This window comes from Mesorhizobium sp. AA22 (assembly GCF_001672375.2).
GTDB classification, from domain to species: Bacteria; Pseudomonadota; Alphaproteobacteria; order Rhizobiales; family Rhizobiaceae; genus Mesorhizobium; species Mesorhizobium wenxiniae.
The window spans coordinates 3,087,080-3,143,008 of the sequence record NZ_CP048406.1; the positions used below are offsets into that span (position 1 = coordinate 3,087,080).

The following is a 55,929-nucleotide window of genomic DNA, read 5'->3' on the forward strand; positions in this document are numbered from 1 at the left end:
CTCCTCCATGGAGCGGATCAGTTCTTTGAGGTTTTCCAACCGGCCGGGCGCTTCCGCCGAGCGGTCGTTCTTCCACATGTCGGTATAGCCGCTCTCCTCCAGGATGGTCTCGGCGAGCTCGGTGTGTGGCGTCGTCTCCAGCGCCTTCTGCCAGCGCTCGAAATTGGCAGCGACCTCGCGCAGCGCCGCGCGCGGCTTCGGCTTCAGCTCGTCGCTCTCGGCGAGTTTTTCCGCAGCCTCCAGCATCGGGATGCGAAGCGCCCTCGCGGTGTCGTGGATCTGGCGGATGGTGGCTTCGCCCAGCCCGCGCTTCGGCACGTTGACGATGCGCTCGAAGGCGAGGTCGTCTGCCCCTTGGGCGACGACGCGGAAGAAGGCCAGCGCATCGCGGATTTCGAGGCGCTCGTAGAAGCGCGGGCCGCCAATGACGCGGTAGTTGAGGCCGAGCGTGACGAAACGATCTTCGAACTCGCGCATCTGGAAGGACGCGCGGACAAGAATGGCCATGTCGTTGAGATTGTGCTTCTGCCGCTGGTAGGCCTCGATGGTTTCGCCGACGGCGCGGGCCTCTTCCTCGGAATCCCAGGCGGCATGGACATGCACCTTCTCGTCGTCCTCGGCGACTTTTTCTGTGAACAACGTCTTGCCGAAGCGGCTTTCATTGTAGGCGATGAGGTGGGAGGCGGTGCCGAGGATGTGCGCGGTGGAGCGGTAGTTGCGCTCCAGTCGGATGATGGTGGCGCCGGGGAAATCCTTGTCGAAGCGCAGGATGTTGTCGACCTCGGCACCGCGCCAGCCATAGATCGACTGGTCGTCGTCGCCGACGCAGCAAATATTCACGCTCACGGGCTGTTCTGCGCCTGCCGGCGCGGGCCCTCCGCGCGGGCCTCGCAACGGCTCGGATGCCCGGTCAGGCTTGCGGCCTTCGGCCGATCGCAGATCTGTCGACGTTGAAGCACGTCCGGCATCCGGCCGCTGCGCCAGCAGGCGCAGCCACATGTATTGGGCGGTGTTGGTGTCCTGGTATTCGTCAACGAGGATGTAGCGGAAGCGCTTATGGTATTCCTTCAGCACGTCCGGATTGGCGCGGAAGATGCGGATCGGGTGGCAGAGAAGATCGCCGAAGTCGCAGGCGTTCAGCGTCTTCAGCCGCTCCTGGTAGGCCTTGTAGAGCTCGCGGCCCTTGCCGTTGGCGAAGGCGCGGGCGTCGCCCTCGGGAATGTCGGCGGGACCAAGCCCCTTATTCTTCCAGCCGTCGATCATCTGGGCGAACTGCTTGGCCGGCCAGCGTTTGTCGTCCAGCCCTTCGGCCTGGATCAGCTGCTTGATCAGGCGCACGACATCGTCGGTGTCGAGAATGGTGAAGTCGGATTTGAGCCCGGCAAGCTCGGCGTGCCTGCGCAGCAGCTTCACACCAATCGAATGAAAGGTGCCGAGCCACGGCATGCCCTCGACATTGCCTTCGCCGATCAGCATGCCGATGCGCTGCTTCATCTCCCGCGCCGCCTTGTTGGTGAAGGTGACGGCGAGGATCTGCGAGGGGAAAGCCTTGCCGGTGGCGAGGATGTGAGCGATGCGGGTGGTCAAGACGCGCGTCTTGCCAGTGCCGGCGCCGGCCAGCACAAGAACCGGGCCTTCGGTGGTTTCCACCGCCAGCCGCTGCTCGGGGTTGAGCCCGTTCAGATAATCGGGTGCTTTGTTGTGGCCGCTGCGCGCAGCCATGGCACGCGCAGCAATGCCCGACGGGGCCACGGGCCGCGCGTTCGGTTCGTCAAAAAAAGGCATATCTTCCGAAAAGCCGGACATTGTCCCCGAATGTAGTGATTCGGCAGCGAAAGGCCAGAAGTGTCTCCGTTTTGTTCTCGATCGAGGCCGGAACTTACAAATCCGGTAGAACACATCTTCAAGCTGGCCCCGCACGCGGACGTGCCGCCGCCGGGCGATACAAAGGGCGCGACCAGGGCCTAAACCGCAATGACGGTGCGCCTTACGCAGTGATATTGAAGCCGTTTCTGTCGCCGCTCGGTATTCCCTGTCAGTCGCCGCCCCGGGGCTTTGTCGCGGGCGTCGATCTCAGGACCGGCAAGATCGTCCACAAGCATCGCAACGGCACCGTCGACGACAGCCTCACTCATCCGTGACTGGACCATGAGGGCTTCCATCCTATGTTGCGCGGCGGGGGTGTTCCCGAAGCCGAGGAGAGCGCCATGACAAAACCGAGCCCTGCCAGCCCAGCCGTCACGAGACCCGCCATTACCCAGGCGATGATAGACGCCTATGACGAATACACGCATCTGACGCTCGACCGGCGGCGCTTCATGGAACAGTTGACCAGGCTTGCCGGATCAGGTGCGGCGGCGGCCGCAATTGCGCCCCTGCTGGCGGCGAATTCGGCCCGGGCAGCGATCGTTGCCGAGGACGATTCACGCGTGACGGGCGAGGACATCAGCTATCCCGGCAGCGGCGGCGAGATGAAGGGCTATCTGGTCAAGCCGGCCGGCCAGTCCGGCAAGCTCGGCACCGTCATGGTCGTGCATGAGAACAGGGGGCTCAACCCGCATATACGCGATGTGGCGCGGCGCGTGGCGCTGGAAGGCTTCGTGGCACTTGCGCCGGACTTCATGACGCCGCTCGGCGGCACGCCGGCCGATGAAAACAGGACGCGTGACCTGTTTTCCAAGCTCGATCCGGCACAGGTCGGCGCCAATGCGGTCGCAACAGTCGCTTTCCTCAAAGAACACGCGGATGGCAACGGCAAGGTCGGCGCGGTCGGCTTCTGCTGGGGCGGCGGCACGGTGAACACGCTGGCTGCCAACACGCCGGATCTGGCTGCCGCTGTCGCCTATTACGGCATGCAGCCGAAGGCCGAGGATGTGCCGAAGATCAAGGCGGCGCTGCTGCTGCATTATGCCGGGCTCGACACCCGCATCAATGCCGGTATCGACGCCTTCAAGAAGGAACTCGATGCCGCCAAGGTCGAGTACACGGTCTATGTCTATGAAGGCGCCAATCATGCCTTCAACAATGATACGTCCGCGGCCCGCTACGACAAGAACGCGGCGGACCTCGCCTGGGGCCGGACGATCGCCTTTCTCAAGGAGAAGCTTGCCTGATCAGGCATTTGCCGGTTTGTGAAAAGCGACTCCGGCCATGACCAGCGCAATGCCGATGCAATCGATAGGGCCGGGTATCTGGCGGAGCACAATGACGCCGATCAGGGTGGCGGTGACCGGCAGCAACGAGAGCATCAGCGCGAAGCTCGAGCGCGGCAGCCGCGACATGGCAAGCTGGTCGCAGATGTAGGGGATGACCGACGAGCAGATGCCGACGCCGATGGCGGCGATGAGCAGTGGCGGCGCCGAGAAAGCCGGCAGCGCATCGGTGAAGCCGACCGGCAGCACGATGAGGAAGGCGACCGCCATGGCGGCACCCAGGCCGGCGATGCCGTCGCCAGCGCCGGCGCGGGCGACGCGATGGCCAAGCACGATGTAGCCAACGAACAGCGCGCCGTTAAGGAAGGCCCAGAGCAGGCCGATCGGGTCGCTTGACCATTTGACGTCGATCAGCAGCAAGGTGCCGATGACGGCGATGACAAGAGCTGCGAGGTTGCGCGGGCTTCTGACGCCGACCAGCGCGACGCCGATGGTGCCGACGAATTCGATCGCCGCGACCAACGAGATCGGCAATCGGTTGAGTGCCAGGTAGAAGGAGCAATTCATCACGCCGAGACAGGCGCCAAAGGCGAGAAGCAGCAGTCGTGTGGGCCGGTCGGCGCCGGCGAAGACCGTCCAGGGCCGGGTCAGTGGCGCGAAGACGAGGGCGGCCGTGACGATGCGCAGCCAGGCCATGCCGAGCACGCCGACATGCGGGAAAAGCAGCACGGCGAAAGCCGGCCCGAGATAGTGGAACACGGCACTGACGCCGAACCAGACATGCGGCGGCAGGGAGGTCGCCAGCTTGCCAAAGACAGGCCCGGCGAGGGCAGGGATTGCAGCCGGAGCTTGCGCTGGATCATCCATGAGATCATTATCGCAGGCAGTTTTTTGGATTTATATGGCTGATAGTCGCCCAAAGAGATAAGCTCTTTTCCAAAACCAAGGAGTTTTGTCTGAAACGCCTTCGAAACGAAAATACCGACCTGGATGCGGCTGACCTGAAGATCCTGCGCCTGCTGGAAAAGGATGCGCGCACCAGCACCGCCGAACTGGCGCGTTCCGTCGGCCTGTCGGCGCCGAGCGTAGCCGAACGCATCAAGCGGCTGCAGGAGAGCGGCGTGATCGAGGCCTATACGGTGCGGATCAACCCGGCCGCGCTCGGCATGAAACTGTCGGCATGGCTGCGGATCAGGCCGGTGCCCGGGCAACTGGCTGTGGTGGCCGAGATCATCCGCGACTTGCCGGAAATCGCGCAATGCGACCGGGTGACCGGCGAGGACTGTTTCGTCGCGCTGGCGCATGTCGGCTCCGTGGCCGAGCTCGAACGGGTGATCGACCGCATCATTCCGTTTGCGATGACCAACACCGCGATCATCCAGTCGTCACCGGTGGTGGCGCGCTCGCCGCTGGGGGCAGTGAAGCGGCAGCCCTGACGGTTAAGGAATTAAGCGCTGCCGTCAGGCATGCCCGCGCTTCATCCGCGCTTGCTTCAGTATGGCGCGCCAGCGGACCATGGCGAATGGGATCGGCTCGTTGTTGTTGGCGATGTGAAAGATCTCATTGTTGAGGTTCTTCAGCGAGCGCCAGAAATCATAGTCGCTGATGCGTGGATCGGCTGCCAGCCTGTCCGCCTCGACCTTGATGTCGGTTTTCATGCACGTTTCCCGAACCGCTTCAGCTCCGCCCCCTTATCAACCCGATGCGGATGGGTTTTCCAACGCCGCGCTGAGTCGTTCAACGCCTCAATTCGACTTGTTCACGTTAAAACCTTGGTAAGGTTAACGGCGGTCGGACTGCGGTTCAAGCATCTTGCGACGAATACCGATCGAACGGCCGGCGCGCTCAGGCATCGGCAGCGCCGCATGGGCGGCGCGCATGGTTTCCACCTTGGCCAGAACATCGGCCGGGAAGGGCGCCACCTTCGGACCGGACATGTCGACATGCAGCGACAGTGATTCGGAAGTGGCAGCGAGCCAACCGTCGACATGACGAATTTCCTGGTAGGCTCTGAGCCGCTTGTCGTCATGGTCGAGCAGTTGGAAGGAGACATTGACCTTGTGGTCGAGATGCAGCTCCCTGATATAGCAGACATGGACTTCCGCCGTGTAGATGGTCAGCCGCCGCTGCTTCACATAATCCAGCCCCATCCCCATCATCTCGAACGCTTCGTCGGAACAGCGGTCGAACAGCACGTTGTAATAGGCCATGTTGAGATGGCCGTTGTAGTCGATCCAGTCCTTCTCGATGGCCATGGGAGGAGAGACGAAGGGGGCGGGGGTGGACATCGAAAACTTCCTTCTGGCTGGACAGAGCGTGGTCGGTGAGACTACCCATCCATAAGTCCATAACAAGGGTGGACACTGGTCCATTCGCGGAGGAATAGATGGCTCTGAGCGACCTCAGTCCGGTCGAGCGCAACGAAGAAGGGATCGCCGCTGTGCTCGGCATCCTCAAGCAGCGGCTCGGCGAGCGATTCCAGACCGGCGAGGCGATCCGCGCCCAGCACGCGCATACCACCACTTACATTCCGACCCAGGCGCCGGATGGCGTGGCGTTTCCGGAGACGACGGCGGAGGTGCAGGAGATCGTGTCGGCCTGCGCCGCGCACCGCGTGCCGGTGATCGCTTTCGGCGTCGGCTCATCGCTGGAAGGCCATACCAACGCGCCGGGCGGCGGCATCTCTGTCGATATGTCGCGGATGAATCGCATCCTCGCGGTTAACCCGCAGGATCTCGACTGCACGGTCGAGCCCGGCGTGACGCGCGAGGATCTCAACCGGCACTTGCGCGACACCGGCCTGTTCTTTCCGATCGATCCGGGCGCCAATGCATCGCTCGGCGGCATGGCGGCGACGCGGGCGTCGGGCACCAATGCCGTGCGCTACGGCACGATGCGCGAGAATGTGTTGTCGCTGACGGCGGTGATGGCCGACGGCGAGACGGTGACGACCGGCAAGCGTGCAAAAAAGAGCTCGGCTGGCTATGATCTGACGCGGCTCCTGATCGGCTCCGAAGGCACGCTCGGCATCATCACCCAGCTGACCCTGAAGCTGCAGGGCATTCCGCAGGCGATTTCCGGCGGCGTCTGCCCGTTTCCCAGCGTCGAGGCGGCCTGCAATGCGGTGATTGCAACAATTCAGATGGGCATTCCGGTGGCGCGCATCGAACTGGTCAATGCGCTGCAGATGCGGGCGATGAAGAACTATTCGAAACTCGACTACCCGGAAAGCCCATGCCTGTTCGTCGAATTCCACGGCAGTGATGCCGGCGTTGCCGAGCAGGCCGAGACTTTCGGCATGATCGCCGAAGAATATGGCGGCGGACCATTCCTGTGGACCAGCGTCGCCGAGGAACGGACGAAGCTGTGGAAGGCCAGGCACGACGCCTATTGGTCGTCGCTGGCGCTGCGGCCCGGCGCCAAGGGGCTGTCGACCGACGTCTGCGTGCCGATCTCGCGATTTGCCGAATGCGTCACGCAAACCGAGGCCGATATCGCCGAGATGGGGTTGATCGCGCCGATCGTCGGCCATGCCGGCGACGGAAATTTCCATGTGCTGGTGCTGATGGACGTGGACGATCCGAAGGAAATCGCCGCAACGGAAGAGTTCGTCGCGCGGCTGAATATGCGGGCGATCGGCATGGACGGAACCTGCACCGGCGAGCACGGCATCGGACAAGGCAAGGTCGGCTTCCTGCGCCATGAACTCGGCCACAGCGTCGACATCATGCGCACGATCAAGCAGGCGCTCGATCCGCTTAATATTATGAACCCTGGGAAGATACTGCCCGCCGACTAGAGCTTTTTGCTCTTGGGGCGATCGATTTGCCTCTTTATCGACACGCGGATGCGGATAGAGTGCGGCTGATTTTTCAATCAACTGCTCGGAGCTCATGCTCGCACGCCTGTTCGTGATCTTCGGTGGCTTTTTCGTGCTGGTGCTGTGTGCGGCGCTGGTGGTGCCGTATTTTATCGACTGGACGGGCTACCGTGCCGATTTCGAGCGCGAGGCAAGCGCCATTCTGGGCCGCAAGGTAACCGTTCAGGGCGATGCGACGGCGAAATTGCTGCCGTTTCCGTCGGTGACCTTCTCGAACGTCACTGTTGCCGGCGGCCCCGGCGGCCAGCCGGCAATGACCGTCGAGACCTTTTCGATGGATGCGGAACTGGCGCCCTTCCTGAGCGGGGAAGTGCTGATCTTCGACATGCGGCTGGTGCGGCCGAAGGCGACGATCGACATTGCCGCCGACGGCACGGTCGACTGGGCGATACGCCCGTCGTCGCCCTTCGATCCCAGCCAGATCTCGATCGAGAAGCTGACGGTGACGGACGGAGAGATCGCACTGCGCCATGCCGCCGGCGGGCGCAGCCATCTCCTTTCCGAGATCAATTCGACGATCTCTGCCAAATCGCTGGCCGGATCTTGGCGGATGGATGGTTCGCTGCGGCTCGACGGTCTGCGCAGCATGGTCGTCGCCTCCACCAGCAAGGCCGGTAGCGACGGGCAGATGCGGCTCAGGCTCAAGGCCGATCCGGACGCCTATCCGCTGGTCATCGAAGCCGACGGCAATGCCGGCATCGTCAACGGCGCGGCCATCTATTCGGGCCAGTTCAAGGTCGCAAGGTCCGACAAGAATGGTGCCGACAAGAGTTCGGCGCAGCTTCAAGGCACCGACGGTGAGATGATGAAGGCCAGCGCAGGCAAGCCGGAGCCGGGGTTCAGGCTGAACGGCAAGTTTTCGCTCGACCACCAGAAACTTGGGGTCGACGAATTCCGCTTCGAGACCGGGCCGCTCGACAACCCATACACCGCCGACGGCAAGGCTGCCGTCGAGCTTGGGCCGAACCCAAGCTTTTCGATCGAGGCCGATGGCGCTCAGGTACAGTTCGATGAAGCCGTCGGCGCCGCGGCCGGCGCCGGGCTGACGCTGTCGGCGCGTGTCGCGGCGCTGGAGCAGGCTCTGCTCGAGCTGCCCAAGCCGACCATACCGGGCACCGTCGAGGTGAAGCTGCCGGCGGTGGTGGCCGGCGACACGACGGTTCGCGACGTACGCCTTTCCGCTGAGCCGGCCGATGCTGGCTGGTCAGTGAAGTCGCTGGCCGCGACACTGCCCGGCCGTGCCAGGCTGGAAGCAAATGGCATGCTCAGCGTCGAGGATCACTTCGGCTTCACCGGTTCGCTGCTTCTGGCGGTGGCGCAGCCTTCCGGCTTTGCCGCCTGGCTGTCGAGGGATGTCGACGAAGCGATCCGCCGACTGCCGGCCGCCGGCTTCAAGGCCAAGGTCGACCTGACCGGAAAGCGCCAGGCCTTCACCGACCTCGAACTCGTTCTCGGCAAGGCGAAATTTTCCGGTCGCATCGATTCCAGCCAGCCCGACGAGGCCAGGCCGTCCGTGCTGATGCGGCTCGAAGGTGGCGAACTCGATGTCGACGGCCTCGCCGCCTTCGCCTCGATCTTCATCAGCGACAAGGGGGCCAACCGTTTTTCCGACCGCGACCTCGATTTCCAGATCAAGGCCGGACCGGTCAGTGCCGGCGGGCTGACCGCCGATACGGTCGATACGGCGCTTAGGCTGCGCGAGGGTCTGCTCGAAATCGACCGGCTCTCGGTTGGCGGGCTCGCCGGCGCCTCGATCAGCGCCACCGGCCGGATCAAGGATTTCCCGGTGAGCCCGACCGGCAAGCTCGATGCCTCCTTAGTCGCCGTCGACCTCAAGCCGTTGGTCGATGTCGCGGCGCAGCACTATCCTGATAATGCCGTGCTGAAGGGGTTGGCGGGGCGTGCGGCGGCCTATCCCGAGCTGTTCCAGGATGCGCGCGTCGATCTGGTGACGAGTGCCGCCGCCAACGGCGATGGCACGACAGGCCTGGCAGTCAGCGCGCAAGGCAAGGCTGGCGGTTCGGCGTTTTCGGCGTCGCTGTCCGGCAAAGGGGTGGCCGACCGGCTTCTCGAGGCGCCGGTGTCGCTAACCTTCAACGCCAGGAATACCGACGCCACCGCACTTCTGGCGCTTTACGGCCTGCCGGCGTTGCCACTCGGCATGCTTGGCGAGGCGACCACCGATGTCTCGGCAAAAGGCACGCTTGGCGGCGGCATGGCGACGAGCTTCAACCTCATCGGCAACGACTTCAAGGCCGGTTTCGACGGGACGATCGCGGGCACGCCACAAGGTCCCACCGCCAAAGGCAAGGTCAGTCTGGAAGCCGCCGACATCGAGCCGTGGCTGATGACGACAGGCGTTGGCTTGCCGGGGATGGGGACAGGCATGTCGACGTGGCTTGCGGCCGACGCCGATTTCGGCAACGGCCTTCTGGTGCTGTCCATGCTCAGCGGCGCTATCAACGAGGCGGCGGTTTCCGGCGATGTCAATGTCGACGTCAAGGACGGGCTGCCGCATCTTGCCGGCGCGCTGGCACTCGATGAACTGGATCTCGATCCGATGGCGGTGGCACTGTTTGGCGATCAGGCCTTCCTGGGCGCCGGCGGGGCTTGGCCGACCGCCCCGTTCAGCCAGAAGTCCAGCCTGCCGTTCACCGCCGAGCTCGACCTGACCACGGCATCGCTGGCCGCCGGCCCGCTGGCCACGGCCTATGACGCAGCGCTTTCGCTGAAGCTCGATCAGGAAGGCATCCGCGTGTCGGACCTCAAGGCAAAGTTCGCCGGCGGTGCGCTTTCCGGGCTGTTCGAGCTGAAGAACAATGACGGCACCGGGCTTTTCTCCGGCCAGATGAAACTTGCCGGCGCCGATCTGGCCACCGTGCTGCCACAGGCCGGCATCAGCGGAAGCGGCGATTTCTCGGCGGCGCTCTCGACCAGCGGCAAATCGGTCGATGCGATGGTTGCGGCGCTGTCCGGTTCCGGCACGGCGGCGCTGAAGGGCTTGACCATTGCCGGTGTCAATCCCGACGCCTTTGGCGCCTTCATCGCCAAGGCCGACGCGATCGGGCGCGATATCGATGCGGCAAAGACTGCCCGCTTCGCGCCGCAGATCGCCGCGGACGGCAGTTTTCCGGCCGGGGATATCGACGTCGCCTTCACAATCGCCGGTGGCACGCTGAGGGCACCGCCGGTCAATCTTGAAAATCCGGCGGCGAAGCTGTCCGCCGACATCACGGCGGACCTGAACGCCAGCACGGTCGCCGCCAGCGGTTCGATCACTTATCGGCCCGGCGACGAGGCGCTGGTCGGCTCCGATCCGACTGTGAATTTCAGCGTCGACGGGCCGTTCGGCGCCGCGAAGCGGCAATTCGACAGTGAGCCGCTGGCGCAGTTCCTGACCCAGCGCGCGCTGGAAAAGGAACAGCAGCGGGTCGAGGCCATGCAGGCGGCACTGCTTGAAAAACAGCGGCTGCGGCGCGAGGTGCGTTACTACGCGGCCCTGCAAGCCGAGCGTGAGAGGGCAGCCGAAGAATTGCGCAAACAGCAGGAGGCGGCGCGGCTGCAAGCCGAGGCAGATGCCAGGGCAAAGGCTGAAGCCGCGGCAAAGGCTCAAGCCGAAGCGGAGGCGAAGGCCAAAGCGGATGCGCAGGCGCGGGCTGAAGCCGAGGCTAAAGCCCAGGCCGAGGCGCAGGCCAGGGCTGAAGCGGAGGCCAGAGCCAAAGCGGATGCGCAGGCGCGGGCTGAAGCCGAGGCTAAAGCCAAGGCCGAGGCGCAGGCCAGGGCTGAAGCGGAGGCCAGAGCCAAGGCGGATGCACAGGCGAAGGCTGAAGCGGAGGTCAAAGCCAAGGCGGATGCTGAGGCCAAGGCTAAGGCGGATGCCGAAACGAGAGCCAGGGCGGCGCAAAAAGCGGCGGACGAGGCGGCGGGGGCCGAAGAACAGCAACGCGGGAAGATGGAAGAGGCGATGCGGATCGCTGCGGAAGAAAAGGCAAAGCTCGACGCAGAGCGCAGGGCCGCCGCTGAGCAGGCGCAGAAAATCGAGCGCGTGCCTCAGCCACCGGCCAATGACAACCCGCCGCCAGCAGAATCCGCGCCAAAACCCACGCTTGAACCTTCGTCGATCGATAATCTGCTGAAGTCGCTGGGCGGCGGATAGCTCGACCTAGACTGGTTTCATCTTTCGCTTCGCCCAATCCAAGACGTAGAGCCTGAGCGCCGAGGACAGGTTGGCATCGCGCGGCCGGGCCTCGTCGATTTCGGCGACGAGGGCGGCGAGCGTCAGTTTGCGCGCGACCGCGATGGCGACGAGGTCGTCGAAAAACGGCTTTTCGAGCGAATAGCTGGTGCGATGGCCGCGAATGGTCACCGAGCGTTTCTCGACCGGGCTCACCGGACGTGACTCATTTCACTTCAAGCATCGGATTTATCCGAAAACCGCGGCGCACTTTTCGGTCCGATACCCGGGGAATCCGGATCGCCCGAGGCTTCGCGGCGATGGCCGGCGACAAACTTTTCTGCCTTGTCGGCGATCAGACGGTCACGCTCCCGGTCGGCCTTGGAACGGCCGTGCAGCGTCCGGTTCTGTTCGGCCAGGCGCCCCTTCTCGGCTCGTGCCTTCTGCTTGCGGGCCTGGCGGAGATTGACGATGTCGGCCATGTCGCGCGGCCCGTCGGATCACTTCTTGCGGAAGGCGTCGAGCGACACCACTTCGGCGCCTTTTGCGGCATCGGCCGCGGCAGGCTTCTTTTCAGCCTCTGCGGTCTTCTTCTTCTCAGGCTTTTTCTCGGCGACGACGGCCAGCGGTTCGGAAGCGGGCTGGCCGCCCAATTCCTCTTCTGCCGAGGTCTCCGTCCTCACGTCGAACTCGAGCTCGAAATTGACGGACGGGTCGTAAAAGCCGCGCACGGCCGAGAACGGGATTTCCAGCTTTTCCGGCACGTCGGAGAAAGACAGCCCGACTTCGAAGCCGGTGTCGGTCACTTTCAGGTCCCAATACTGGAACTGGATGACGATGGTCATCTGTTCGGGATAGCGCTCGCGCAAGCGGGAAGATACGCGCACGCCCGGGGCGCCGGTCAGGAAAGTGATGAAGAAATGATGGTTGCCGGGAAGGCCGGTACGCGCGACCTCGGCCAGGACCTTGCGCATGACGCCGCGCAATGCCTCCTGGGCCAGAATGTCGTAGCGGATGTGGTCGTCGGCCATGTGGCTGTCGGGTTCCGTTGAATCGTCCGCATAGCTGTAATCAAGCTTGAGCGCGGCGTAAACCGGATATAGACGCCGGCAGCGCAGATGCGAGAGGGCATGCCTCAGATTTGATCGCTCAGGCGCCAGCGAGCGCGCTGTGCTTTTGCGCGTCGGCCGCCGGCTGCCGCTTGCCAAAGGCGCGCAGGAAGGTGCGCACGCCATGTGTCGCCGATTGCAGCACCTCGTCATCGGTCGGCGTGCCGCCGAGCATGAAGGTGGTCTGCAATTCGGCATTGGCAAGGGCGAGAAACTGGCGCGCCGCGACATCGGGGTCCTCGATGTCGAGGAAACCGGCATGGGCGAGGCGGGCGAAACGGGCGGCGATCGCCGGCCATGTCCTGCCCGGCCCCTGTTCGCGCCATTCGGCAAAGAGCTCGGGATAGCGCTCGCCCTCGGTCTGGATCAGCTTGCGCAGGAATTTTCCGTCGCGGTTGCAGATACAGTTGCGGTTCATGCGCACAGCAAAAGCGATCAGATCGGCCTCGAGATCCTTCGGCTGGTCCGGAAAGGTGGAAATGGTGGCGAAGATGCCGGCATTGCAGCGCTCGGTGAGGTCGCGGACGATGGCGACGAAGAGTTTCTCCTTGTCGCCGTGGTGGTTGTAGATCGTCTGGCGCGAAACGCCGGCCTCGGCGGCAATCATGTCGATATTGGCGCCGGCGAAGCTTTCGCGGCAGAACACCTCGCCGGCAGCGTCCATGATGGAGGCGCGCTTGGCCTCATGACCGCGTGGCGGGATGCTGTCAGGAGAAACGTCGTGCTTCATGAAAAACTATATAGAGGTGATTGACGGATTAGACAAGAGTGTCTAAATTTATGGACTTAGCTAAAAGGAATATCCCTCCGCAGGAATTCGGAATTTCACGGCATGGAACGTCCTAGGATTATGGGCCGGTCGGCGGCCAATCAGATTTGAAAGAAGCCTGCTATCATGAGTCCCCGATTCCTCCGCATCGCGATCGTGCTCGGCCTGTTGACCGCCATCGGTCCGTTTGCCATCGACATGTATCTTCCGGCGCTGCCTTCGATCGGCGCGGATCTGCAGGCCAGCACTGCTGCCGTGCAGATGAGTTTGCTGATATTCTTCCTGTCCATGGGGTTTGGCCAGATCGTGGTCGGACCGATCTCCGACATGGTCGGGCGCAAGCTGCCGCTCTATGGCGGCCTCGCACTTTTCATGGTCGGCGGCATCGGCTCGGCGCTCGCTCCCTCGATCGAATGGCTGATCGCCTTCCGTTTCCTGCAAGGGCTCGGCGCCAGCGCAGGCATGGCGGTGCCGCGCGCCATCGTGCGTGACCTGCACACCGGCACCGACGCTGCCAAGCTGATGTCGCTCTTGATGCTGGTGTTTTCGGTGTCGCCGATCTTGGCGCCGCTGACCGGTAGCGTGATCATCGAGAATTTCGGCTGGCGTGCCGTGTTCTGGACGGTAACGGGTGGGGCGGTGCTCGCCACCGTCCTGCTGGCGACCTCGCTCAAGGAGACGCGGCCGGTCGACGCGCGTGCAGGCAGTTCGTTCGGCACCGCGCTCTCGGCCTATCGCTTCCTGATGGGCGACCGCAACTTCCTTGGCCTGGCGTCTATCGGCGGCTTCGGGATCGCGAGCTTCTTCGTCTATCTATCGAGCTCCTCCTTCATCCTGATCGACCATTACGGGCTGTCGCCGACGGTCTACAGCGTGTTCTTCTCGATCAACGCGGTCGCCTTCATCGGCATGTCGCAGTTAACGGGGGTGCTGTCCGAACGGTTCGGGCTAAGGCCCGTGGTGCGGGTCGCGGTGGTCGGCTATGCGACGACGATGGTGGTGCTGTTCGCGGTGATGGCGTCCGGCGTCGACCGGCTCGACGTGATGGCGGTGCTGCTGTTCGTCGGCTACGGGTTCCTCGGCCTGGTGATCCCGACGACTTCGGTGCTGGCCATGGAGGAGCATGGCGCGATCGCCGGCACGGCCTCGGCGCTGATGGGCACGCTACACTTCGCGATCGGTGCGGTCGCCATGGGCATCGCCGGCGTGTTCTTCGACGGCACGCCGCTGCCGATGGTGGCCGGCATCACGCTTTGCGCGGTGATCTCGTTCGTGCTGGCCAAGGTCACGCTTGGCCGTGGGCGGGAGGTTGTCGAAGCGCCGGCAGAGTAGAGGCTTTCCGGCGAGAGCATGAAAAGGCCGGGTCATTCCCGGCCTTTTTCACGTCTGGGCTCAAGCTGCAAGCCCGCCTCGACCAAGATAATCGCAGTCGCGCCTCGACCGGCACCAAGGGCAACGGGACCAGGTCATAGCCCAATTCGGTGTAGATGCTGGCCAGCGCGTGATAGGTGCGTTCGGCTTCGTCGCTCGCAATCCTGCCAAAGAATCTCGCGCCATGGCGGGGCGATGAAGACATGACTGACGTAGCGGAAGTGTTGGGCGGCATTCCTGATGTGGTCGGGCACCGGCAGGCCAGTGAGGTGCAGATAACCAAGAGTGTCCGGCGCAGCTCCCAGGCAGCAAGACAGCGTCGCGAAGGGGCATAGCGCAAGAAGCGCGGCCAGCAAGCCTGCTGCCGTTATCGTATCGAAGAGGTGGAATCGAAGGGGAGAAGTGGAGGTTTCTGTTGCCAGGTACCTCCGAACCCCGCCTAGAAGTGCGAACCACTAGGGCTTGAATTGAAGCTATCGCACCGCTTACGCGGCGAGACGTGCTTCCGCATAGTTGTCGTTGGCAACTATAAGTTTAGCCCGATAACGGTGGTACAATGCCGGGCAAAAGTACGATCTTTACACCTTCGTCGATCCTATTTCGCCCCCAGCAAAAGCCGCTCCTCGATAACAGCGGTTTTTGGTGGAGGCGCCGGGTACCGCCCCCGGGTCCGAACGGCTTATTTCATCGCCTGTTTATCGCCATAGTCGGTCGAGCCGACCAAACAGATATAGGGACCGATCGTGGAAAATGAAAGGCCTCAATTGAGGCTTTGTCGCTGTGTCAAACAGCCCTCGCGAAGGCTTGACTTGTCAACCGTCTCAACCCAAGATTGCGGCGGTGAGGAGTTACCGACTTAGCGCACATTTTGCGGCAGCGCGCCACCACCCTCATCGACCGGATCCCGTGGCGCTGACGAGGGGAATTTTGATGGCCGATTATCTTGCAGACGTGAAGAAGTACGACGCCGCGGCAGAGGCCGACGCGGTCGCCAAGATCGTGAAGCATTTGGGCATTGCGCTCAGGAATCGGGATTCCTCGCTGGTGTCCTGCACGGATCCCAAGGAATTCGATCGCGTCAAGGCCAACTGGGTTGCCAAAAAGCTCGGCATAGCCGACGGCAGCAAGGCGGACGCGGCCATCGAAAAGACTTGCAAGGCGATGGAGGCCGACAACACCAAGAGCCGCGTGACCTTCTATTACCTGGTCGCCAAGGATCTGGGTAAGCTCGCCAGCCTCTGAACAATCATTCTGCATCGGCGGATGCTGGTGCGATTCCCGCGCCAGCCCAAAGCATGGCCGCGAGCGTCTTGTCTGAAGATTCTGCGCTTTGATATGTTCGGCCAGCAGCCAGTCGGTTATGATGGCCGGTAACCCGAATCGAGTCCCCGAATCGAGCCGAAGCCGATGCGCCAGTACCTCGACCTCTTGAAGCACGTGCTGGAAAACGGCGCCGATCGCGGCGACCGCACCGGCACCGGAACGCGCTCGGTGTTCGGCTACCAGATGCGCTTCGATCTTGCGCGCGGCTTTCCGGTCACCACCACCAAGAAGCTTCACCTGAAGTCGATCGTGCATGAACTTCTGTGGTTTCTGGCCGGCGACACCAACATCAAATACCTCAACGACCACGGCGTCTCGATCTGGGACGAATGGGCCGATGAGAATGGCAACCTCGGCCCGGTCTATGGCAAGCAATGGCGCTCCTGGCCGGACGGCCATGGTGGCGCCCTCGACCAGATTGCGAATCTCTTGAAGGAGATACGCAAGAATCCAAATTCCCGAAGGCTGATCGTTTCGGCGTGGAACCCGGCCGAAGTGGAAGCCATGGCGCTGCCACCCTGTCATTGCCTGTTCCAGTTCTATGTCTCGGAAGGCAGGCTTTCCTGCCAGCTCTATCAGCGTTCCGCCGATATCTTTCTCGGCGTGCCGTTCAACATCGCTTCCTATGCGCTGCTCACCTTGATGGTGGCGCAGGTGACGGGGCTGAAGCCCGGCGATTTCGTCCACACGCTGGGCGACGCGCATCTTTACGCGAACCATTTCGAGCAAGCGCGCGAACAGTTGCGGCGCACGCCCAAGGCGCTGCCGACGCTGTGGATCAATCCGGAGGTGAAGGACCTCTTTGCCTTCCGCTTCGAGGATTTCCGGCTGGAAAACTACCTCGCCGATGCGGTGATCAAGGCGCCCATCGCGGTGTGAGCCGCAAACATCGGGCTTTTACCTACGTTGTTTCGAAATTGTTCGGCTGTAGCGCTGTGCCGTCCGCCCGCGATGCCGACCACGACATCAGATGCTTTGACCTGCCTCGTCGGCCCTGCGATGTCGCGCTGTATCCACCGCTATTTATCGCGGCGGTGGCAGCACCATGCAAGGCCATTGGCTGGGCCATTGTTCGGGCTAAGTCTGGCAAAAGCCCTTTCCTTGTTATATTCACATGGATATATCGATTGGCAGGCTCGCGACGATCGGATTTTTCAAGCCCCAGGAGAGTTCATGCTGGTGCGCAACGGTTTCGGATTGAAGGCGGCTGCCATTGGCGGCCTGACAGCGATGTTGATCGCCGCCATGCCGGTTGCCCATGCGGATGACAGACTGATCGTCTTCGCCGCGGCAAGCATGAAGAACGCCCTGGACGCCGTGAACACCGCCTGCGAGGCCGATGTCGGCGAGGTGGCAACCATTTCATATGCGGCAAGCTCCGCCTTGGCCAAGCAGATCGAGGGCGGCGCGCCAGCCGATGTCTTCATCTCAGCCGACCTCGACTGGATGAAATATCTGTCCGACAAAAAGCTGACCAAGCCGGATACCGAAGTGAAGTTGCTCGGCAACCAGATCGTGCTGGTGGCGCCGAAGGATTCGTCGGTCGAAACCAGGATCGAAAAGGGTTTTGATCTTGCCGGGCTGATCGGTGACGGCAGGCTTGCCATGGGCGATTTCAAAGCGGTGCCGGCCGGCAAATATGGCAAGGCCGCACTTGAATCGCTCGGCGTCTGGTCCTCGATCGAAGGCAAGGTGGCACAGGCCGAGAATGTGCGCGCAGCGCTCAAGCTGGTCTCGACCGGCGAAGCAGCACTCGGCATCGTCTACGCCACCGACGCGCACGCCGAGCCCGGCGTCAAGGTGATCGGCACCCTCCCGGAGGATTCGCACCCGCCGATCGTCTACCCGGTTGCCCAGATGGCGGATTCGACGGACAAGGATGCGCCGGCGTTTTTGGAATGCCTGCAATCCGCCAAGACAGGCGAGATCTTCAAGGCGCAAGGTTTTACGGTCCTTACGCCGAGCAACTGAGGCACGCCAAAAAGATGAACTGGCTGCTGGATCTCACTCCCGACGAATGGAATGCGGTCCGGCTGTCGATCAAGGTGGCGACAGTGGCGATGATCGCCAGCCTGCCGCCCGGCATATTGATCGCGCTTGTGCTCGCCCGTGGACAATTCTGGGGCAAGACGCTGCTCAACGGGCTGGTGCATCTGCCGTTGATCCTGCCGCCGGTGGTTGTCGGCTATCTGCTGCTGCTCTCCTTCGGCAGGCGCGGCCCGGCCGGGGCGTTTCTGGCCGAGCATTTCGGCATCGTTTTTTCCTTTCGCTGGACAGGTGCCGCACTGGCCTGCGCCGTCATGGGCTTTCCCTTGATGGTGCGGGCGATCCGGCTGTCGATCGAGGCGGTCGACCGCAGAATCGAGGCGGCGGCCGGAACGCTTGGCGCCAATCCGCTGTGGGTGTTCGGGACGATCACGCTGCCGCTGATCCTGCCCGGCCTGATCACCGGCGCGATCCTGTCTTTCGCCAAGGCGATGGGCGAATTCGGCGCAACGATCACCTTCGTTTCCAATATCCCAAACGAGACGCAGACACTGCCGTCGGCGATCTACACGTTCACGCAGGTGCCGGGCGGCGATGCCGGCGCGCTCAGGCTGACGCTGATCTCGATCGTCATTTCGATGGCAGCACTTGTCGCGTCGGAGGTTCTGGCGCGGCGCGTCGGCAAGCGGATGGATATCGAATGACGGTCGCGCTCGATATCACCCATCGGCTTGGCGATTTGGGGCTCGACGTCCGCTTCGGAAGCGCCGGGCGGCTGACCGCGCTGTTCGGGCCCTCGGGCTCCGGTAAGACGACGCTGATCAACATGATTGCCGGATTAATCCGGCCCGAGAAGGGGCGGATCGAGGCCGACGGCCGCGTGCTGGTCGAAACGGAAGCGGGCCTGTTCGTGCCGAAGCACAAGCGCCGCATCGGCATGGTGTTCCAGGATGCGCGGCTGTTTCCGCATATGAGCGTGGCCAGCAATCTGCGTTACGGCCGCTGGTTCACGCCGGCGGCGGAACGCTATGCGGACATGAATGCCGTTGTCGACCTGCTCGGCATCGGTCCTTTGCTCGACCGGCGGCCGGCGAAGCTTTCCGGCGGCGAGAAACAGCGCGTGGCAATCGGCCGGGCGCTGCTCGCTAGTCCAAGGCTGTTGCTGATGGACGAGCCGCTGGCTTCGCTCGACGACGCCCGGAAGGCAGAAATCCTGCCTTACATCGAGCGGCTGCGCGACGAGACGAAAATCCCGATCGTCTATGTCAGCCATTCGATCTCGGAAGTGGCGCGGCTGGCAAGCGACGTCGTTGTGCTGGCGCAAGGCAAAGTCGCCGCTTGCGGCCCGACCGGTGCGATCATGCAGCGGCTCGACCTGTTGCCGGCAGAAGAGCGCGGCGAGGGCGGCGCGATGCTGGATACTGCGGTGCTGCGCCACGACGAAGTCTTTGGCATGACGGTGCTTGGCTCGGCGGCGGGCGACATCCGCGTGCCGCTTCTGGCAGTGCCGGTCGGTGCGCCGGTGCGCATCCGCATCCGTGCCCGCGATGTGATGATCGCCATCGAACAGCCGACGGGTCTCAGCGCGCTCAACATTCTGCCGGGCACGATCGTTGCGATAGAGCCGGGCGAGGGGCCCACGGTCGAGATCGGCATAGACTGCAATGGCGCAACCGTGCTTGCCCGGATCACCGAGCAATCGCGACAGACGCTGAAACTTCGGCTCGGTCGAAAAGCATACGCGGTGGTCAAGACGGTAAGCTTCGACCAGGCGAATACGAGCGCCGGCCTGCCTGTCGAGGCGGATGGATGACAGACGGATGATTGTCGCTATATCATTTTGAAATAGCGGTATCGCGGGAGAGCTGTTTAGGATGGATGTGGCGCGACTGCGGAGGAGCAAATGCCGTCGCTGAGCTTGCGGATAAACCTTGATCCAGAAGGGCGCATCGGGCCGGGCAAGATCGAGCTTCTCGAGCAGATCGCCGCCTTCGGATCGATCTCGGCGGCGGCGCGCGGCATGGAAATGTCCTACAAACACGCTTGGGATCTCGTCGAGGACATGAACAGGGTGTTCGGTAAGCCGTTGGTCGCGGCGCAGACCGGAGGGAAAAAGGGCGGCGGCGCCCAGTTGACGCCGGTGGGGCTTGCGGTTGTCAGCCGCTTTCGCGCCATCGAACGGGCTGCGGCTTCCGCGGCGGCGGCGCATATGGAGGCACTACAGGCGGAGATCGATGCCGGGTGAGGTCGATGATGGATTCTGTACCGGCCGAGCCTATTCCTCCGGCTCGCCGGGCTTGCGCAGCAGATAAGTGTCCATGATCCAGCCTTTTTTCCGGCGGGCCTCGTCGCGGGTCTTCACGATCTCGGCGCCGACGTCTCCAAGGCGGCCGGAAATGAGGATCTCGTCGGGCGTGCCGAGATAGGCGCCCCAGTGGATGAGGAGATCCTTGTCATCCAGCGAGTCGAAGGCGCATTTGCCGTCCAGCATGACGACGGTGCTGCCGGCATTGTCGGGCAAACCTTCTTCGGTAAGCCGGCGCCCGGTGGTGATCTGAACCGCGTCGCCGATGCGGTTCAGCGCCATCTTGTGGCTGGCGGCGAGCGCCTGGACGGCAGTGATGCCGGGGATCACCTCGAGCTCGAACCCGACATTGCCTCTCATGCGCACACGCTCCAGTATGCGCAGCGCACTGTCGTAGAGCGAGGGATCGCCCCAGATCAGGAAGGCGCCGCAGCCATCTTGCGAAAGCTCGTCGCGGATCAGGCTTTCATAGATCGCGGCGATCGCCTCGTGCCAGTCGTCGACGGTCGAGCGATAGGAGGGTGCTGGCTCGGCCCGCACCGGCACGTCGAATTCGACGCGACGTGAGTTTGGATTGGTGACGAATCGGTCGCAGATCTGGCGGCGCAGTTCTGCGAGGTCTTTCTTCTTCTCGCCCTTGTCGGGAATGAACAGTACGTCGGCGCGGTTCAAGCCGCCGATGGCCTGCACGGTCATGTGATCGGGATTGCCGGCGCCGATGCCGATGACGAGAAGCTTGCGCATGGACGAACTCCTGCCCGATCGGAACGTCGGTGTCCAGAGAGCCATGGCATGTGCGCAAGCGCGGAAGGGCTTTGAAACTCCACATTGAAACGGCTAGAGTCACCCCGGCATCTCGCCAAGGGAGCTTCCATGTTCCGTTATGTTCTGACCGCAGCGATGGCGCTCTCGGCCACGCCCGTATTCGCCAATGATTCGATTGCCGAATTGGGAACGGGCGGCCTGATCCTGTCGCGCAGCGACGCGGTGGCTATGGAGAGTGAGGATCTCTACATCTCCCCGGAAAAGGTGACGGTCGATTATGTCTTCCGAAACAACACCGATAAGGATGTCGACGCGATCGTTGCTTTTCCGATGCCTGACATCGAAGGCGATCCGAACGAGATGCCGGCGATCCCCGACGGGCAGAGCGACAATTTCCTCGGCTTCGAGGTGACGATCGACGGCGTGGCTGCAAAGCCGCAGCTCGAGCAGAAGGCATTTGCGCTCGGCATCGACATCAGCGCCGATTTGAAGGCGCAAAACGTGCCGCTCTACCCGTTCGGCGATGCGGCCAGGGCGGCTTTGGCAAAGCTGCCGCAGGCGGTTGCCGACGACTGGGTCGATCGCGGCATCATCATCGAGGACACCGCCGACGACGGTTCGGGCATGAAGACCGACTATGTGCCGTTCTGGCAATTGCGCTCGACCTACTGGTGGCGCTCGACCTTTCCAGCCAATAAGGCAGTCCACGTCGCCCACCGCTACAAACCGAGCGTCGGCGGCACGTCCTCGGTCAGCTTCTTCTACGATGGCCAGTTCCAAGGCCAATACGCCGCCTACAAGACCCGATACTGCATGGACGGCACGTTCGAGAACGCGATCCGCAAGGCAGCGAAGAACAATCCCGACGGCACTCCGAAATATTTCGAGAACCGTATCGCCTATATCCTGACCACGGGCGGTAACTGGGCGACGGGCGCCATCGGCAAGTTCAAGCTGACCGTCGACAAGGGCGATCCAAAGAACCTGGTCTCGTTCTGTGGCGAAAACGTCAGGAAAGTCGGGCCGACGCGTTTCGAGATGACGGCAGAAAATTTCTACCCTGAGCACGATATCGACATATTGCTGCTGGTGCCTTCGGACGATGGCGGGAGCGGCGGCTGATGGACGTCGCGATCTATGTCGCCATCGCCGAAAACGGCGTGATCGGGCGCGATGGTGGTTTGCCGTGGCGGCTTTCCAGCGATCTCAAGCGGTTCAAGGCCGACACGATGGGCAAACCTATCATCATGGGTCGCAAGACCTATGAAGGCATCGGCCGGCCTCTGCCGGGCAGGCTAAGTATCGTGGTGACCCGCGCCAAGGCCTGGCGCGCCGAGGGCGTCGAAATCGTGCATTCGCTCGACGAGGCGCTCAGCCTGGCGAAGGTGCGCGGGCGCTGCATGGCCGGCGCCGACGAAATCTGCATCATCGGCGGCGGCGAGATCTATACCCAGGCGCTGCCGCTGGCCGACCGCTTGCATGTCACCCATGTCCTTGCCGCGGTCGACGGCGACGTGCATTTCCCGCCGATCGACCCGGATTTGTGGCGCATTGTTCGATCGGAGAACGTTCCGGCCGGTGAAAAGGATAGTCATGCGACACGCTATTCGGTTTACGAGCGACGCCGCGACGTGCATTGAGAGACATTAAAGGGTCGCGACGGTCCAAAACGGACGGTGACGACCACCGATCGCGTTGAAAGCATGCCCTGGCATCCCTATAGAAGAACAACATTGGATTTGCGTCGTCAGGCCGGCGCGTGAGGGAGCGAAAGGACATTCATGCCCTGGAATGACAAAAGCGGCGGAGGCGGCGGCCCATGGGGCGGCGGCAACAATCCAGGACCCTGGGGGCAGGGACCAAAGGGGCCTAGCGGTCCGCAGGGCTCGCCTCCCGATCTCGAAGATATCATCCGGCGCGGCCAGGATAGGTTGCGGCGTGCTTTGCCGGGTGGCGGCGGCGCCAGCCCAGCCGTATTCGGGCTGATCGCGGCAGCGCTTGTGGTGCTGTGGGCATTCAAGGCGGTCTATACCGTGCAGCCCGACGAGGTTGCGGTCGAACTCAGATTCGGCGTGCCAAAGGCGGAGTTCTCGCAGCCAGGCCTGCATTTCCATTGGTGGCCCATCGAGACGGTCGAGACGGCCAACATCGCCGAACAACTCGTCAACATCGGCGGCGGCACGGCCACCGGCAACGGTTCAGGCCTGATGCTTTCTGGCGATCAGAACATCGTCAACGTCCAGTTCTCTGTGGCCTATCAGGTCTCCGATCCGAGGGCCTATCTGTTCGACGTATCCGATCCCGACGGCATGCTGCGGCAGGTCGCCGAAAGCGCCATGCGCGAAGCGGTCGGCCGGCGGCCGGCGCAGGACATCTTCCGCGACGATCGCGAGGGCATTGCGGCGTCCGTGCGCGAAATCATCCAGACGACGCTTGACGGCTATAGGGCCGGCCTGAACGTCAACGCGATCTCGATCGAGGATGCTGCGCCGCCGCGCGAAGTGGCCGACGCCTTCGACGAGGTGCAGCGCGCCGAACAGGACGAGGACAAGTTCGTCGAACAGGCCAACCAGTATTCCAACCAGAAGCTCGGCCAGGCACGCGGCGAGGCCGCACAGATCCGCGAGGAGGCGGCCGGCTACAAGAACCGGGTCGTGCAGGAGGCCGAAGGCGAGGCGCAGCGCTTCATCTCGGTCTATGACGAATACGCCAAGGCGCCGGATGTGACGCGCCAGCGGCTTTATCTGGAAACGATGGAGAGGGTTCTGAAGGATTCCAGCAAGGTCATTATCGAGCAAGGCAGCGGACCAGGGGTCGTTCCCTATCTGCCGCTGCCGGCATTGCAGCAGAAGGCGCCGGCGCCGGTCCTTGGAGGAACCCAGTGATGGCCAACCGTCTTCCCATCATCGCCGTCATCGCCGCGGTTATCCTGTTCCTGCTCTATTCGTCGGTCTTCGTTGTCAATGCGCGACAGCAGGCGCTGGTGCTCAGGTTCGGCGAAATCGTAGACGTCAAGAGCCAGCCGGGAATCTATTTCAAGGCGCCGTTCGCCTTCTTCGATGCCGACAGCGTGCAGTTGATCGAAAACAGGGTGCTGCGCTTCGACCTCGACAACATCCGCGTTCAGGTTTCAGGCGGCAAGTTCTATGAGGTCGACGCCTTCATCGCCTATCGGATCTCGGATCCGCGCGTGTTCCGCTCCGCGGTGTCCGGCCAGATCGAACTGGCCGAGGCACGGTTGAGAACGCGTCTCGACGCCGCCTTGCGTCGGGTTTACGGTTTGCGCGACTTCGAGGCGGCGCTCTCGGAAGAGCGAGCCGTGATGATGCGTGAAGTGCGCGACCAGCTGAGGCCCGACGCCACGTCGCTCGGCCTGCAAATCGAGGATGTCCGTATTCGCCGAACCGATTTGACGGCGGAAGTCTCGCAACAGACATATGACCGTATGAAGGCTGAGCGTCTGGCCGAAGCCGAGCGGCTGAGGGCGCGCGGCAACGAGGCGGCGCAGCGCATCAGGGCGCGCGCCGACCGCGAAGTGGTGGAGATCGTCGCCGAGGCACGGAGAGAGTCTGAAATCCTGCGCGGTGAAGGCGAAGCTCAACGCAGCGCCACCTTCGCGAATGCCTACCAGCGCGATCCGGCCTTCTTCGACTTTTACCGGTCGATGAATGCCTACGGCACGGCGCTGGACAATACCGGGACGACGATGGTGCTGTCGCCGAATTCGGAATTCTTCCGTTTCTTCCGCAACCCCGCCGGCGCGGCTGCGCCGGCAGCGTCGCCCGCAGCACCTGCTGCACCGGCAGCGCAGCCAGGCATCGGCCAGTAACGGCCGGTGCAGGATTTTCTGGCGGCAATAGGCTTGGTTCTCGTGGTAGAGGGCTTGGTCTATGGCGGCTTTCCCGGCCTCGCCAAGAAACTTGCCGGCGAAGTTCTGTCGATGCCGGAGAATGCGCTGCGGGTCGCCGGGCTGATTGCCATCGCCGTTGGCGTCGGCATCGTCTGGCTGGTGCGAGGTGGATGACGGTCTATGATTTCGGGATAACGGAGGTTTTATCCTCCGCCGATAGCCATAGCCGCAAACGTGCCGTATTTCTTGCCAACATGGTTCTACGCAGCGTTTTCGGCGAGCGCTTTTCTTCTCAGAGACACCGGGAGATTTCTCGATGACATCCAACAGGTTTTTGCGCGCGGCGAGGCGGACGTTCACCGCGGGTGCTGCAGCACTTCTTATCGGCGCCGCTACCGTCCCGTCGCTGGTGACGCCTGCGGCCGCCGCCGACGGCCCGGCTTCGGTCGCCGATCTCGCGCAGGGCCTGCTCGGCGCCGTGGTCAACATATCGACCTCGCAGAGGGTGAAGGGCACGGAGGGCCCGGGCGCGGTGCCGATGCCGCAGCTTCCGGAGGGCTCGCCCTTCCAGGATTTCTTCGACGATTTCTTCAAGAACCGTCCCGGCGAACAGGGCAACCCCTCGCAAAAGGTGCAGTCGCTGGGCTCCGGCTTCGTGGTCGACGCCGAGCAGGGTATCGTGGTGACGAATAATCACGTGATCGCCGATGCCGACGACATCGAGGTGAATTTCTCCGACGGCGTGACGCTGAAGGCGACGCTGGTCGGCACCGACACCAAGACCGACGTGGCGGTGCTGAAGGTCGATCCGAAAGGGCACAAACTGACGGCGGTGAAATTCGGCGATTCCAGCAAGATGCGTGTCGGGGACTGGGTGATGGCGATCGGCAATCCGTTCGGCCTCGGCGGCACCGTGACGGTTGGTATCGTCTCGGCCCGCAACCGCGACATCAATTCCGGTCCCTATGACGACTTCATCCAGACCGATGCCGCGATCAACCGAGGCAACTCCGGCGGACCGCTGTTCAACAGCGACGGCGAGGTGATCGGCATCAACACGGCGATCATCTCGCCGTCCGGCGGCTCGATCGGCATCGGCTTTTCCATTCCCTCGCAGCTTGCGTTGGGCGTCGTCGACCAACTCCGCCAGTTCGGCGAGACGCGGCGCGGCTGGCTCGGCGTGCGCATCCAGCCGGTGACGGACGACATTGCCGAAAGCCTCGGCATGGCCACCGCTAAGGGCGCCCTGGTCGCCGGCGTCATCAAGGGCGGGCCTGTCGACAACGGCACCATTCTGGCGGGCGACGTCATCATCAAGTTCGACGGCAGGGACGTCAATGAAATGCGCGACCTGCCGCGCGTCGTCGCGGAAAGCACGGTCGGCAAGGCTGTCGACGTGGTCATCGTGCGCAAGGGTGTCGAGCAGACCGTGAAGGTGACGCTCGGCCGGCTCGAAGATGGCGAAAAGCTTGCCAGCGGCGAGAATGGCACCGCCGGCAAGGATAATGGCGACGAGGCGCCCGCCGTTTCGACGGCTTCCGTGCTCGGCATGACCGTTGGCGAGCTCAACGACGAGACGCGGACGAAATTCGGCATCGCCGCCGAAGTCTCCGGCGTCGTCATCACCGAAGTCACCAAGGACTCGGCCGCTGCCGAACGTGGCATCCAGGCCGGCGAGGTGATCACCGAGATCGCTCAGGAATCGGTCGCCACGCCCAAGGATGTCATGGACCGGATTGCTGCGTTGAAGGAGCAGGGACGCAAGAACGCGCTGCTGATGCTGGCGTCGAAGACCGGCGAATTGCGGTTTGTGACGATCCGGATGGACTGAGTCCGGCCGGCTTTGCTGTCTTGGCAGAACCGGTAGAGCTGCACTTTCTCTGGCGCCCGCAGTTGAGTGATCCGAAGGATGAGATGGTGCTTGCGGCAGCGATCAATCGTCGGGCAGACGCATTGGTCACTCACAATCGCCGCGATTTTGTGACTGCGGCAGGCCCTTTTTTGAAGTTCCAGTCATCAGGCCCGCCGAATTGTTGGAAGCATTTCGAACATGAGCAAGGCGACCGATCCGTTGAAACTTCCCTTGTCGATCAAGGAGGCGGCTGCACGTCTGGCAAAGGCTGATGGGGTGTCGCTGAACCAGTGGATCGCTTCGGCCGTGGCGCAAAACGTTGGAGCCATGGAGACAGCGGCCGATTTCCTGCGTCGACGGGCTGGTGATGCATCAGGCGATGATTTCGCTAAAGTGCTCGATCGCGTCGGCATCAAACCGCCGCAACCCGGCGGCGAGCTTCCGTTTGACAAGCACTGATCAAGGCCGGTTTTTTTGCCAATCCTTGGCTGTCAGCCTGTAGAACACATGCCGCTTGAGCATGGCATGGCTGTCCGGAATGCCGGAGTGGTCGAAATCGCTGGCCGGGTCGGCGATCATGCCCAGGCGCTTCATGACGGCTGTGGAACGGCTGTTATCCCTAACGGCGAAGGACACGATTTCGTCGAGGCCAAGCGTTTCGAAGCCATAGGCGAGCCACGCTTCGGCTGCCTCGGTGACATAGCCATGGCCCCAGAATTCGGGCGCCAGCCGCCAGCCGATCTCGACTGTGCCGGCAGGCAGGAAGGGCAAATGATCGGTGTCGAGGAGGCCGACGAAGCCGATGCATTGGCGCGTTTCAATTATCTCGGCGGCAGCGAAACCGTAGCCATCCTCGGCGATCCAGGCGCGGAACTCGTCCATTTTGGCGTCCGCGGCAGCGCGGTCGCGGCGAAATGGAAAGAATTCCATGACGCGTTCGTCGGAATTGATGCGGTAGAAGAGCTCACGGTCGCGATCCTCCCAGTTGCGCAGGATCAGGCGCTCGGTGCGGATCGGCGTCACTCCACAAATTCCTCCCGCTGGTAGCCCTGCAGATAGAGCAGCGCGGTCAGGTCGCCGTGGTCAATGCGGAATTTTGCCTCCGCCGCCACGACCTGCTTGGCGTGAAGTGCCACACCGGTGCCGGCTAGGCGGATCATGTCGAGGTCGTTGGCGCCATCGCCGACAGCAATGGCGTCGGCGGTCGTCAGCCCGAGTCGCGCCGAAATCTCGAGCAGCGCATCGGCCTTGGCGGCACGCCCCAGGATCGGCTCGGCCACCAGCCCGGTGAAGTGGCCGTCCTGCTCGATCAGGCGGTTGGCGCGGTTCTCCTGAAAGCCGAGCATGGCGGCGATGCGTGAGGTGAAGACGTTGAAGCCACCCGACACGAGTGCAGTCCATGCGCCATTGGCCCGCATGGTCTGGACAAGTGCGCGGCCGCCGGGGGCCAGCGTCAAGCGGTTGGCGATGACGCGGTCGACCACGGCAGCGTTGAGGCCTTTCAGCAGCGCCACCCGCTCGCGCAAGGCCGGCTCGAATGCGATCTCGCCATTCATCGATCGCGCCGTGATGGCAGCGACGTAATCCTTGACGCCGATCTCGTCGGCAAGCTCGTCGATGCACTCCTGGTCGATAACAGTCGAATCCATATCGGCGATGAGAATTTTCTTCCGCCTTCCCTCGGCCAGCTGGACGATCACGTCGACCGGTTCGGGTGCGAGCACGGCGCGCAGGCCGGCGGTCGTTTCAACGGCTTCGGCCGCCTCGGGCAAAGCGAATTCGCAGGCGATGCCTTCGGCCAGCCAGCGAACAGTGCTTGCGCCAACCGACCGTGACACCATATTCGCAAGCGCCGGCGACAATGCGCGGCCGGCGGGATGGGACACAAGCGTGGCGACCAAGGGCGTGGCAAGCGGGGGCATCGAAAATTCCGGCAGGCAGGCGGGCGAGGGCCGCGTTAAGAACGCGATCCTGATAGCCGGGCCGACCGCCAGCGGCAAGTCCGCCCTTGCGGTCGACCTCGCCGAGCGCAATGGCGGCGTCATCGTCAACACCGATTCCATGCAAGGCTATTCGGTGCTCGACGTGCTGACGGCGCGGCCGACTGCTGCCGAACTGGCTCGCGTCCCGCATTTCCTCTACGGACATGTCCATCCCTCCACCGCATATTCCACCGGCGCCTGGCTGCGCGATGTGATGAAGCTCATCGACAACGGTGCGTTCTTGGAACGGCGGGTCGGCACGTTCTTCGAACGGCCGGTGATTTTCGTCGGTGGGACGGGGCTTTATTTTCGGGCGCTTGCGGAAGGCATTTCGGAAATGCCCGACATTCCGCAGTCGATCCGTGATCGCTGGCGCTACGAACTCCAGGAGCAGGGCGCAGCCGAGCTGCACCGCATCCTGCTGCGCGAGGATTCCGCAACCGGCATGATGCTGAAGCCGACCGACGGCCAGCGCATCGTGCGGGCGCTGGAGGTGCTCGACGCATCGGGCCGTTCCATCCTGGAATGGCAGGCGGCGCGCGGCCGTCCACTGATCGACAGGGCCAGCACGCGTTTCTTTGTGATCGAACCGGACCGAGCGGAGCTGGTGGAGCGGATCGAGGCGCGGTTCGACCGCATGCTGGAGAAGGGCGCTCTCGACGAGGTCAGGCGGCTGACCGACCTTGGCCTCGATCCCGACTTGCCGGCGATGAAAGCGATCGGCGTTCGCGAACTCCAGGCCGCAATGGCCGGCGAGTTGAGTTTCCCCGAAGCGATCGAGCGCGCGAAGATCGCGACGCGGCAATATGCCAAGCGCCAGGCGACCTGGTTCAGGCATCAGTTGGGTCCGGAATGGATGAGATTGCGCCCTGGTGATCGTGTGGAATCCACGATCTCGGATCCCCTTTCCAGTGCAACCTGAAAAGTTGATTTTGAGGGGAGACTTCCCGTCGAAGTTGTCCTAATTAACCCTCCGTAAGCCCGTCCATGCCATAACGCCTTTGGGAATTTTCCAACGGGGAGCAGATGCGTTTTCACAAGGCGGAATCAGCCTTTTTTGTGTTTATATTCGTGATCCTGGCCGCCGGCCTAGTGACGCTTCACGCCTATGGGCTTCTGCAGGCCTTCGCCGAAGACGTTCATACACCCGCAAGGGTCGACAAGATCATCTATCTCAACAAGCTGCTGTTTGGGACCGGCGTTCTTTTGGCGACTGCCCTGTTCTTCGGCATTTTCTTCATCTATCCGCTGATCCGCAAGCAGGCGACAGAAGAAGGCAAGCTGCGCGCCATGACGGTTTCGCTCAGCGCTCGTTCGGAAACGCTGGAACATGCGGCGCTGACCGACAGCCTGACCGGTATGCAGAACCGGCGCTATTTCGATGACGCACTGAAGGAATATCTCGAGGAATTCCGCCGCATCGAGAAGCCGGTCGGGCTGATGATCCTTGATCTCGATCATTTCAAGCAGGTCAACGACACCCACGGCCATGATGTTGGTGACGAGGTGTTGCGGGCGGTCGCCAACTGTCTCAAGGACATGACACGCTATCACGATGTGGTGGCGCGTCTGGGTGGCGAGGAGTTCGCAGTGGTCACGCCCAACATGGACGCCGAGCTTCTGTCCAAATTCGCCGAGCGCATCCGCAAGGCGATTGCCAACATGTCGATACTGTCAGGAAATGTCCGCCTAAAGATCACCACGAGCGTCGGCCTTGCCGTCTGGGACCGTAAGGAAACCGCCGAAGAGTTCTATCGCCGCGCCGACCGCCAGCTGTATGAGGCCAAGAGGCAAGGCCGAAACCGCGTCTGCGCCTAAAATCCCGTCACTAAATTCGTGATGCTGGCCGCCTGATGCCGTTTTCTGCGCTACTACAGCGCCGCGCGTCGTTGGACTCGCAAAGGACGCTGTAGCATCTTCATTTTGCGCATGATCCTTTCCGAAAATCGATCACGATTTTGGGGTCATGCGCGTGCTCGTGGACTGAATGTCCACTCCGCTCCGGTTCTCGAAAACGACACCATCCGGCTCAGCCTGACGAATTCCTGACGGGATTTACCCAAGAAGGGAAAGCTTGCCCGGTATCTCAAGCGCGCAGGGCGCTGGATCCATGGAGACTTTCACCGTCGCCGGCTCAATCGTTCTGCGGGCGCAGGCCGAAGGTTGCGGGTTTCAAGCCATAACGCATGTCGAAATCGTCGTCGGGTTGGACGCGCGGGACGAGTGGCTTTCGGTAGTTGGGGTCACCGGCCTGTCGGGCGGAATCCACGACTTCGGCGAAGGCCATCGCCTGCTGCGATTTCGGTACGTTGCGCAGCCTTTCGACGATCGCCACCAGGTCGACATCATTGCCGGTTTCGGACGGCAAGGCTTCCTCGCGCTTGGCCGTGCCTGGAATCAGGTCATCGGACATTTTCTCGAACTTCAGCCGCATGGTCGTTGCCACGCCCTCACCGAAGGCGATGGCTTCGCGCTGGCCCATCGAAGACAGGAATGCCAGCGTCGAGGCCGAGGAATCGGCGATCGCCGAGCGGATGATCGCCTGGTCCTGCTCATTGGCAAGCCGCATAGCGAAAAAGGTCGAGCACTGCGACAGGATGGTGGGATCGAGCTCGCCCGGGCGCTGGGTGACGATGCCGAGATAACAGCCATATTTGCGGCCTTCCTTGGCGATGCGCGACAGCGCGTGTCGGGTCGGCGCAAAACCAAGGCGCGGATCGGCCGGCATATAGCGGTGTGCTTCCTCGCACAGCAAAAGCAGCCGCAGCCGGCCTTCGCTCCACAGTGCAAGGTCGAAGGCCAGGCGCGCCAGCACCGAACAGACGGAATTGACCACTTCCGACGGCATGCCGGCCATCTCGAAGCAGGTCACCGGGCGCCCGTGATGCGGCACGCGGAAAATATTGCCGATCGTCTCGTGGATGGTATCTTCGATCAGCCGCGAATTGAACATGAAGCGGTAGCGCGGATCCGAGGCTGCCGATTCGATGCGCGTCTTCAGCGATTTGAGGGTGGGGCGGTCGTTCTTGCTTTCCAGCAGTCCCATTCGCTCGTCGATCTGCTTGATAAGATCGACAACGCGATAGGGCACCGGGGTGTCCGCGGTCAGTGTATCAGTGCCACGCCTGAGATAGGTGCCGGAATTCGGGTTGCGATACAGGTTCTTGGCTGCGGGAATGAGATCGCGCAAAGCATCGACCTCTTCCGGCACGGTCTCGCGCCCGCGAAACAGCACTTCGGCAAATTCCTCGAGCTTGAATATCCAGAAGGGCAGGTCCAGCGTCGTCGAGCCGACCCTGACGCAGTGCTCGGGCAAGGACGCGGCGAACTCGTTGTGCGGATCGAGGATGAGAACGCGCAGGTCGGGTCGAGCGGCGATCGATTTGCGCAAAAGCAGCGAGACGGCGGTGGATTTGCCGACGCCGGTGGTGCCCACAATGGCGAAATGGCGCGCCAGCGTGTCGTCAATGGCGATGTTGGCGTCGATCGCCTCATCCTGTGACAGCGTTCCGATGGTAATCGAATGACGTCCGGCGAGATCATAGACCGCCTGCAAGTCGCGGCTGCGGATGCGGTGGGCGATGGCGCCGATATGCGGATAGGTGGTGATACCGCGGTCGAAAATCGGTTTGGTGCCGGGCTCGGCGCCGTCGCGCACCTCGCCGATGAGCTCGATTTTGACCTCGATTGGGTTCTGGCCCGCATTGCTCCAGGCGCGATCCGACTTGCCGATCTCGTAGACCAGGCCGACGGTTCGCGTGGCGCCAAGGTTGATGGAGATCATCTTGCCGACGCTCCAATGGCCGGTGACCGTGCCTTCGACATCGGCGGCATAGGCGCTGATGGTGGCGCGCGCGCCGTCGCACTGGACGACATTGCCCAGAATGCGCTTGTCGTTCTGCTCCGCCTTGCGGCGCTCCTGCAATGTCGGCTCTCCGACGGAGGCTTCGCGGTCGACGAACATGGACAGGCTGTTTCCCATTTCCCCAGGCGATCGACCTTACATCGACGGGGTTAAGGTGGGGTGAGGTCGGATGGTGTAAGAGCAATTAAGCCATTCGTGAAAATTGAATTTGATCGGCGCCTTGCTCTAAGTCAAAATTTCGTTATACCGGATGAATGACTGATATAGCGAACGATATATCCTCGACCATCGGCAGGCGAATACGCTCCGAAAGAGCCTTGAGGGACTGGTCGCTGGCGGAGCTCGCAGACCGATCCGACGTGTCGAAAGCTATGCTCAGCACGATAGAGCGCGGCAAGACGAGCCCGACCGCAGCACTTCTCGTGCGGGTCGCCGCGGCCTTCGGCATGACGCTTTCCACTCTCATCGCGCGGGCCGAGCTGCAAGGCGGTGGGCTGCTTCGCGAAAGCGATCAACCGCTTTGGCGTGATCCCGCAACCGGCTATGTCAGGCGGCATCTTTCGCCGGTCTCGGATATGCCGCTCGAGCTGATCCGGATTCAATTGCCGGCGGGAGCCAAGGTGAGCTTTCCGGCAGCGTCCTATGCCTTCATCAGACAACAGATATGGCTGATCTCCGGACGGCTGGAATTCACCGAGGGCGAGGTCGTCCACAGTCTCGAACCGGGTGACTGCCTGGCACTTGGCGCGCCGTCGGATTGCAGCTTCCACGCTCCGGGACCGGACGCCGCCGAGTATCTGGTCGCGCTGGCCAGAGGCTGATGACAGGGCCGCATCTTATGGCCCGACCGAAGCTCACGCATTCACAGCGAGTTTCATCTCGCTCCAGGGATCTTGCACGCATGAGTTCCATCGAAATCAAGGCGCTGACACAAACTGCGCAAACGCATGCAATGCTGGTCGATATGCTGATCGAGACGGTAGCGGCCGGTGGATCGGTCAGTTTCATGCATCCGCTGACGCCGGACGCCGCGGGCGCCTTCTGGAGGAAGTCGCTTATCGCGGCTGCAAGAGGCGAAAGAGCTGTGCTCGGTGCCTGGGACGGCGAGGCTCTGGTCGGCACGGTTACCTTGCTGCTCGACTGTCCCCCCAACCAGCCGCACCGGGCCGAGATCGCCAAGCTGATGACCCGCGTCGACCATCGCGGCAAAGGGGTGGCTACTCGCCTGATGTCGGCGGCCGAAAGCCTCGCAGTCGAAAAAGGCCGCACGCTGCTGGTCCTGGATACGGCGACAGAGGAGGGCGCTTCCGGTCTCTATGAGAGGTTGGGCTTCACGCTTGCCGGTGAGATACCGGACTTTGCATTGAAGCCGCATGGCGGACTGACCGGTACGCTTATCTACTGGAAGCGCATCGGCCAGTCCGGGTAACAGCCCCGAATTTCTATCCCGTGTGGTGGACCTCCTGCAGCCCGTAGACAGGCGTTGCGATGCCCTCGAGCCGTGCTTTCAACTGCAGCGACAGGAACTGCGAATAGTGGCGTGACTGGTGCAGATTGCCGCCGTGGAACCAGAGCGCTTCCTGTTGTGTCGGCTTCCACATGTTGCGCTGTTCGCCCTCCCAGGGGCCGGGGTCCTTGGTGGTGTTCGAGCCGAAACCCCAGCACTTCCCGACTTTGTCGGCGACTTCTTTCGAGATCAGCTCCGCCGCCCAGCCGTTCATCGAACCGTAGCCGGTGGCGTAGACGACGACATCGGCCGACAGCTCGGTGCCGTCGCTGAGCAGGACCGAATGTTCCTTGATCTCGGTCACGTCGACGCCGCTTTTTAGCTTGACGGCGCCGTCGATGATCAGCTGGGAGGCGCCGATGTCGATGTAGTAGCCGGAACCGCGCCTGAGATATTTCATGAATAGGCCCGAACCGTCGTCGCCCCAGTCGAGCATGAAACCGGCCCTTTCCAGGCCCTCATAGAAGGCGGCATCGCGCTTCTTCATCTTTTCGTAGAGCGGGATCTGGAACTCGTGCAGGATCTTGTAGGGCAGGGAGGCGAAGATGAGATCGGCCTTGGCCGTGGTCATGCCGTTTTGCACGGCCTGCTCCGAATAGAGCGCGCCGAGCCCGACATCCATCAACGTGTCGGATTTGACGATATGCGTGGTCGAGCGCTGCACCATGGTGACGTCGACGCCGGCTTCCCAGAGTGCGGCGCAGATATCGTGCGCGGAATTGTTCGAACCGATGACGACGACCTTCTTGCCAACGTAGCTGTCCGGACCGGGATGTTTCGCAGAATGGTGCTGATCACCCTTGAAATTCTCCATGCCCTTGAACTTCGGGATGTTGGGCCGGCCCGACATGCCGGTGGCCAGCACCAGCTGCTTCGGCTTCAGCGTTATGTCCTTGCCACCGCGATGGACGACGACCGTCCATTCCTTTTTCTCGTCAAGATAGGCGGCGCTCTTGGCCTCCGTGGAGGACCAGTAGTTCAGCTCCATGACCTTGGTGTACATTTCCAGCCAGTCGCCGATCTTGTCCTTGGGCGAGAAGACCGGCCAGTTCCTGGGGAAGTCGATATAGGGCAGATGATCGTACCAGACCGGGTCGTGCAGGCAGAGCGACTTGTAGCGCCTGCGCCATGAATCGCCGGCACGCTCGTTCTTCTCGACGATGATGGTCGGCACGCCGAGCTGCCTCAGCCGGGCACCGAGCGCGATGCCGCCCTGGCCGCCGCCGATGATCAGCGTGTAGGGCTGACTGACAAAGCCAAGTTCGGCGGCTTCTTTCTCACGCTCCTCTTTCCAGGTCGGCCGGTTTTTTCCGTGACCATGCTTGGCGCCCAACGGCCGGGCGAAGCCGGCGGGTTCCTCATGACCCATCAGCTCGACCATGGTGGTGAGGAGCGTCCAGATCTTGCCGTTCTTCAACCTGATATGGCCGAAGCCGCGCGCAACCTCCGTTTCGAAGCTGATCCAACCTTCGAGCAGCCCGTCGCTCTCTGTAGCCTCTTCGCCTTTCGCAAGCGCCCAGTTCGAAGGTTTCGTCTTCGCCAACTGGCTCGTCAGCATATCGTGCACCTGGTCGCGACCTTCCATGGTCTTGATGTTCCAGGTGAAGGTCACCAGGTCGCGCCAGTAGCAGTCTTCCTGAAAGCACCCGACCGCCTTGTCGATGTCGCCGGCGGCAAGCGCTGCGCCGAATTGGTCGAGCAGGTCGGACAGTTTTTTGGCTAGGGCCTTGTCGAGCATCAAATTTCCTCCCGTGAAGTCCTGGTCGTCACCGTGGCTTTGCCGGACCCTCCCAGCCCGGTTGACCGGAGTATCGCGGCAAACTGTGCGCCGCGTCACGTCGTCAAATAGTTTGGCGCGGTTTCAATGGCTTACCGCAAAAATTCTGGTCCGCGCGGCGGCGAACAATTTGCCCCACATTTTCGCGCGCACCAGCGCGTCGAGAGTTCCCCGCCGACAATCGTTGCTGGCTGAAACCAAAGTTGCACCTTTGCAACACACCATCAGACCATTGTAAACGTTGAAAGAATGGCTCTTGCGTCAAGTTTGCTGCGGGCTTAGAGAACCGCCCATCCTAACCCGTCCTCCTGAAAGGAGACCCTGTCAATGATCCGGCAACCCAGATCGACACGTTCCGTGCCGACGCTGGAATTGCGTGCGGCTGACAGGGTACCAATCAGGAAGAACGGCCATGGCGAAGTCCATGATCCAGCGCAGGCAGGAAGCCGAGCGCGAACGCATTGAAGCATATGCCGTAACGCTGCGGCGTGTCTCTCCCGTCGCGCGTCCCGCTCCGGATTTCGAGCGGGCGCTTGACGACGCACGCCGAGGCTTTGCCGGTATGGCGATCCGCGACGGTGCGCTGTGGCGTCCAAAGCTGAAGACGCGCGACCGTGCGCGCTTGCGGCTGGCTGCCGCGCGCCATCTTTATGCGCGTTACCCGGTTTCGGCTGCGCTCGAGGGCATCTGGCTGGACGCTTCAGGGCTGGATGCCAGCGAGGTTGCGCTCCGCAAGGCCTGGTATATCGCGGTTGCGCGTGGCGACTCGCTCTACAAGGCGGGCGCCAATGCGTGGCTGTCCCGCAAGGAGGTGCATTGTTTCCTAAACTTATCCGGCGATTTCACGTTCGACGAGGCGTTTCAGGTGGCGATCGCCCGGTCCTATACGGATGATCCGGGGTTAGCGGCCCGACTTGCGCGGACGAAAGTTGCGCGCTCACCACGCGGGGAGTTGGTCTTCTGGCGCGAGGTGACGCGGTTCTTCTGCGGGCATCCCGCGTCGAAGGAGGAGATCGATGATCTGTGCGACTATATTGGCGCGATGCACCAGCGCGACGCAGCATACACCCTGAAGGGTCGTACGCTCGCCTCGCTGCGTCGGCAAATGTTGGAGTGGCATCGCGACATTGCCGCGATCGAACGCATCGAGGCAATGCGCCGCCGCGCTACCGGGCGGGCTCCGCGTACTGCCGGAATGCAGTCGCAGGGCCGCGCCTGGGACGGCTCGCGCCTCGAGGACTGGGAATGGCAGCCATCCTCCAAGGAGGCGAAGGCGCATGGCGAGCGTTTCTTCGTTCGCCAACTCAAGACGGCCGAGGATCTGGTTGCCGAGAGCCGAGCGATGCATCACTGCGTCTCGATGTACGCGGCCAAATGCATTGCCGGCAACGCCTCGATCTGGGTGCTGCGGCGCACAGCGCTCGGCAAAGTCGAGCGGTTGCTGACGATCGAGCTCGACCCGCAAAACCGTGCAGTGCAGGTGCGCGGTTTCGGCAATCGTCTCGCCTCGCCGGAGGAGCGCAAGATCGTCGAGCGCTGGGCCAAGGCGAGGGGCGTGGTGCTGAATGCCTGAAAACGGAAGACCCGCGCGGCGCAAATGCCGCGCGGATTGCACAAGGGGCGAATGTGCCGCCGCCTGGCATCGTGTCACATTCACCGTTGACAGCGGCGCAAAACCAATTCTATTGTCCGCCACCATGAAAACGGCACTCATTCTCGTAGTAGGAAAGCGCGTGGGCAAGGCGGTGTAACCGCCGGGCGAAAACCTCCCATGCGCAGACACAGGCTCCCTCGGGGGCCTTTTTTATTGCCCGAAACACGACTAAACGACCAGCAATCGCCGATGGCGGACAGTACGGGACCAGACCGATGAGCAGTGGAAAGAATGAGCGGCGCGAAATGACGGGCGCCGAAATGGTGGTGCAGGCGCTGAAGGACAATGGCGTCAAGCATGTTTTCGGCTATCCGGGCGGCGCGGTTCTCCCGATCTATGATGAAATCTTCCAACAGGACGAGGTCGAGCACATCCTCGTCCGTCACGAGCAGGGCGCGGGCCACGCGGCGGAGGGCTATGCGCGCTCGACCGGCAAGGCCGGCGTCATGCTGGTGACATCGGGGCCGGGCGCCACCAACGCGGTGACGCCCTTGCAGGATGCGCTGATGGATTCGATCCCGCTAGTCTGCCTGACCGGTCAGGTGCCGACCTCGCTGATCGGCTCGGACGCGTTCCAGGAGTGCGACACGATCGGCATCACGCGCCCCTGCACCAAACACAATTGGCTGGTGAAGGACGTCAACGAGCTCGCGGCAATCATCCACGAGGCCTTCCACGTCGCAACGACAGGACGTCCCGGTCCGGTCGTCGTCGATATTCCGAAGGACGTGCAGTTCGCCAAGGGCATCTACGTGCCGCCACAGACGGCGCCGCGCACTAGCTATCAGCCTAAGGTCCAGGGCGACCTGGAAAAGATCAAGGCGGCGGTCGAACTGATGGCCAACGCGAAAAGGCCAATCCTTTATACGGGCGGCGGTGTCACCAATTCCGGCCCGGAAGCCAGCCATTTGCTGCGCGAACTGGTCGATCTGACCGGCTTCCCGATCACCTCGACGCTGATGGGCCTTGGCGCCTATCCGGCGTCGGGCAAGAACTGGGTGGGCATGCTCGGCATGCACGGCACCTATGAAGCCAATATGGCGATGCATGATTGCGACGTCATGGTCTGCATCGGCGCGCGCTTCGACGACCGTATCACCGGTCGGCTCACCGCGTTCTCGCCGAACTCGAAGAAGATCCATATCGACATCGATCCATCGTCGATCAACAAGAACGTCCACACCGATGTGCCCATCATCGGCGATGTCGGCCGGGTGCTGGAGGATCTGGTGCGGCTGTGGCGGGCGACCGCCAAAGCCGACAAGAAGGCGCTCCACCCGTGGTGGGAGCAGATCGCGAAATGGCGGGCGCGGGATTCGCTTGCCTACAAGATGAACCACGACGTGATCATGCCGCAGTATGCCGTCCAGCGGCTCTACGCGCTGACCAAGGACATGGACACCTACATCACCACCGAGGTCGGCCAGCACCAGATGTGGGCGGCGCAGCACTACCATTTCGAGAAGCCGAACCGCTGGATGACCTCCGGTGGGCTCGGCACGATGGGCTACGGCCTGCCGGCGGCGCTCGGCGTCCAGATCGCGCACCCGGATGCGCTGGTCATCGACATTGCCGGCGACGCCTCGGTGCAGATGACGATGCAGGAGATGAGTGCCGCGGTGCAGCACGAAGCGCCCATCAAGATCTTCATCCTCAACAACCAGTATATGGGCATGGTGCGGCAGTGGCAGCAGCTTCTGCACGGCAACCGGCTGTCGCATTCCTACACCGAAGCGATGCCGGATTTCGTCAAGCTTGCCGAAGCCTATGGCGGCCACGGCATCCGCTGCGAGAAGCCGGACGAGCTGGACGACGCCATCAAGGAGATGATTTCGGTGAAGAAGCCGGTGATCTTCGACTGCCGGGTGGCGACACTTGCCAACTGCTTCCCGATGATCCCGTCGGGCAAGGCGCACAACGAGATGCTTCTGCCTGATGAGGCGACCGACGAGGCGGTGGCCAACGCCATCGACGCCAAGGGCAGGGAACTGGTGTAACACTCAGCCGGGGCAGGGCTGTCGGAAGAAGCCGTACGTAAACAGAGAATTGGCTCAAAAGTTTGAAATCGAGATTCATGTCATGAACGCACAGCTTCAACCGACCGGCTCCGCCTACTTCATCGCCAAGGAAACGGAAAAGCCGGAGACTCACACGCTTTCCGTGCTGGTCGACAACGAGCCGGGCGTGCTGGCCCGGGTCATCGGCCTGTTTTCCGGACGCGGCTACAACATCGAGAGCCTGACGGTCTCCGAAACCGAACATGAAAAGCATCTGTCGCGCATCACCATCGTAACGCGGGGTACGCCGCATGTGCTGGAGCAGATCAAGCATCAGCTCGAGCGCATCGTGCCGGTGCACCGTGTCGTCGATCTCACCGTGCGCTCGCATGAACTCGGCCAGGACCGGCCGCTGGAGCGGGAGCTCGCGCTGGTGAAAGTGGCCGGCACCGGCGAAGGTCGCGTCGAGGCGCTGAGGCTGGCCGATGCCTTCCGCGCTAGCGTCATCGACGCCAATACCGAGCATTTCATCTTCGAGATCACCGGCAAGGGCTCCAAGATCGACCAGTTCATCGCCATCATGAAACCGCTGGGCCTGGTCGAGATCTGCCGGACCGGCGTGGCGGCGATGAATCGCGGCCCGCAAGGGATGTAAACCGTCCGGCGCTATGGCTCCAACGCGCTGGCGCCGCCTACACCTGTCTGTTGCTTTTGGTGCTGATCCTCTGGGCCGGCTGCCGGCGCGGGGTGGCCTTTGTGCGCCTGAACCAAAAAGACAATATTGCTGACCTGCTTGGGAAGAAAGCCATGACCCTCGATGCATTTCTTGCCCTGCTGGTCTATGCCTTCGTGACTTCGATCACGCCGGGCCCGAACAACTTCATGCTTTTGGCTTCCGGCGTGAATTTCGGTTTTGCCAAAACCATTCCGCACATGCTGGGCATCAGCATCGGCTTTCTCGTGCTGCTGCTGGCCGTCGGCTTCGGTCTCGGCGCCGTGCTGACTGCGTTTCCGGCGCTGCACACCGGGTTGAAGCTCGCGGGCGGCGTCTACCTGCTCTATCTCGCCTGGAAGATCGCCATGTCGCGTTCGCTCAGCGGCAAGGGCGAGGCCAATGCGCGACCGATGCGTTTCATCGATGCGGCGGCGTTCCAGTGGGTCAATCCCAAGGCTTGGGTGATGGCTATCACTGCCATGGCCGTCTATGCCATTCCGGAGCATCCGTTTCTGTCGGTGGCGTTGATCTCGATAGCCTTCACCGTCGTCAACCTGCCGAGTGTTTCGGTGTGGGCAGGTTTCGGCATGGCGCTGCGCGGTTTTCTGTCGGATCCGGTACGGCTGAAATGGTTCAACATCGCCATGGGCGTTCTGCTGGCGGCGACGCTGTGGCCGATGCTTCGGTAGCTGCCTTTTATTGTGCACTGCACATTAAATCTTCGTAATGCCGGGTTTTGGCACTTTTTCGCCTTCGGCGCCTGCTATCTACTTGGTGAAAACCGCGGCACTAGGCTGCGAGTTACGTCAAGATATGACCACCGAACCACAGCGTGTCGGATAGAGGGCTTTTGACAATGCGTGGGAAGATCGTGCTTGCGGTGCTTGCGGCCGCCTGCCTTGTCGCAGCCGGGCTCTACCTTTCGCCCGCGGCAACGGACAAAGGTCCGGCAGATGCTGTCAGCGGGGCAGGCGACTCCTGACAAACCGGCGGCCGCCGCAAATGCCGCACGTTCGACGTCGGTGGTTGCCGCCACCGCTTCGACGGCCGACTTCCCGATCCGGCGCTACGCCATCGGCTTCGTATCCTCCCCTGCCGTGGTCAGCGTGAACGCACGGATCTCGAGCCAGATCACATCGATCGCCGTCAAGGACGGGCAGATGGTGAGGGCTGGCGACCTTCTGTTCTCGCTGGACGACCGCTCACTGAAGGCGCAACAGGCCCGTGACCAGGCGACGCTCGCCAAGGACGAGGCGCTGCTTGCCAGTGCCACGGCCGATCTTGAGCGCGCCAAGAACCTTGTCGCAAGGCAGGCTGGCACGCAGCAAACCTATGATCAGGCAATCGCCGCGCAGAAGTCCGCTGCGGCCACAGTCGATGCCGACAAGGCGTCGCTCGATGCCGACGCTGTCCAACTCGGCTTTGCCACGATCACGGCGCCGATTTCCGGCAGGCTGGGCGCGGTCAACGTCGCGATCGGCGATCTCGTCAGCACCAGCAACGGCAACAGCACGTCGACCCCGCTGGTGACCATCACCCAGGTGGACCCGTTGCAGGTGAACTTCAATCTTCCGGAAAGCGATCTTGCCTTGCTGCACAAGGCGCTGGCGGAGCCAAGGGAAGGCGCAGTCACGCTGACCAGGGACGGCGATCCGACGCCGATCGGCAAGGGGACCCTCGATTTCGTCGATTCCAGCGTCGACACAGCCTCCGGCACGATCGCAACGCGTGCCCGCGTGCCCAATGCCGATCTTTCGCTGTGGCCGGGCCAATATGTGAATGTCGTTCTGGATGCCGGCATCATGCCGCAAATGACCTCCGTTCCCACGGTTGCGGTCCAGCCCAGCCAGAAGGGACCGTTCGTCTATGTGATCAGGCCTGACGAGACGGTGGAGATGCGGCCCGTGCAGGTCGCGCTGACCGAAGGCGACAGCAGCGCTATCGGCGAGGGGCTGAAAAGCGGCGAACGTGTCGTCGTCGAGGGCCAGGCAAAGCTGAAGAACGGTTCGCCGATCCGCGAAGCCAAGGTCGGGACCGGCGATCAGGCGTCTCCAAGGGTTGCGGAGGCTGGCAAGGCGGCCGGGACGCGCCCATGATCTCCGAATTCTGCATCCGCAGGCCCGTCGCCACCCTGCTCATGTCCTTTGCCCTCGTGCTGGGCGGGCTGTTCGCTTACAAGTTCCTGCCAGTGGCCGCTCTGCCGAGCGCCGAGTTTCCGGTGGTCAACGTCTCGGCCTCGCTGCCCGGCGCCTCGCCCGAAACCATGGCGACCTCGGTGGCAACGCCGCTGATCAAGCAGTTCGCCACCATCGCCGGCATCGATTCGATCTCGACCACGAATTCGCTTGGCTCCACCTCGATCGCCATCCAGTTCGTGCTCAATCGCGACATCGACGCCGCGGCGGCCGACGTGCAGGCGGCGATCGCGCGAACGCAGCGGCAATTGCCGCCCGAGATGACCAGCCCGCCGAGCTACCGCAAGGTCAATCCGGCCGATGCGCCGATCCTCCTGATGTCGCTGGTCAGCGACACGGTTCCGCTGACCGATCTCGATGCCTTTGCCGAGAATGTGATCTCGCCGTCGCTGTCGACGATCGAAGGCGTGGCGCAGGTCTCGATCTTCGGGCAGCAGAAATACGCCGTGCGCGTCCAGATCGATCCGACGGCGCTGGCCGCACGCGGCATCTCGATCGACCAGCTGCAGACGGCGATCGCCTCGGCCAACAGCAACACGCCGCTCGGCGTGCTGCAGAACGACAAGCAGCAGCTGACGATCACCGCCAATACGCAGCTGAACAACGCGGCGGGGTTTTCCAACATCATTATAGCCACCAGGAACGGCCGTCCGGTGCGGCTCGGCGAGGTGACCCGCGTCATCGATTCGGTCGAGACCACGACGACGGCAAGCTGGTACGACGGCACCCGCGCGATCATCATGGCGGTGCAGCGCCAGCCCGATGCCAACACTGTCGACGTCGTTGACCGCGTCAAGGCGATGCTGCCGTCCTTCCAGGATCAAATGCCGGCGGCGGCCAGTATCCAGTTGCTCAACGACCGCTCGACTTCGATCCGCGAGGCGGTCGACGACGTGCAGTTCACGCTGCTGCTCACCATCGCACTGGTGGTGATGGTGATTTTCCTGTTCCTGCGCCGGGTAACGGCGACAATCATCCCGGCGGTGGCGGTGCCGATCTCGCTGATCGCCACGCTCGGCGCCATGTTCCTGTTCGGCTTTTCCATCGACAACATAACGCTGATGGGGCTGACGCTGGCGGTCGGCCTTGTGGTCGACGATGCGATCGTCATGCTGGAGAACATCTTCCGCCACATGGAGGAGGATGGGCTCTCGGCCCTCGACGCGGCGCTCAAAGGTGCGCGGGAAATCGGCTTCACCATCATTTCGATCTCGATCTCGCTGGTGGCGGTGCTCATCCCCGTGCTTTTGATGGGCGGAGTGATCGGCCGCATTTTCAACGAGTTCGCGGTGGTGGTGACAGTCGCCATCCTGGCGTCGATGTTCGTGTCGCTGACACTGACGCCGATGCTGTGCTCGCGGCTTTTATCGGTGCCGAAGGCCGAGCGCGAAGCAGCGCAGGGCGGAGATCACAGGCACAATTTCTTCATGCGAGGCTATGACTGGCTGCTGACCTTCTGCCTGCGGCACAGTTTCCTGGTTTTTCTCGTCTTTATCGGAACGGCCGCACTGACGGTCTGGCTGATCCAGACCTCGCCGAAGGGCTTCTTCCCGCAGGAGGATATCGGCCAGATTTCGGTGACGACCACCGCGCGCCAGGACATTTCGTTCGACGCCATGGTGAAGCTGCAGGGGCAAGTGGCTGGATGTCTTCACCCATTCACCCTATGTCTCGCATGTAGGGTGGTCGGTAGGCGGCGGAGACAACGCGCTCAACCAGGGCCGGCTCTATGTGCAATTGAAGGACAAGGACCAGCGCCCCGATATCGACAAGGTGCTCTCGGATCTGCGGCGGCAGCTGGCCAATGTTCCCGGCATCGAAACTTTCATGCAGCCGGTGCAGAATCTGCGGCTCGGCGCGCGCGCTTAGGCCAGCGCCTATCAGCTCGTCGTGCAGGGCCTCGACATCGGCGCGGCTGACAGCTGGGCGCAGAAGCTCACCGACGCGATGGCCGCTGACCATAGCGCCTTCACCGACGTCACCAATGATTTGCAGAACAACGCCTTGCAGGCGTCGCTGGTAGTCGACCGCGACAAGGCGGCGACGCTCGGCATCGACACCGATACGCTGCGCTCCAGCCTCTATGGCGGTTTCGGCACCGAGCAAGTGTCGACCATCTTCGGTTCGGCCGACAGCTATGAGGTGATCATGGAGCTCGACCCGAGGATCGAGTGGTCGCCAGAAAGGATGCTGGCGATCAAGGTGAGGACGGCCAGCGGCAGCCTGGTGCCCCTCGGCGCTTTCGCCAGTGTCGATCGGACCGCCGGCGCCTTGACCGTCAATCAGGTCGGCCAGCTTCCGGCGGTGACCATCTCCTACAATCTGCCGCAGGGCGTCGCGCTCGGTGACAGCGTGACCCACATCAATGCGCTGAAGGAAAAGATCGGAATGCCGGCGACGATCTCGACCACTTTTTCGGGCACGGCGAAAACGTTCCAGGATTCGCTTGCCAACCAGGGCCTGCTGATCGGCGGCGCGATCCTGACCATCTACATCGTCCTCGGCATCCTCTACGAGAGCTTCATCCATCCCCTCACCATCCTGACCGGACTGCCGTCGGCCGTGCTCGGCGCACTGGTGGCGTTGCGGCTTGCGGGCATGGACCTGTCGGTGATCGCGGTCATCGGCATCCTGATGCTGATCCGCATCGTCAAGAAGAACGGCATCATGATGATCGACGTTGCGCTCGAACTCAGGCGCGAGGGGATGTCGCCGCTCGATTCCATCCACAAGGCCTGCCTGATGCGCTTTCGTCCGATCATGATGACGACGCTGGCGGCCCTGATGGGCACGATCCCGATCGCGTTCGGGACCGGCGCCAGCGCGGAACTGCGCCAGCCGCTCGGCGTTGCGGTGGTCGGCGGCCTGGTCGCTTCGCAAGCGCTGACGCTGTTCGTCACGCCGGTCATCTATGTCTACATGGAGCATTTTTCCGGCTGGCTTCTCGGGCTGTGGCCGCAGCGTCGGGACGAGCAGCTACCGGTCGAAACCGTCGACCAGCCGTCGCTGTTCGAGGGCGGAGAAGAGTTGCAGGGCGAGCCGCAAAAGGCGGCTGCAGAGTAAAGCCGATGGATTTCACTGGCCCAAGCCGTGGCGCTTGCCGCCGGCGGCTCGCGATCGTAATTTGACGCCCATGTCCCATGATCACGACCACGACAACGAGCTTGATCCTTTTGCCGCCCGGGTGCGCGCTCTGGAGACGATCCTTACCCAGAAAGGGCTGATCGATCCGGCCGCCATCGACGTGATCGTCGACACCTACGAGACAAAAATCGGCCCGCGCAACGGCGCCAAGGTGGTGGCGAAGGCCTGGGTCGATCCTGACTTTGCTGCCTTGCTGAAACGCGACGCGACGGTGGCGATTGGCTCGCTCGGCTACACCGGACGGCAAGGTGAGCATATGCAGGCCGTCTTCAACACGGTTGACACGCACAACCTCGTCGTCTGCACGCTGTGCTCGTGCTACCCGTGGTCGGTGCTCGGCCTGCCGCCGGTCTGGTATAAGGCGCCGCCCTATCGTTCGCGTGCAGTGATCGATCCGCGCGGCGTGCTCGAAGAATTCGGGCTGACCTTGCCGGCAACGACCAAAATCCGGGTGTGGGACTCTACTGCCGAGCTCCGCTATCTGGTCGTGCCGACGCGGCCGAAGGGCACCGAGGACTGGAGCGAGGAGCGGCTGGCGGATCTGGTGACGCGCGACGCGATGATCGGCACCGGACTGGCCGGGGCGCCGAAATGAACGGGCCGCAGGATCTCGGCGGACAGATGGGGTTCGGGCCGGTCGCGCCTGAGAAGGACGAGCCCTATTTCCACGCCGCCTGGGAAAGGCGTGCACTGGGCGTGACGCTGTGCGCCGGCGCGATGGGGGCGTGGAATATCGACGAGAGCCGGCATGCGCGGGAGTCGCTGCATCCAGCCGACTACTATGCCTCCAGCTACTACGAGATCTGGATCAAGGCGCTGGAAACCTTGCTCAAGCGGCATGGCTTCGTCAGCGATCGCGATTTGGTCGCGGGCAAGGCGGTCGATCAAGCGGCGGCGCCCAAAAGGGTGCTGAAGGCGGAAAACGTGCTGGCGGTGCTGGCCAAGGGCGGCCCATGCGACCGGCCGATCGCCACCCCGGCTCGGTTCAAGGCGGGCGACCTCGTGCGGACGAAGAATTTTCATCCGACCGGCCATACGCGGCTGCCGCGCTACGCACGCGGCAAGCAAGGCGCCGTCGAGGCGGTGCGCGATGGTTTTGTCTTTCCCGACACCAACGCGCATGGGCAAGGCGAAAACCCGCAATGGGTCTATACGGTGGTTTTTGAGGGCGCGGAAATCTGGGGCGAGGGCGCCGACCCGACGCTGACCGTGTCGATCGACGCCTGGGAGAGCTATCTTGAACCGGCGTGAGGCGAAGTCAGTCACCGCGCTGCCGGCTGGCGTCGATGCGCCGATTTTCGCCGAGCCATGGCAAGCGGAAGCCTTCGCCATGACGGTCGCGCTGCACGACAAGGGCCTGTTCTCTTGGAGCGAATGGGCGGACGCCTTGTCCGCCGAGGTCAAGAAGCCGGGTGCCGCGAGCGATGGCCATGATTATTACGAGCACTGGCTGGCAGCACTGGAAAAGTTGCTGTCGGCCAAAGGCGTCGCCGGCAAGAGCGATGTCGATACGCTTGCCGCTGCCTGGGAACGCGCCGCGCACGCAACGCCCCATGGCAAGCCGATCCTGCTGGAGAACGATCCCAGCCGGACCGAAGGTCGTGGCGGCCCGACCAGTTAGGTCGTGGCGGCTCGACTTTGTTCCCTTTACGTTCCGACCTCTGCCTGATAACTTGCGTTATTGTCGGCGGTAGACCCCGCCACTGATGATCTTAGTGCCGGTAGTCGTCGGCCTTGTCTTTCCCTCGCGAATCCGGTCTCTCGCGCTGATGGAATTCTCTCCTCAACAGGACGATGCGCTGAAAGCGGTCGCCACCTGGCTCAAGACCGGAAAGCCGCAGCTCTTCCGGCTGTTCGGCTTTGCCGGTACCGGCAAGACGACGCTGGCGCGCTATTTTGCCGAGCATGTCGACGGCCAGGTGCAGTTCGCCGCCTTCACCGGTAAGGCGGCGCAGGTGCTGCGTTCCAAGGGCGCGGTCAATGCCCGCACCATCCATTCGCTGATCTACCGGCCGAAGGGCGAGGAGACGGTAGCGGACGAGGTGACCGGCAAGACTTCGATGTCGCCGACCTTCTCGCTCAACCGGCAGAGCCCGATCTCGCGGGCGAAGCTCGTGGTCATAGACGAATGTTCGATGGTCGACGAACAGCTCGGCCGCGACCTGATGAGTTTCGGCACGCCGATCCTCGTTCTCGGCGATCCCGGGCAGTTGCCCCCGATCTCGGGCGGCGGCTTCTTCACCGCCCATGAGCCGGATATTCTGCTCACCGACATCCACCGGCAGGCGCACGACAACCCGATCATCCGGCTGGCGCTCGACGTGCGCGAGGGACGCGAATTCATGCGCGGCGACTATGGCACGGCGCAGGTGATCGGCAAGGAAGATGTCACCCAGGAACTGGTGCTGAAGGCGGACCAGGTGCTGGTCGGCACCAACAGGACGCGGCGTCGGTATAATCAGCGGCTGCGCGAACTGAAGGGGTTCAATGCCGACTACCCGCAGGCCGGCGACAAGCTCGTCTGCCTGCGCAACGACCCGGCCAAGGGATTGCTCAACGGCTCGCTGTGGAAGGTGATGACCTCGTCGCGCGAGACGGTGAAACCCGGCATCAATTTGCTGGTCTCACCGGAGGAGGACGATCCGGACCGCGGCGTTGCCAAGATCAAGCTGCTCAAAGCGGCGTTCGAGGACCCGGACGCCGATATTCCCTGGCAGCAGAAAAAGCGCTTCGACGATTTCGACTATGGCTACGCGCTGACCGTGCATAAGGCGCAGGGCTCGCAGTGGAACGATATCGTGCTTTTCGACGAAAGCTGGGCGTTCAAAGAAACCCGCCAGCGCTGGCTCTACACCGCGATCACGCGCGCGGCCGAACGGCTGACGATCGTCAGATAGGATCGATCCCGGGTCACCATCATGACCCTGCTGGCATCACCGGCGCACTAAGCGGCTTGGCGCCCAGCCATTCCCAGGCGGCCGCTTCGTCCTCGGCCTCGAAATGCCGGAATTCGATTGGCACGGAGGCGGGCAAGATGCCTTGTGCGCCCGGTATCCAGTTTGGCTCGCCGATTGCCGCACAGCGGCCGATATGCGCCACGGCATCGGCGGTGCCCTGTTCGATAGTACTGTCCGACACATCGGCCCAGTCGACGCCGTCATGATCGACCAGACGCACCAGCACGTCGACTCTCGGGTGCAGCGCGTAAGCCGCCTCCAGCAAACCGAACAGATTCTCCGCGTCGGCGGCCGTGATATGGCCGACGACGTCGATGGCGAACAGGTCGTCGCGGTCGGTGTCGATGCGGCGAACCGCCGGCACGGCTTCAAGATAATTCACGGGCCTTCCTCTTGCTGGATATTATTCGTTCCTCTGGAACACCGGAAACCCCCTGTCTGTTCCCGCCAAAGGCGTTATAGGTGGCCGCAAATACGTCCGGACCCGAGAAGCCATGCCTGCAAAACTCTCCGTCAATCTCAATGCCATCGCCATGCTACGCAACCGGCGCGATCTGCCGTGGCCAAGCGTCACCGGGCTCGGACGCATCGCACTTGCCGCGGGCGCGCATGGGCTGACAGTGCATCCGCGGCCCGACGAGCGGCACACCAGGCATTCCGACCTGCCGCAGATCAGGGCGCTGATCGACGACGAATTCCCTCAGGCGGAGTTCAACATCGAGGGCTATCCGAGCGAGGATTTCCTGGCGCTTGTGGAAAAGCACCAGCCGGAGCAAGTGACGCTGGTGCCCGACGACCCTGCCCAGGCCACCTCCGACCATGGCTGGAACTTTGCCGCCGAGGCGGCGTTCCTGACGCTGGTCGTCAAACGCCTGAAAAAGGGGGGCTTTCGCGTGTCGTTGTTTTCCGACTCGGATCCGGCAGGCATGAAGGCCGCGCGCGACACCGGCGCCGACCGGATCGAGCTCTACACGGGTCCATATGGCAGCTATCATTCCGATTCGGCAGAAGCGGCGAAGGAGCTGGAAAGATTAGGGAAAACCGCGGATGCCGCGCTTGCCGCCGGACTTCAGGTCAATGCCGGGCACGATCTGGTGGTGAACAACCTGCCGGCATTGGCAAAGCGCATCCCGGCACTGGCCGAAGTGTCGATCGGACATGGGTTGACAGCCGATGCGTTGGAGTATGGCATGGCCGGTACGGTCAAAAGATTTCTGAAGGCCTGTGGGTGGTAGCGATGGAAGCCTCGCTTTGCGGACATGGCAGCCATCACGTTGGGGCACTTGATATTGCATCGCAGCAAGCGTAGAGCACCGCGCGCTTATCGGAGTGTCGTCCATGGCCCTTACCAACAGTGGTAGTGAGGCAGAACCAGTCGAACAATCAAGCCATCCTGAGGTCGAAAAGCACAGCACCAAGGTTTTGATGCTGGGCGCTCTCGGCGTGGTCTACGGCGATATCGGCACCAGCCCGATCTATGCGCTTCGCGAAGCACTGCATGCTTCGTCCGGCACCGATCCGCGCAGTGCCGTTCTGGGCATTCTGTCGCTGATCGTCTGGGCACTGACGATTATCGTGACAATCAAATACGTCGCCTTCGTGCTTCGGGCGGATAACAAGGGTGAAGGCGGTACCCTGTCGCTTATGGCGCTGGCCCGGAAAGCTTATCCGGCTGGTTCCGGCATCATTCTTGCCATTGGTCTCTGCGGAGCCGCACTGTTTTTCGGCGACGCGATCATAACGCCGGCCATCTCGGTGCTTTCAGCGGTGGAAGGCCTGAGCGTCGTGACCCCGGCGTTCGACCCGTACGTGGTTCCCATTACATTGGTGATTCTTGCCGTCTTGTTTGCCGTGCAGCGCTTCGGGACCGGTAGAGTGGCCTCCGTTTTCGGGCCGGTGACGGCGCTCTGGTTCCTGGCGATCGGCATTGCCGGATTGGTGCATATTCTTGACGATGTGTCGGTGCTTTTGGCAATCAACCCCTACTATGCGGTCGCCTACCTTGCCGAAGCCAAAACGGGTGCATTTCTCACAGTCGGTGCGGTTTTTCTGGCGGTTACCGGTGCTGAAGCGCTTTACGTCGATCTCGGGCACTTCGGTCGCCGTCCAATCGTGCTAGCCTGGTTCTGGATCGTCTTCCCCTGCCTGCTACTCAGCTATTTTGGGCAAGGCGCGTTCGTTCTTGCTCACGGGGGGCTGCCCGACAATCCGTTTTTCCAGATGCTGCCAGATTGGGCACTGATACCGATGGTCGGGCTCGCCACAGCAGCGACTGTCATCGCCAGTCAAGCCGTTATCTCCGGGGCGTTTTCGCTGACCAGGCAGGCGGTGCAGCTCAATCTTCTGCCCAGAATCGAAGTTCAGCATACTTCCGAGATGCAACTCGGCCAAATTTACATGCCACGCGTGAATCTCATTCTCGCGCTCGGCGTAATGCTGCTGGTCGTCGGCTTTGGCAGTTCGAGTTCCCTGGCTTCCGCCTATGGAATTTCGGTGACAGGCGAAATGCTGATGACGACTATTTTGCTATTCGTGGTGATGCGGTGGCAATGGAAATGGCAGACCGCACTCGCTGCGGCGCTTGCGCTGCTCTTTGGCACGATAGACACCGGCTTCTTCCTGGCAAATATCGTGAAATTCGTGGAAGGCGGATGGGTTTCGATCGCCGTTGCCTGCATCATGGGGCTGATCATGGGGACCTGGATACGCGGGAGTCGCTATCTATTCGACAAGACGCGCCGGAACGAAATTCCGCTCGATTTCCTTGCCGGCAATTTGTTGAAGAAAAAGCCGCAGCTGGTGTCCGGTACGGCCGTGTTCCTGACCAGCGATCCCGTCAGCGCGCCGACGGCGCTGATGCACAGCCTGAAGCATTACAAGGTGTTGCACGAACAGAATGTCATCCTCTCGGTGGTGACGGCGCAGCAGCCCGTGGTGCCCGACAGCGAGCGGGTTAAGATGGAAACGATCAACGAGCTGTTCATGCGGGTGACGCTGACCTTCGGCTACATGGAACAGCCCAACATCCCGCGTGCGCTGGCGATCTGCCGCAAGCAGGGCTGGAAGTTCGACATCATGACGACCTCCTTCTTCCTGTCGCGGCGCTCGCTCAAGGCGTCACCCAATTCCGGCATGCCGGTGTGGCAGGACAAGTTGTTCATCGGGCTGGCGCGCACGGCAGCGGATGCGACGGAGTATTTTCAGATCCCGACCGGACGTGTGGTTGAGATCGGAACGCAGGTGGCTATCTAGGACATGCCGATATTCAGGTGAGGCCGGCCTGCGAACGGCGGGTTCCTGCGCTTCCGGTACTCACGGACCAAATGTCCGCTCCGTTCCGGTTCTCGGAACCCACCATTCTCGACTCGGCCTGACCTGAATCTCGACATGCCCCTGACCACGGCGGACTTCAGCCGGCTAGCACTGCCTTGTTCGCTTCAAGAAATTGCTTCAGCGATTGCGGCTTTTTGCCTGAAAGTGTCTCGATCGCGTCGGTAACCATGCCGATGCGGCCGGAGCGCGTGTTGGTGTCGAAGGAAACGACAACGGGAGCAAAATCCGAGGGAACGCCGGCGGCCTTCAGACCGTCGGTCAAGGCTTCATCCGAAAGCTGAACGACCTCGATGGGCCTGCCGGTGACGTCGGTGACCAGGGCCGCGATCTCGGCGACCGTGTAGGCCTGCGGACCCGTCAGCGTGTATGTGGTGCTTTCGGTATCGCCCGAGGCAAGACCGGCGGCGATCGCCACGGCCATGTCGTCGCGAGCGCCATGGGCGATGCGGCCGTCGGCCGCCGATGTGTACCACTGCCCCGAAGCAATGGCATGCGGCAGCGACATGAAGAGGTTCTCCTGATACCAGCCGTTGCGGAAAATCGTGTAGGGGATGCCGCTCGCCTTGATCGCCTGCTCGGTCCCGTAGTGATCGCCCGCAAACAGCACCGGCGAGACCGGCTCAGGATTGGGCATCGAGGTGTAGAGCAGATGCGAAACGCCGGCCTCCCTGGCGGCTGCGACTGCATTTTCGTGCTGCTTGAGGCGCTTGCCCCCAAGGTCGATCTCGCCGGTCGAGATGATCAGGACCCTGCCGGCGCCCTTGAATGCCTCGACGAGCGACGCCGTGTCATCGAAATCGGCTTGCCTGATGGCAACGCCGCGCGTCGCGAGGTCGGCGAGGTTTTCCGGATTACGGGTGGCGGCGATGATCCGTGCGGGCGGAACCTTGAGCGTGTCCAGCAGATGATGGATGACGCCGCGGCCGAGCTGGCCGGAGGCGCCGGTGACGAGAAGGGTTTCGGTCATGGGAAGTCCTGTCGTTGCGCCGGAGCGGCGGGTGCTTATATAAGTCTCAAAAAGAGACCAGCACTAAAATAAGAATTGACGGACCCTCGTAAAGAAGGCAGTTTTGCGGGAGGTAGGCAGGCGCAGGGAACCAGCGATGGACAGCAAAATCGTCGGTCTGAGATCGAAGCTCGAGATTTACAAAGCGGGCAGCGGCGGGGGGAACATTGCGGACTGTCCGGTTCGCGATGTGATCCAAGGCATCAGCAACAAATGGAGTTCGCTGCTGATGATGGCGCTGGCAGAAAAGCCGTACCGGTTCGGCGAATTGCGGCGGCTGGTACCCGACATTTCACAGCGCATGCTCACCCAGACGCTGCACGATTTGCAGCGCGACGGTTACGTCCATCGCGAGGTGTTCCCGACCAAGCCGCCGAGCGTCGAATACAGTCTGACCGATCTCGGACGCTCGATGTTCGGACCCCTGCACCAGCTGCTCCAGTGGGCCGAGCTCAATCATGGCGCTGTGCGCGACGCGCGGAACGCATTCGACGCTACCGAGAATTAACCATCAATGCCGGAGTGGCAATGCCAAGTGCGACGGCTTGATTGGCGATACCGCTGAAGGATTGTCCGGCTTGGGCGAGAAGATTCGGCGGGCAATGGGCATTTCTTTGGACATCGCGATTGCCGGCGCCGGCCCGGCCGGACTGGCCGCGGCACTCTATCTGAAGCGTGCCGGGCACCAGGTCACCATCTTCGAGCGCTTCGGCGCGCCAAAGCCAGTCGGGTCCGGATTGATCCTGCAGCCGACCGGGCTGACGGTGCTTGCCGATCTCGGCCTGCTCGACGACATCCTAGTGCTGGGCAGCCGCATCGACCGCCTGCATGGCGCCGATGCGAAAATCGCCGCAGCGTGCTCGACGTCCGCTATGATGCGCAGCGCGGCGGCCGTTTCGGGCTGGCGGTGCACCGGGCGGCCTTGTTCGGCGTGCTTTTCCGCGCCGTCCGGCGCGAGGCGATCGCCATCGAAACCGGCGTCGAACTCGAGACGCTGGAAACCGGCGAGCGGACAACGCTGATCTGCGGCAACGGGCGACGGATAAGGCCGCGGGTGTTTCAGGCGCTGTCGCTGATGCTGACGCCGTTCTACCAGTCGGATTCGACCGTGATGCCGTTTGTCCGCGTCAGGCTGGTGGCGTCAGTGGCGAAAATCCCGCCAGTGCCAAACATCCTTGCCTCGATGGTGGCTGGAACCGTGGTCGATCCGTTTAGGCGGATCGGTATCAAGGAAGCGCGGTGGCCGCCTCGTTGCGGCGGATAAGTTTCGAAAGATGCGAACCCTTCGCTTGCAGGAATGCATGAAGGCGCTGTGGATAATCCGGGGCGACAGCGTTCTTCACCGACTTGCGTTCGCGCAATTCCTTCCGCCAGGCCTCGACTAGCGACTTTCCGTTCAGGAGGCGGAAATCGTCGATCCGATCGAACGCGTCGAGATAGCGGAAGATTGGTCCATAGACAGCATCGACCAGTGAAAAGCGCTGGCCGGCAAACCATGGCCCAGCTCGGCCAGCCGCCAGTTCTATTTCGAGACGATCGAACATTGCCGACAGACCTTGGCATTCGGCAAGGAAGGCAGCCTCGGTCGGTGCGGAATAGAGTCGACCGATTGCGTTGAGGATGGCAGAGCCGAACTCGATCCAGGCGCGATGCCGGGCGCGGGCCAGCGGGTCGGCAGGGTGGAGTGGGTTGGCCAGCGTTTCCTCAAGAAATTCGAGGATGACCGCCGATTCGAAGATCGCGGTTTCCTCGCCATTCTGCTGCACGCGCAGCAGCGGTACCTTGCCGAGCGGCGATATCGCCTTGAACCAGGCCGGCTTGTTGGCGAGATCGATGGTGAGGCGTTCGAACGGCACGTCCTTTTCGGCGAGCGAGATGGCCGCGCGCTGCACATAGGGACAAAGGTGATAGCTGACGAGAACGAGCTTGTCGGTCACCAGTCTGCCCGTCTCCGGGATGCCGGCGATCTTGCAGATTTCATGTTTCATGGCGGTGCCTTCCGATTATCGATGCAACTGCATCTATATAGATGCATCCGCATTAACCGTCAAGCTTGATGCAATTGCATCTATCGCCTATGCTGCAATCATGACGGAGAAAACCAGTCCTTCGCCCGCTGCCATCAAAGCCTGGGCGCGCCTGATGCGCGTTTCGCGCCAGCTGATGGAAAGATCTGAAGACGCGCTGAAGGACAGCAGCTTACCGCCGCTTGCCTGGTACGATGTGCTGCATGAGCTTGCCGAAGCGGGCGAGGGCGGCTTGCGGCCATTCCAGCTGATCGAGCGCACATTGTTTGCGCAATACAACATCTCCCGGCTGTTGGCGCGGCTCGAAGCGGACGGGCTGGTCGAGAAGCTCAGGGTTGCCGATGACGGGCGGGGACAGACTATCCGCATTACGGGGAAGGGGCGCGAGACGCGCCGCCGCATGTGGGCCGTCTACGGACGATCGATCGCGGAACTGGTCGGCGCCAGGCTTTCAGATGATGATCTCGACACCTTGTCGGCTCTGCTTGGGCGGCTGCGCCATCCAGCCGCCTTGGAGTAATGTGGCCTTTTGGCGCTGAAAAATCGTTGCAGCGACGTCAGACACTTCCCCACAGGAATGCCAGTGCCGCCAGCACGCCAAGCATGACGCGAACCAGATGCAGATTGCCCCATTTGACGATCAACGCCCGGGCTTGCGGGTTGGCGGCGGCCGCGTCCATCGCCTCCAGCAGTCGATTTGTCGGCATCATTGCGATCAGCGTCCATGGCCAGGGCAGGATGATCAGGACCGCCCCGACCAGATAGGCGAGATTGCCGGTCTGCCACCAGGCAATGACACCAAGAACACAGGCAACGACGGCGATCGACGCCTGCATAGCGGCGCCGCGTTTGTAGGAGGGCTGCCATTCCTGCAGCAGTGCCCTGTCATCGAGACGAAGCCGCGCCGGCTGCTCGGCAACGCTGACATAGATGGCGGCGCCCGCGAAAGCGGCGGTAACGGTCAATGCAAGCAGACCGACAAGCATCTTCCCTCCATGACATGCCGTTTCAGTGGGGCCGTTCCAGTGGAGGCCGTCCGGCCTGGAATGCGTCAAAATGCGGAGATAGGGCTTGCACCGGGTCCGACAATACGTCATAGACAAGCCGAACCGTAACGTACGGTACTGAGCTGGCTGCTGCCACCATCATCGAGCAGGAAAAGAGTTTGTTGCAGGCAAGCGTCGAGATCGACACGGGCGAAGCGCTGACGGCACGGCAGAAAGCCGTGCTCGAC

54 protein-coding genes, 1 other RNA gene and 3 pseudogenes (2 of these 58 only partly in view) are annotated in these 55,929 nt (G+C 62.5%); 40 read left to right on the plus strand and 18 right to left on the minus strand.

Annotation, left to right across the window (positions count from 1 at the left end; genetic code table 11):
* On the minus strand, window positions 1-1,806 hold the 5' portion of the coding sequence (locus tag A9K68_RS14940; protein WP_065010288.1) for a UvrD-helicase domain-containing protein. It extends 855 nt beyond the left edge of the window; the window shows 1,806 of its 2,661 coding nt (coding positions 1-1,806); its start codon is at window positions 1,804-1,806; its stop codon lies beyond the left edge, outside the window.
* Between the two features lie 194 nt (window positions 1,807-2,000).
* On the opposite strand from A9K68_RS14940, the gene A9K68_RS14945 reads away from it, so the two are divergent.
* Together A9K68_RS14945 and A9K68_RS14950 are read left to right on the plus strand one after the other, a co-directional pair.
* Window positions 2,001-2,141, plus strand: coding sequence for a hypothetical protein (locus A9K68_RS14945; protein WP_203546948.1), 141 nt, complete (start codon window positions 2,001-2,003; stop codon window positions 2,139-2,141).
* A 66-nt stretch (window positions 2,142-2,207) separates the two neighbouring features.
* On the plus strand, window positions 2,208-3,113 hold the full coding sequence (locus tag A9K68_RS14950; protein ID WP_065010459.1) for a dienelactone hydrolase family protein: 906 nt from the start codon (window positions 2,208-2,210) through the stop codon (window positions 3,111-3,113).
* Here the strand turns inward: A9K68_RS14950 and A9K68_RS14955 are convergent, their stop codons facing one another.
* Window positions 3,114-4,019, minus strand: a complete 906-nt coding sequence (locus tag A9K68_RS14955; protein ID WP_065010287.1) for a DMT family transporter — start codon at window positions 4,017-4,019, stop codon at window positions 3,114-3,116. It abuts the gene before it with no gap.
* A gap of 89 nt (window positions 4,020-4,108) precedes the next feature.
* Between A9K68_RS14955 and A9K68_RS14960 the strand changes: the two genes are divergently transcribed.
* Window positions 4,109-4,588: an Lrp/AsnC family transcriptional regulator gene (locus A9K68_RS14960; protein ID WP_065010286.1), complete on the plus strand. Its 480-nt coding sequence runs from the start codon at window positions 4,109-4,111 to the stop codon at window positions 4,586-4,588.
* A gap of 24 nt (window positions 4,589-4,612) precedes the next feature.
* Here A9K68_RS14960 and A9K68_RS14965 read toward each other — a convergent pair whose 3' ends face one another.
* Together A9K68_RS14965 and A9K68_RS14970 are read right to left on the minus strand one after the other, a co-directional pair.
* Window positions 4,613-4,810, minus strand: coding sequence for a hypothetical protein (locus A9K68_RS14965; RefSeq protein WP_065010285.1), 198 nt, complete (start codon window positions 4,808-4,810; stop codon window positions 4,613-4,615).
* Between the two features lie 123 nt (window positions 4,811-4,933).
* A complete protein-coding gene (locus A9K68_RS14970; protein WP_065010284.1) occupies window positions 4,934-5,440 on the minus strand; it encodes a thioesterase family protein in 507 nt (168 codons plus the stop codon).
* A 98-nt stretch (window positions 5,441-5,538) separates the two neighbouring features.
* Here A9K68_RS14970 and A9K68_RS14975 point away from each other — a divergent pair, with 98 nt between their 5' ends.
* Together A9K68_RS14975 and A9K68_RS14980 are read left to right on the plus strand one after the other, a co-directional pair.
* Window positions 5,539-6,951: an FAD-linked oxidase C-terminal domain-containing protein gene (locus A9K68_RS14975; RefSeq protein ID WP_065010283.1), complete on the plus strand. Its 1,413-nt coding sequence runs from the start codon at window positions 5,539-5,541 to the stop codon at window positions 6,949-6,951.
* Window positions 6,952-7,045: 94 nt separating this feature from the next.
* A complete protein-coding gene (locus A9K68_RS14980; RefSeq protein WP_065010282.1) occupies window positions 7,046-11,188 on the plus strand; it encodes an AsmA-like C-terminal region-containing protein in 4,143 nt (1,380 codons plus the stop codon).
* A gap of 6 nt (window positions 11,189-11,194) precedes the next feature.
* Here A9K68_RS14980 and A9K68_RS14985 read toward each other — a convergent pair whose 3' ends face one another.
* From A9K68_RS14985 to A9K68_RS15000, 4 genes are all read right to left on the minus strand, one after another.
* Window positions 11,195-11,422 (minus strand): ribbon-helix-helix domain-containing protein, encoded by a 228-nt coding sequence (locus A9K68_RS14985; protein ID WP_029351392.1) that lies wholly within the window; start codon window positions 11,420-11,422, stop codon window positions 11,195-11,197.
* Window positions 11,423-11,442: 20 nt separating this feature from the next.
* Entirely contained in the window at window positions 11,443-11,688 is a 246-nt protein-coding gene (locus A9K68_RS14990; RefSeq protein ID WP_065010281.1) for a DUF4169 family protein, read from the minus strand.
* 18 nt (window positions 11,689-11,706) lie between these two features.
* Window positions 11,707-12,237 carry an SspB family protein gene (locus A9K68_RS14995; RefSeq protein WP_065010458.1) on the minus strand — a complete coding sequence of 177 codons (531 nt, stop codon included), beginning with the start codon at window positions 12,235-12,237 and terminating at the stop codon, window positions 11,707-11,709.
* Window positions 12,238-12,355: 118 nt separating this feature from the next.
* The gene (locus A9K68_RS15000) at window positions 12,356-13,045 is read right to left on the minus strand and encodes a TetR/AcrR family transcriptional regulator (RefSeq protein WP_065010280.1); all 690 of its coding nucleotides are present in this window, start codon (window positions 13,043-13,045) and stop codon (window positions 12,356-12,358) included.
* A gap of 165 nt (window positions 13,046-13,210) precedes the next feature.
* Here A9K68_RS15000 and A9K68_RS15005 point away from each other — a divergent pair, with 165 nt between their 5' ends.
* Window positions 13,211-14,416 carry a multidrug effflux MFS transporter gene (locus A9K68_RS15005; protein WP_065010279.1) on the plus strand — a complete coding sequence of 402 codons (1,206 nt, stop codon included), beginning with the start codon at window positions 13,211-13,213 and terminating at the stop codon, window positions 14,414-14,416.
* Window positions 14,417-14,856: 440 nt separating this feature from the next.
* Here the strand turns inward: A9K68_RS15005 and ssrA are convergent.
* Window positions 14,857-15,215, minus strand: a transfer-messenger RNA (tmRNA) gene (gene ssrA, locus A9K68_RS15010).
* 170 nt (window positions 15,216-15,385) lie between these two features.
* Here ssrA and A9K68_RS15015 point away from each other — a divergent pair.
* The 6 genes from A9K68_RS15015 (at window position 15,386) to A9K68_RS15040 (ending at window position 20,009) form a co-directional block, all read left to right on the plus strand.
* Window positions 15,386-15,697: a DUF2853 family protein gene (locus A9K68_RS15015; protein WP_065010278.1), complete on the plus strand. Its 312-nt coding sequence runs from the start codon at window positions 15,386-15,388 to the stop codon at window positions 15,695-15,697.
* Between the two features lie 165 nt (window positions 15,698-15,862).
* Window positions 15,863-16,657 (plus strand): thymidylate synthase, encoded by a 795-nt coding sequence (locus tag A9K68_RS15020; RefSeq protein WP_065010277.1) that lies wholly within the window; start codon window positions 15,863-15,865, stop codon window positions 16,655-16,657.
* A gap of 297 nt (window positions 16,658-16,954) precedes the next feature.
* The gene (modA, locus tag A9K68_RS15025) at window positions 16,955-17,749 is read left to right on the plus strand and encodes a molybdate ABC transporter substrate-binding protein (protein ID WP_065010457.1); all 795 of its coding nucleotides are present in this window, start codon (window positions 16,955-16,957) and stop codon (window positions 17,747-17,749) included.
* A 14-nt stretch (window positions 17,750-17,763) separates the two neighbouring features.
* A complete protein-coding gene (modB, locus tag A9K68_RS15030) occupies window positions 17,764-18,468 on the plus strand; it encodes a molybdate ABC transporter permease subunit (protein WP_065010276.1) in 705 nt (234 codons plus the stop codon).
* Window positions 18,465-19,577, plus strand: coding sequence for a molybdenum ABC transporter ATP-binding protein (gene modC, locus A9K68_RS15035; protein ID WP_065010275.1), 1,113 nt, complete (start codon window positions 18,465-18,467; stop codon window positions 19,575-19,577). The genes modB and modC overlap by 4 nt, the downstream gene beginning before the upstream one ends.
* A gap of 90 nt (window positions 19,578-19,667) precedes the next feature.
* Window positions 19,668-20,009, plus strand: coding sequence for a winged helix-turn-helix domain-containing protein (locus A9K68_RS15040; protein WP_029351372.1), 342 nt, complete (start codon window positions 19,668-19,670; stop codon window positions 20,007-20,009).
* A gap of 30 nt (window positions 20,010-20,039) precedes the next feature.
* Here the strand turns inward: A9K68_RS15040 and cobF are convergent, their stop codons facing one another.
* Window positions 20,040-20,813: a precorrin-6A synthase (deacetylating) gene (gene cobF / locus A9K68_RS15045; protein WP_065010274.1), complete on the minus strand. Its 774-nt coding sequence runs from the start codon at window positions 20,811-20,813 to the stop codon at window positions 20,040-20,042.
* Window positions 20,814-20,942: 129 nt separating this feature from the next.
* Between cobF and A9K68_RS15050 the strand changes: the two genes are divergently transcribed.
* The 8 genes from A9K68_RS15050 to A9K68_RS15080 all read left to right on the plus strand — a co-directional run bounded on the left by A9K68_RS15050 (window position 20,943) and on the right by A9K68_RS15080 (window position 26,995).
* A complete protein-coding gene (locus A9K68_RS15050; protein WP_065010273.1) occupies window positions 20,943-21,956 on the plus strand; it encodes a DUF4424 domain-containing protein in 1,014 nt (337 codons plus the stop codon).
* Window positions 21,956-22,474 (plus strand): dihydrofolate reductase, encoded by a 519-nt coding sequence (locus A9K68_RS15055; RefSeq protein ID WP_065010272.1) that lies wholly within the window; start codon window positions 21,956-21,958, stop codon window positions 22,472-22,474. Before A9K68_RS15050 ends, A9K68_RS15055 begins: the two co-directional genes overlap by 1 nt.
* Before the next feature lie 141 nt (window positions 22,475-22,615).
* Complete coding sequence (hflK, locus tag A9K68_RS15060) at window positions 22,616-23,719, plus strand: FtsH protease activity modulator HflK (RefSeq protein WP_065010271.1); 1,104 nt, start codon at window positions 22,616-22,618, stop codon at window positions 23,717-23,719.
* Window positions 23,719-24,663, plus strand: coding sequence for a protease modulator HflC (locus tag A9K68_RS15065; protein WP_029351364.1), 945 nt, complete (start codon window positions 23,719-23,721; stop codon window positions 24,661-24,663). Before hflK ends, A9K68_RS15065 begins: the two co-directional genes overlap by 1 nt.
* Window positions 24,664-24,669: 6 nt before the next feature.
* Window positions 24,670-24,858, plus strand: coding sequence for a DUF2065 domain-containing protein (locus A9K68_RS15070; RefSeq protein WP_029351362.1), 189 nt, complete (start codon window positions 24,670-24,672; stop codon window positions 24,856-24,858).
* Window positions 24,859-25,000: 142 nt separating this feature from the next.
* Entirely contained in the window at window positions 25,001-26,515 is a 1,515-nt protein-coding gene (locus A9K68_RS15075; RefSeq protein ID WP_065010270.1) for a DegQ family serine endoprotease, read from the plus strand.
* A 62-nt stretch (window positions 26,516-26,577) separates the two neighbouring features.
* Window positions 26,578-26,808, plus strand: a complete 231-nt coding sequence (locus tag A9K68_RS31740; RefSeq protein ID WP_348640726.1) for a PIN domain-containing protein — start codon at window positions 26,578-26,580, stop codon at window positions 26,806-26,808.
* Entirely contained in the window at window positions 26,735-26,995 is a 261-nt protein-coding gene (locus A9K68_RS15080) for a pilus assembly protein HicB (RefSeq protein WP_065010269.1), read from the plus strand. The genes A9K68_RS31740 and A9K68_RS15080 overlap by 74 nt, the downstream gene beginning before the upstream one ends.
* Here the strand turns inward: A9K68_RS15080 and A9K68_RS15085 are convergent, their stop codons facing one another.
* Together A9K68_RS15085 and serB are read right to left on the minus strand one after the other, a co-directional pair.
* Window positions 26,996-27,559 (minus strand): GNAT family N-acetyltransferase, encoded by a 564-nt coding sequence (locus A9K68_RS15085; protein WP_065010268.1) that lies wholly within the window; start codon window positions 27,557-27,559, stop codon window positions 26,996-26,998.
* Complete coding sequence (gene serB, locus A9K68_RS15090) at window positions 27,556-28,458, minus strand: phosphoserine phosphatase SerB (protein ID WP_082982581.1); 903 nt, start codon at window positions 28,456-28,458, stop codon at window positions 27,556-27,558. Before serB ends, A9K68_RS15085 begins: the two co-directional genes overlap by 4 nt.
* Here serB and miaA point away from each other — a divergent pair.
* Together miaA and A9K68_RS15100 are read left to right on the plus strand one after the other, a co-directional pair.
* Complete coding sequence (miaA, locus tag A9K68_RS15095; RefSeq protein ID WP_246811414.1) at window positions 28,442-29,440, plus strand: tRNA (adenosine(37)-N6)-dimethylallyltransferase MiaA; 999 nt, start codon at window positions 28,442-28,444, stop codon at window positions 29,438-29,440. The genes serB and miaA overlap by 17 nt on opposite strands.
* Before the next feature lie 104 nt (window positions 29,441-29,544).
* Window positions 29,545-30,336 (plus strand): GGDEF domain-containing protein, encoded by a 792-nt coding sequence (locus A9K68_RS15100; RefSeq protein WP_065010266.1) that lies wholly within the window; start codon window positions 29,545-29,547, stop codon window positions 30,334-30,336.
* Window positions 30,337-30,652: 316 nt separating this feature from the next.
* Here the strand turns inward: A9K68_RS15100 and A9K68_RS15105 are convergent, their stop codons facing one another.
* Window positions 30,653-32,482 carry an ATP-binding protein gene (locus A9K68_RS15105; protein WP_065010455.1) on the minus strand — a complete coding sequence of 610 codons (1,830 nt, stop codon included), beginning with the start codon at window positions 32,480-32,482 and terminating at the stop codon, window positions 30,653-30,655.
* 155 nt (window positions 32,483-32,637) lie between these two features.
* Here A9K68_RS15105 and A9K68_RS15110 point away from each other — a divergent pair, with 155 nt between their 5' ends.
* Together A9K68_RS15110 and A9K68_RS15115 are read left to right on the plus strand one after the other, a co-directional pair.
* Window positions 32,638-33,204: an XRE family transcriptional regulator gene (locus tag A9K68_RS15110; RefSeq protein ID WP_065010265.1), complete on the plus strand. Its 567-nt coding sequence runs from the start codon at window positions 32,638-32,640 to the stop codon at window positions 33,202-33,204.
* Window positions 33,205-33,284: 80 nt separating this feature from the next.
* Window positions 33,285-33,812 (plus strand): GNAT family N-acetyltransferase, encoded by a 528-nt coding sequence (locus tag A9K68_RS15115; protein ID WP_065010264.1) that lies wholly within the window; start codon window positions 33,285-33,287, stop codon window positions 33,810-33,812.
* Window positions 33,813-33,825: 13 nt separating this feature from the next.
* Here the strand turns inward: A9K68_RS15115 and A9K68_RS15120 are convergent, their stop codons facing one another.
* A complete protein-coding gene (locus tag A9K68_RS15120) occupies window positions 33,826-35,628 on the minus strand; it encodes an NAD(P)/FAD-dependent oxidoreductase (RefSeq protein WP_065010263.1) in 1,803 nt (600 codons plus the stop codon).
* Window positions 35,629-36,079: 451 nt separating this feature from the next.
* Here A9K68_RS15120 and A9K68_RS15125 point away from each other — a divergent pair, with 451 nt between their 5' ends.
* The 10 genes and pseudogenes from A9K68_RS15125 (at window position 36,080) to A9K68_RS15170 (ending at window position 48,269) form a co-directional block, all read left to right on the plus strand.
* Window positions 36,080-37,240: a PcfJ domain-containing protein gene (locus A9K68_RS15125; RefSeq protein WP_065010262.1), complete on the plus strand. Its 1,161-nt coding sequence runs from the start codon at window positions 36,080-36,082 to the stop codon at window positions 37,238-37,240.
* Between the two features lie 326 nt (window positions 37,241-37,566).
* The gene (locus A9K68_RS15130) at window positions 37,567-39,318 is read left to right on the plus strand and encodes an acetolactate synthase 3 large subunit (protein WP_246811415.1); all 1,752 of its coding nucleotides are present in this window, start codon (window positions 37,567-37,569) and stop codon (window positions 39,316-39,318) included.
* Window positions 39,319-39,400: 82 nt separating this feature from the next.
* Window positions 39,401-39,973: an acetolactate synthase small subunit gene (gene ilvN, locus A9K68_RS15135; RefSeq protein WP_029351349.1), complete on the plus strand. Its 573-nt coding sequence runs from the start codon at window positions 39,401-39,403 to the stop codon at window positions 39,971-39,973.
* Between the two features lie 152 nt (window positions 39,974-40,125).
* A complete protein-coding gene (locus A9K68_RS15140; RefSeq protein ID WP_065012364.1) occupies window positions 40,126-40,722 on the plus strand; it encodes a LysE family translocator in 597 nt (198 codons plus the stop codon).
* Window positions 40,723-40,889: 167 nt separating this feature from the next.
* Window positions 40,890-42,129 (plus strand): annotated as a pseudogene (locus A9K68_RS15145) (efflux RND transporter periplasmic adaptor subunit).
* Window positions 42,126-45,291 (plus strand): annotated as a pseudogene (locus tag A9K68_RS15150) (efflux RND transporter permease subunit). Before A9K68_RS15145 ends, A9K68_RS15150 begins: the two co-directional pseudogenes overlap by 4 nt.
* Before the next feature lie 70 nt (window positions 45,292-45,361).
* On the plus strand, window positions 45,362-45,967 hold the full coding sequence (gene nthA, locus A9K68_RS15155; protein ID WP_065012340.1) for a nitrile hydratase subunit alpha: 606 nt from the start codon (window positions 45,362-45,364) through the stop codon (window positions 45,965-45,967).
* Entirely contained in the window at window positions 45,964-46,623 is a 660-nt protein-coding gene (nthB, locus tag A9K68_RS15160; RefSeq protein WP_065012339.1) for a nitrile hydratase subunit beta, read from the plus strand. The genes nthA and nthB overlap by 4 nt, the downstream gene beginning before the upstream one ends.
* On the plus strand, window positions 46,610-46,993 hold the full coding sequence (locus tag A9K68_RS15165) for a nitrile hydratase accessory protein (RefSeq protein WP_065012338.1): 384 nt from the start codon (window positions 46,610-46,612) through the stop codon (window positions 46,991-46,993). The genes nthB and A9K68_RS15165 overlap by 14 nt, the downstream gene beginning before the upstream one ends.
* A gap of 148 nt (window positions 46,994-47,141) precedes the next feature.
* Window positions 47,142-48,269, plus strand: a complete 1,128-nt coding sequence (locus tag A9K68_RS15170) for an ATP-dependent RecD-like DNA helicase (RefSeq protein WP_065012363.1) — start codon at window positions 47,142-47,144, stop codon at window positions 48,267-48,269.
* 19 nt (window positions 48,270-48,288) lie between these two features.
* Here the strand turns inward: A9K68_RS15170 and A9K68_RS15175 are convergent, their stop codons facing one another.
* The gene (locus A9K68_RS15175) at window positions 48,289-48,711 is read right to left on the minus strand and encodes an STAS/SEC14 domain-containing protein (RefSeq protein ID WP_065012337.1); all 423 of its coding nucleotides are present in this window, start codon (window positions 48,709-48,711) and stop codon (window positions 48,289-48,291) included.
* A gap of 112 nt (window positions 48,712-48,823) precedes the next feature.
* On the opposite strand from A9K68_RS15175, the gene A9K68_RS15180 reads away from it, so the two are divergent.
* Window positions 48,824-49,564 carry a pyridoxine 5'-phosphate synthase gene (locus A9K68_RS15180; protein ID WP_065012336.1) on the plus strand — a complete coding sequence of 247 codons (741 nt, stop codon included), beginning with the start codon at window positions 48,824-48,826 and terminating at the stop codon, window positions 49,562-49,564.
* Between the two features lie 103 nt (window positions 49,565-49,667).
* A complete protein-coding gene (locus tag A9K68_RS15185) occupies window positions 49,668-51,581 on the plus strand; it encodes a potassium transporter Kup (RefSeq protein WP_065012335.1) in 1,914 nt (637 codons plus the stop codon).
* A 157-nt stretch (window positions 51,582-51,738) separates the two neighbouring features.
* Here A9K68_RS15185 and A9K68_RS15190 read toward each other — a convergent pair whose 3' ends face one another.
* The gene (locus A9K68_RS15190; RefSeq protein ID WP_065012334.1) at window positions 51,739-52,629 is read right to left on the minus strand and encodes an SDR family oxidoreductase; all 891 of its coding nucleotides are present in this window, start codon (window positions 52,627-52,629) and stop codon (window positions 51,739-51,741) included.
* A 136-nt stretch (window positions 52,630-52,765) separates the two neighbouring features.
* Here A9K68_RS15190 and A9K68_RS15195 point away from each other — a divergent pair, with 136 nt between their 5' ends.
* Window positions 52,766-53,176, plus strand: a complete 411-nt coding sequence (locus A9K68_RS15195; protein WP_065012333.1) for a helix-turn-helix domain-containing protein — start codon at window positions 52,766-52,768, stop codon at window positions 53,174-53,176.
* 94 nt (window positions 53,177-53,270) lie between these two features.
* Window positions 53,271-53,932, plus strand: a pseudogene (locus tag A9K68_RS15200) (FAD-dependent monooxygenase).
* Here the strand turns inward: A9K68_RS15200 and A9K68_RS15205 are convergent.
* On the minus strand, window positions 53,895-54,656 hold the full coding sequence (locus A9K68_RS15205; protein WP_082982797.1) for a glutathione S-transferase family protein: 762 nt from the start codon (window positions 54,654-54,656) through the stop codon (window positions 53,895-53,897). The pseudogene A9K68_RS15200 and the gene A9K68_RS15205 overlap by 38 nt on opposite strands.
* Window positions 54,657-54,756: 100 nt before the next feature.
* On the opposite strand from A9K68_RS15205, the gene A9K68_RS15210 reads away from it, so the two are divergent.
* Window positions 54,757-55,215, plus strand: a complete 459-nt coding sequence (locus tag A9K68_RS15210; RefSeq protein ID WP_065012361.1) for a MarR family winged helix-turn-helix transcriptional regulator — start codon at window positions 54,757-54,759, stop codon at window positions 55,213-55,215.
* Window positions 55,216-55,252: 37 nt separating this feature from the next.
* Here A9K68_RS15210 and A9K68_RS15215 read toward each other — a convergent pair whose 3' ends face one another.
* On the minus strand, window positions 55,253-55,681 hold the full coding sequence (locus tag A9K68_RS15215; RefSeq protein ID WP_065012332.1) for a DUF1772 domain-containing protein: 429 nt from the start codon (window positions 55,679-55,681) through the stop codon (window positions 55,253-55,255).
* A gap of 179 nt (window positions 55,682-55,860) precedes the next feature.
* Here A9K68_RS15215 and A9K68_RS15220 point away from each other — a divergent pair, with 179 nt between their 5' ends.
* On the plus strand, window positions 55,861-55,929 hold the beginning of the coding sequence (locus A9K68_RS15220; RefSeq protein ID WP_065012331.1) for a TetR/AcrR family transcriptional regulator. It continues 585 nt past the right edge of the window; only the first 69 of its 654 coding nucleotides appear in the window; its start codon is at window positions 55,861-55,863; its stop codon lies beyond the right edge, outside the window.

Excerpts from the sequence above, each read along its gene's own strand:
- A9K68_RS14995 (WP_065010458.1), bottom strand. The coding sequence starts at position 12,237 with ATGGCCGACGACCACATCCGCTACGACATTCTGGCCCAGGAGGCATTG.
- A9K68_RS15140 (WP_065012364.1), top strand. The coding sequence starts at position 40,126 with ATGACCCTCGATGCATTTCTTGCCCTGCTGGTCTATGCCTTCGTGACT.
- A9K68_RS15120 (WP_065010263.1), bottom strand. The coding sequence starts at position 35,628 with ATGCTCGACAAGGCCCTAGCCAAAAAACTGTCCGACCTGCTCGACCAA.
- A9K68_RS15190 (WP_065012334.1), bottom strand. The coding sequence starts at position 52,629 with ATGACCGAAACCCTTCTCGTCACCGGCGCCTCCGGCCAGCTCGGCCGC.
- nthA (WP_065012340.1), top strand. The coding sequence starts at position 45,362 with ATGTCCCATGATCACGACCACGACAACGAGCTTGATCCTTTTGCCGCC.
- A9K68_RS15100 (WP_065010266.1), top strand. The coding sequence starts at position 29,545 with ATGCGTTTTCACAAGGCGGAATCAGCCTTTTTTGTGTTTATATTCGTG.
- A9K68_RS15185 (WP_065012335.1), top strand. The coding sequence starts at position 49,668 with ATGGCCCTTACCAACAGTGGTAGTGAGGCAGAACCAGTCGAACAATCA.
- A9K68_RS14950 (WP_065010459.1), top strand. The coding sequence starts at position 2,208 with ATGACAAAACCGAGCCCTGCCAGCCCAGCCGTCACGAGACCCGCCATT.
- A9K68_RS14970 (WP_065010284.1), bottom strand. The coding sequence starts at position 5,440 with ATGTCCACCCCCGCCCCCTTCGTCTCTCCTCCCATGGCCATCGAGAAG.
- A9K68_RS15205 (WP_082982797.1), bottom strand. The coding sequence starts at position 54,656 with ATGAAACATGAAATCTGCAAGATCGCCGGCATCCCGGAGACGGGCAGA.
- A9K68_RS14975 (WP_065010283.1), top strand. The coding sequence starts at position 5,539 with ATGGCTCTGAGCGACCTCAGTCCGGTCGAGCGCAACGAAGAAGGGATC.
- A9K68_RS15215 (WP_065012332.1), bottom strand. The coding sequence starts at position 55,681 with ATGCTTGTCGGTCTGCTTGCATTGACCGTTACCGCCGCTTTCGCGGGC.
- hflK (WP_065010271.1), top strand. The coding sequence starts at position 22,616 with ATGCCCTGGAATGACAAAAGCGGCGGAGGCGGCGGCCCATGGGGCGGC.
- modC (WP_065010275.1), top strand. The coding sequence starts at position 18,465 with ATGACGGTCGCGCTCGATATCACCCATCGGCTTGGCGATTTGGGGCTC.
- A9K68_RS15125 (WP_065010262.1), top strand. The coding sequence starts at position 36,080 with ATGGCGAAGTCCATGATCCAGCGCAGGCAGGAAGCCGAGCGCGAACGC.
- A9K68_RS15180 (WP_065012336.1), top strand. The coding sequence starts at position 48,824 with ATGCCTGCAAAACTCTCCGTCAATCTCAATGCCATCGCCATGCTACGC.
- cobF (WP_065010274.1), bottom strand. The coding sequence starts at position 20,813 with ATGCGCAAGCTTCTCGTCATCGGCATCGGCGCCGGCAATCCCGATCAC.
- A9K68_RS15210 (WP_065012361.1), top strand. The coding sequence starts at position 54,757 with ATGACGGAGAAAACCAGTCCTTCGCCCGCTGCCATCAAAGCCTGGGCG.
- A9K68_RS15065 (WP_029351364.1), top strand. The coding sequence starts at position 23,719 with ATGGCCAACCGTCTTCCCATCATCGCCGTCATCGCCGCGGTTATCCTG.
- A9K68_RS15075 (WP_065010270.1), top strand. The coding sequence starts at position 25,001 with ATGACATCCAACAGGTTTTTGCGCGCGGCGAGGCGGACGTTCACCGCG.
- A9K68_RS15080 (WP_065010269.1), top strand. The coding sequence starts at position 26,735 with ATGAGCAAGGCGACCGATCCGTTGAAACTTCCCTTGTCGATCAAGGAG.
- A9K68_RS14955 (WP_065010287.1), bottom strand. The coding sequence starts at position 4,019 with ATGGATGATCCAGCGCAAGCTCCGGCTGCAATCCCTGCCCTCGCCGGG.
- A9K68_RS14990 (WP_065010281.1), bottom strand. The coding sequence starts at position 11,688 with ATGGCCGACATCGTCAATCTCCGCCAGGCCCGCAAGCAGAAGGCACGA.
- modB (WP_065010276.1), top strand. The coding sequence starts at position 17,764 with ATGAACTGGCTGCTGGATCTCACTCCCGACGAATGGAATGCGGTCCGG.
- ilvN (WP_029351349.1), top strand. The coding sequence starts at position 39,401 with ATGAACGCACAGCTTCAACCGACCGGCTCCGCCTACTTCATCGCCAAG.
- A9K68_RS15020 (WP_065010277.1), top strand. The coding sequence starts at position 15,863 with ATGCGCCAGTACCTCGACCTCTTGAAGCACGTGCTGGAAAACGGCGCC.
- A9K68_RS15000 (WP_065010280.1), bottom strand. The coding sequence starts at position 13,045 with ATGAAGCACGACGTTTCTCCTGACAGCATCCCGCCACGCGGTCATGAG.
- A9K68_RS15005 (WP_065010279.1), top strand. The coding sequence starts at position 13,211 with ATGAGTCCCCGATTCCTCCGCATCGCGATCGTGCTCGGCCTGTTGACC.
- A9K68_RS15115 (WP_065010264.1), top strand. The coding sequence starts at position 33,285 with ATGAGTTCCATCGAAATCAAGGCGCTGACACAAACTGCGCAAACGCAT.
- A9K68_RS15055 (WP_065010272.1), top strand. The coding sequence starts at position 21,956 with ATGGACGTCGCGATCTATGTCGCCATCGCCGAAAACGGCGTGATCGGG.
- A9K68_RS15040 (WP_029351372.1), top strand. The coding sequence starts at position 19,668 with ATGCCGTCGCTGAGCTTGCGGATAAACCTTGATCCAGAAGGGCGCATC.
- A9K68_RS15105 (WP_065010455.1), bottom strand. The coding sequence starts at position 32,482 with ATGTTCGTCGACCGCGAAGCCTCCGTCGGAGAGCCGACATTGCAGGAG.
- A9K68_RS15170 (WP_065012363.1), top strand. The coding sequence starts at position 47,142 with ATGGAATTCTCTCCTCAACAGGACGATGCGCTGAAAGCGGTCGCCACC.
- A9K68_RS14980 (WP_065010282.1), top strand. The coding sequence starts at position 7,046 with ATGCTCGCACGCCTGTTCGTGATCTTCGGTGGCTTTTTCGTGCTGGTG.
- nthB (WP_065012339.1), top strand. The coding sequence starts at position 45,964 with ATGAACGGGCCGCAGGATCTCGGCGGACAGATGGGGTTCGGGCCGGTC.
- A9K68_RS15015 (WP_065010278.1), top strand. The coding sequence starts at position 15,386 with ATGGCCGATTATCTTGCAGACGTGAAGAAGTACGACGCCGCGGCAGAG.
- A9K68_RS15195 (WP_065012333.1), top strand. The coding sequence starts at position 52,766 with ATGGACAGCAAAATCGTCGGTCTGAGATCGAAGCTCGAGATTTACAAA.
- serB (WP_082982581.1), bottom strand. The coding sequence starts at position 28,458 with ATGCCCCCGCTTGCCACGCCCTTGGTCGCCACGCTTGTGTCCCATCCC.
- A9K68_RS15050 (WP_065010273.1), top strand. The coding sequence starts at position 20,943 with ATGTTCCGTTATGTTCTGACCGCAGCGATGGCGCTCTCGGCCACGCCC.
- A9K68_RS15110 (WP_065010265.1), top strand. The coding sequence starts at position 32,638 with ATGACTGATATAGCGAACGATATATCCTCGACCATCGGCAGGCGAATA.
- A9K68_RS15130 (WP_246811415.1), top strand. The coding sequence starts at position 37,567 with ATGACGGGCGCCGAAATGGTGGTGCAGGCGCTGAAGGACAATGGCGTC.
- A9K68_RS14965 (WP_065010285.1), bottom strand. The coding sequence starts at position 4,810 with ATGAAAACCGACATCAAGGTCGAGGCGGACAGGCTGGCAGCCGATCCA.